Source organism: Pseudomonas sp. S3_B11, from assembly GCF_054667715.1.
In genome coordinates this window covers 1029052-1084300 of the sequence record NZ_CP162749.1, presented here as the reverse complement: position 1 = coordinate 1084300, position 55249 = coordinate 1029052, and the positions used below count along the sequence as shown (strand labels likewise).

Below are 55249 nucleotides of genomic sequence, written 5' to 3'. Positions count from 1 at the left end.
CCGCCAGGTCGGTCTGACCTACTACTTCGCCGGCGAAGCATTTATGGACGCCGTACTCAGCGGCGACAACCAGGTGTTCCTGTCGGCCAGCCGCTCGCAGTCGGAGATTTTCCGCAGCTACATCATCCAGTTCGCCAAGCAATGGTTCGATATTGAGCTGACCGGCAACCCGATCACACTCAGCAACGGCGCCGAGCTGCGCTTTCTCAGCACCAACAGCAGCACCGCCCAGGGCTACCATGGCCACGTCTACGTCGACGAATATTTCTGGATACGTGACTTCGACAAACTCAGCACCGTGGCCAGCGCCATGGGCACCCACAAGAAGTGGCGAAAAACCTATTTCTCGACGCCCAGCGCCGTGTCGCACCAGGCGTACCCGTTCTGGTCGGGCGAGGAATTTCGCAACAGCAAACGCGGCAAAAAGGCCGGCGGCACCTGGCCCACCGAGGCGTCCTACACCCAGGGCGCGCTGTGCCCCGATGGTCAGTGGCGCAAGACCATTACCCTGGACGACGCCATCGCCGGCGGCTGCGATCTGTTCGACCTGGAACAGCTGCAGCTGGAGTACGACGAAGACAAATTCCAGCAGTTGTTCTACTGCAAGTTCATCGACAGCAGCCAGAGCGCGTTCAGCCTCAAGGACCTGGAGCGCTGCTATTCCGACTTGTCGTTGTGGGAAGACTACAACCCGGAATTGGATCGCCCATTCGGCAACAGCCCAGTGTGGCTGGGCTACGATCCGAGCAGGACCCGCGACGACGCCACCTGCGTGGTGGTCGCCCCGCCACTGGAACCCGGGGCGAAATTCCGCATTCTGGAAAAGCACAGCTGGCGGGGGCATTCGTTCAATTACCAGGCTGCCCAGGTCAAAAAGCTTACCGAGCGTTTCAACGTGCAGCACATCGGTATCGATATCACCGGTGTGGGATATGGCGTGTTCGACCTGGTGCGCGATTTCTACGCGAAGGCCACGCCGATCCATTACAGCCTTGAGACCAAAAACACCCTGGTACTCAAAGCCCAAGACACGATCCAGGGCAGTCGCATCGAGTGGGACGCCGGCTGGACCGACATCGCCCAGGCGTTCCTGACCATCAAGCGGGGCACCACCACCAGCGGCCAGGTCACCTACAGCGCTTCACGCACCGACGCTACCGGCCACGCCGATATCGCCTGGTCAGTGATGCATGCCCTGGCCAATGAACCCCTAAACCACAACAAGCGGCGCCGCAGTCGCTACGTCACGAGCGGAAACAATGCCCAAGCCACGACACAGAAAACCCCAAGCCAGCCAGCAGGTGCGACAGCCACAGCCCATGCGGGCGTTCACCTTCGGAGAACCCGAACAGGTGCTGTCCGGCAACATCGGCGAGTACCTGGGGGTATTTCTCAGCGACGACGGCGAGATCTACAAACCGCCGGTGTCGCGGGCGGGCCTGGCCAAGCTGCTGCGCGCCAACGCGCACCACGGCGCTATTCCCAAGTTCAAACGCAACTTGCTGTTGCGTGAATTCATCCCGTCCGAGGGCTGCAGCACGCAGACCATGGGCCGGGCGAGCCTGGATTACATGGTGTTCGGCGAGGCGTATTTCTATCGCGATACCAATGCCTTTGGCGAAGTGCTGGAAATGCAGCACCTGCCGGCGATCAACATGCGGGTGAAGGTGGACGGCGGGTTCAGGATGTTGATGCCCGACAGCAAGTACATGGACTTCAACCAGGACGAAATCGAACACGTCCTGGACTACGACGTGGAACAGAACATCTACGGCGTGCCCGACTACCTGGGCGGCCTGCAGGCGCTATTACTCAACGAAGCCGCGACCCTGTTCCGCCGGCGCTACTACAGCAACGGCGCGCACGCGGGCTACATCTTCTACACCAACGACCCGGACCTGACCGAGGAAGACGAAGAGAACCTGCGCGCCCAAATCAGCGCCAGCAAGGGCGTGGGCAACTTCCGTTCGATGTTCGTCAATATCCCCAACGGCAAGGAAAATGCCATCCAGATCATCCCCGTGGGGGACTTCCAGGCCAAAGACGAGCTGGAGAAGGTGAAGAACATCACCCGCAATGACGTGATTGCGGCGTGGCGTATGAACCCTGCCCTGGCCGGGATCATTCCGGAAAACAACGGCGGGTTTGGTGATATCGAAAAGATTGACCGCGTGTACACCAGCAACGAGATAAGGCCGATCTGTCAGCTGTTCAACCAGTTGAATGACACCCTTCGACGTGACAGGCGTATCGACTGGAGAAAGCTTGATAACGCAGGGGAAACCGCTGCCTGATATTTCAAAGGCAGGGAAAAATTCTGCACCACATGCGAACATAGTGGCAATTCGTTGCACCCTGGGGAGGGAACATGAGAGTTACTTGTAAATGCGGACACAAAGGTCGAATTGCATCACGTGAGGTGCTATCTGCCGACTTCGCGAAACTTTACTGCCAGTGCCTCGACGCAAAGTGTGGGCACAGTTGGGTCGCAAATCTCACGTTTTCCCACACGCTCAGCCCGTCCGCGCAGACGTTCGACAGGTTGCTGATTGATCGACTGCGAGATATGCCCAGGGCCCAGCAGCGGGAGCTATTCGAAAAACTCGGATCGCAGGCAGTCGCGTGATGCGAACCGCCGACAACGACATGCCGGCGGCACAGGAATCAATCTTCGTCGGACTGATCCGGGTTGCTTATCAGCGCTTCGGTCAGCCGGCGCAATTGCTCCTGGTCACGATGGCTCAACTGGCGATAGAACCCAATCAGACGTCGTTCAATGTGCGAAAGCTCATACCGCGCAGATGCAGCTATTTCAACGTAACCGACATCGGCGTTTGTGCGATCCAACATGCTTACCACTCCATAAAATCCATTGCTGACGCAATTATATGGGGGCGAGCTGGTGGCAAGGCAGGAACAGCGTGGTCAGCTCACTCCTTTGGCAGCATCGTCTGCCATGGCCTTAACAAAGCGCCGAATGGCTCTTTGATCATCCGCCGGGATATTGCGGTATTGCTGAACAATGCTGTCTTCAGCCTCATTCAGCGAATCAAGGGCCAGTGTGCTACGCCGTCCGGTGAGGATGTAGGGCACATCGAATTCGAACTGAACCGCAACCTTACTAAGGTACGACGCCGTGGCATCGCTAGAACCCGCTTCGTAGTTCGCTTGTGTTCGTTTTGCAATCCCAAGTGCTTCCGCGACCTGGCTCTGCGTCATGCCGCACCGCTTCCGTTCTTCTTGCAGCCGAGAACCGATCTCTTCAGAAAGATGCACTTTTTTTCATCCTTACTATTTACAAATGCACTTAAGTGCATCATTGTGCATCTCACACCACATGAAATTGCACGGATCTGCACTATGCCGAACTCAAGCGTTACCGAGCAAGCCCGTCAACAAGCACGGGAAGCATTAGAAAAGCGTGGCCAGTCAGCCAAAGACTTCGCTACTCGACACCAACTCAACCCCAGCACCGTCTATGCGGTCTTGAGTGGCCAAAGCCAATGCCGTCGTGGGGAGGCACATCGTGCTGCCGTCCTTCTGGGAATCAAAGACGGCGTAATTGCACAGTAATGGCCAGCGCACTGAGGGAACAGCAGAAGATGGTAAGCCAGGTTCTAAAAACACGTCGCGAAGTTGTCAGTGCAATTATTTGCACCTTCGAAGGTGGCCGCGAATGCGCCGCCGCTCAGATCGGCCTGCCGCTCAAGAAGTTTGATAATCACGCCTATGAAAATAACAACTGCCGCCCTTTGACGGATGTGCAGATTTTCCAGCTGGAACAAGTCACTGGCACCCAGCACTTTGCCAACTACGTAGCCGCAATGTACGGCGGCATGTTCATACCGATGACCCATCCAGAGAACCTGGACAACGTGGAGATGTACGCACGAGCTTTGCAGAGTTCGGCAAAACGGGGCACGGTCGATCAGATCATTGCCCAGGCGCTTGAGGACGGCGTGATCACAGACGTCGAAGCCGAGGCAATACAGAGCGCTCACACCCTGCACATGGCAGCACGGACCGCCGAAGTCTATGCCGCCATCGATCTCTACCGCGCCAAATCGGGGAAAGCCAAATGAACGCTCAGACCAACACCCTGGATTATCAGGAATGTATGCAGAACGCCGCATTGGCATTCCTTGAGCGTCATCAAGTCGAACACCTAGGCGACCTGTCGGCACTTCTAAACCGCACCGTCATTCACCTGGTGAGCAGCTTCAACGTGGCGGAACCGGTTGCAATCAAACTGACCTCCCTTGCCCACATCGAGCTGGTGGAAATCGCCTTCCGCCAGCGCCTCGATCTGGATTACAGCAGCAACACCGTTGTAGTGATCAAGGATCCGATCAAGGGGCTTTGCTGGTCCGTTCCCGTCAGCCTGATCTATGAACGCATCCTGAACGCCCCTGACAACGTGCGTTTGCGCTCCGCGAACTCTTAACACCCAACCCAACCAATCGCCGGCCCCACGTCCCGTGGGTTTGGGTGAGCTGCGCCCGAAATCGAGGTTTAACGATGGCAAACGCCGTAATTGTCACCACACAACTGCCCCCAGCAGAGGCCGAAGCGTTGCTGGCAAACCTGCGTGAACAGTATCGCTTGAGCCTCAACGAACACTGGTATGCCGACCAGTTCCGCTTTGTTGCGGACGGTCTGCGCCACGGCGCGATCCTCGCCCAAGTCCCGGTAATGGCTGCGCAAAAACGCCTTATGGCAGCCCTGTCCCACAGCCTCAAAGCAGTGAAGTAACCCCATGAAAGAAGATCTTCGCCACGACGTGCTGCAACGCCTCCAGTCCGACTTCGGGCTCAAGCACCGCACGGGCACCGACTACATGCGCGGCGGCACCTGTCCCAAGTGCAAAAAGAAAGAACTATATTCCCGGTTCGATACACCATGGATGGTGATTTGTGGTCGCCCTGAGAAGTGTGGCCACACCCTGCACGTGAAAGAGCTGTACGACGATCTATTCGAAGACTGGAGCAAGCGTGCACCGGCTACAGACCAGCACCCTAACGCCACCGCACGCGCCTATTTGGAGTTCGCCCGGGGCTTTCGGTTTGAACTGATCCAAGGTTGGTTCACTCAGGAAAGTTTCTATTCCCCTGAACACAACGCCGGCAGCGCCACTGTGCGATTCGTCCTGGAAAAAGGCGGCTGGTGGGAACGCCTGATCGATCAGCCGCACCGCTTCGGCAAGATGAAGGCTCGCTTCAAATCCAAGGACAGCTATCGCGGCGTCTGGTGGTGCCCGCCCTGCGTCGATCTGCTTGAAGCCAAGGAGATTTGGATTGTCGAAGGGATCTTCGATGCCATCGCCCTAGTGCACAACGACATCGCGGCCGTGTCTGCAATGTCCTCCAACGCATTCCCTGGGGACTCGCTCAAGGCACTGATTAAAACCCGGGAAGGCGGGAAGCTGCCCAAGCTGGTTTGGGCTTTGGATAACGAGCCAAGCGCAAACGCCTACACCAGGCGTTGGGTCCGCGAAGCACGTGCCCTGGGCTTCGTCTGCGAGTCAGCGCAGATCCCGCAACGCGACGGTCGCAAGTCAGATTGGAACGACCTTCATCAGCGCTGGAGCTTCATCCAGGACGACACCAAGCGTGCCGAACAGATCGCTACCGACCTCAAGCAAGCCCGCCACCTGGGAGCCTTGCTGTTGGCAGAGAGCGCGGCGGAAAAAGCCTTGCTCATGTACGACTGGAACAAGCGCGGGGAATTTCACCTCGGCTTCGGGAGTCGCCTGTACTGGTTCAAGTTGGACATGGAGAAATTCAACCGGGCCATGTCCGACATCGAGGACAGCGAGAACCACGACGACCAATTGCTTAACCAGGCGCAGCAGCGCGAAAAGGCGCTGCAACAGTCCGGCAGTGTTGTAGAGATTGCCAACTGCTACCCCCAGGCGCTGTATTTCCAGCGCAACGAGGTAACGGACGAGTCCTGGTACTACCTGCGCGTGGACTTCCCTCACGACTCCGAAAGCGTGAAAAACACCTTCACCAGCGGCCAGCTATCGGCCGCAAGCGAATTCAAAAAGCGACTGCTCGGTATGGCGGCAGGTGCCATGTTTACCGGTAGCGGCCAGCAGCTCGACAAGCTCATGAAGGATCAACTGTTCGGCATCAAAACCGTTTCAACTATCGACTACGTGGGCTACAGCAAGGAATACGCCTGCTACGTCTACGGCGATATCGCGATCAAGGACGGCACCACCTACAAGGTCAACAGCGAAGACTATTTCGAGTTCGGCAAGCTGCGCCTGAAAACCCTGCAGAAAGGCGTCCCCATCAAGCTGCAGCGCGAAGCAAAAGGCTTTGATGAAAAGTGGGTGCAGTTGCTGTGGACCTGCTTCGGCGCCCAGGGCTTTGTCGCGCTGGTGTTCTTCTTCGGCTCTCTGTTCTGCGAACAGATCCGCGCTCGCTACCAGTCCTTCCCGTTCCTGGAAGCCACCGGCGAGGCTGGCGCCGGCAAAACCACCCTGCTGAACCTCCTTTGGAAACTACTCGGCCGCGAAGGCTATGAAGGATTTGACCCTATGAAATCTACCAAGGCCGGGCGCTCGCGTCTGATGGGCCAGGTCTCTGGCATGCCGGTGGTGTTCCTGGAAGCCGATCGCCACAGCGATGATCGGGCACACGCTAAAACCTTCGAATGGGATGAGCTGAAAGACTTCTACGGCGGTGGCACCCTGGCTACGAAGGGCGTCAAGACGGCAGGTAACGAGACATACGAGCCGCCATTTAGGGGAACGATCGCTATCAGCCAAAACGCGGCCGTGGTCGCGCACGAAGCGATCATGACGCGCATCGTGAAGCTGCACTTTGTGCGCCCAACCGTCACACCGCAAAGCCGTGCAGCGGCTGACCAGTTGAACGCGCTGGATGGCGGTACTCTCAGCCACTTTCTGTTGCGAGCTGTAGGCAAAGAATCCGCGGTGCTTGAGCTGTTCGCCCAGCGTATGCCCGAACACGAAGCCAAGCTGCGCCGCCTGCACACCCATTGCTTCGCCTGCGACACCGCGTATGTCAGCGACCAGGGCAACTGCAGCAGTTGCGGCTATGACCTGCGCGTCTACATCCGGGTCGAGCGCATCAGCAAGAACCACGCTCAACTGCTCTCGCTGCTGGATGGCCTGCGCCTGGTCCTGAAATTGAGTGATCCCCAGGTCGCCGCCACCCAGCGCCAAATTGTGCGGATGGCCATCGAGCGCCAGGCCTCGATCAGCTCCGACCACGCGGCCGTGGCCGAGTTTTGGGAGGTCTACGACTACCTCGAATCCTTGAGTGAGGATCCAGTGGTCGACCACAGCAGTGATCCCACTGTGATTGCTATCAACCTCAACGAATTTTGCGAGCGCGCCGCCGAACACAAACAAAAGTTGGCCGACGTGGCCACGTTGCGCGACCTACTCAAAGAGTCCCGTTCCCGCAGGTTTCTGGATAGCAACAAGGCCGTACACAGCGCTGTACGGGCTGCATTCAACAGCCGCAACCCCTGTTCACAACCCCGGCCAACCACAGTGAAGTGCTGGACATTCAAGGCGTAAAGGAGAGCAAGACCGATGCAAATCCAAGTGTTGATGGGTAATGCCGGCGACGGCAAAACAAGCAAGCTGCAGTCAGTGCAGGACCGTTTGGACTTCACAGGGCAAAGCGCGCCAGTCATCCAGGCCGGTGCTTATGGGGAGGATGGCTTGCTGGAAATCCTGGAAGTCCGGGCAGCCGGTGGTCAGCGCGAAATCCTGGTGGACGACTGCAGCAGGCAACAGATTTTGAGAGTTTTGGAATGGCAATCATGTGTTGAACATGAGCCGAATTTTGACAACCTGGTGATCCACCTGGCCCGTAAAGACTGACCTTTTAAGAAACAGTGCCGAGGAGTTGCAGCTCCTCGACACCCAACCACAGCAGAGGGCTATACCATGCAAGCACAGAACCTAAGCAGCAGCGGCGCGAAGGCTACCACACCGGCACGCCACCTTGTGGCCACCGCGATCATCGGCGCGGCCGTCATTGGTTATCTGGTACACAAAACCCCAGAATCACGCACTCGTCTTGAAAGTCTCAGCCAGATGGCCAGCACCCTGGGCGAACTGAGCGAAACGGACGCCGCCGTCGTCGCTCAACTGCTCGCCATGCCGGCAACCCGGGGCGTATCACGCAATGTCTGACAGTCCTGCAGCACCAGCACGGCGTTTCCCTTGGAACATTGACTACACCAGCCTTTGCGATCAGTGCAGCAGGTGGCGCGCCCAAGGTAACCATGACAAGTGCAGCCAGCGGCGCCAGCTGCAGAACGCACATCTGCGCAACCACAAGCCTAAGCGGTAAGCCGCGTCCACCAGAAGATGCGCTTCCAGATACTTGGCCCGGAAACGGGCCTTTTTGTTTCCGATCGTCAGACTGTCGATACACAAGCACAGCGTTAGGGGTTTACATGAGTGGGGTCGAAGCTCGCGGGAAATCCGTGAGAATCTATTTTCAGTACAACGGGGAGAAATGCCGGGAGGCAATCCCGGGCGGCAACACTCCGGCCAACGTTGCCCAGGCTAAACGCATGGTCGAAATCATCGAATACGAAATCCAGGCCGGCACGTTCGATTACGCACGGCACTTTCCCAACTCGGTCAAGTTGGTGGAAAACACCTTCGGCCACTACCTGGACCTGTGGTTAAAGATCAAAGCCAATAGCGTGGCGGCGTCCAGCTATCGGGGTTACGCCAATAAGGCGGAGGTTCATGTACGGCCGCGCTGGGGGAAGGTACAGATCCAGAATATCGACCACCTGGACCTACAGGAATGGATACAGGTAACCCTTTCGAAAACACTCAAGAACAAGACCATCCGCGACATCATCAGCAACGTACGCCAGGTGTTCCGGCTCTATCGCACCAGGATGAAAGTGGCGCACGACCCGACCGAGGGTTTAATGGTACGACTGCCAGATCCCGAGGCACCCGACCCGTTCACCAGGGCAGAAATCAAACAGATCCTGGAAACCCATACCAACCGCACTCAAGAGCTGTTGATGGTTCAGTTCATGATATGGGCCGGCCCCCGGGTGTCCGAGACCATCGCCCTGGCATGGGAAGATGTGGATCTGGCGCAAGGAACCGTGACATTCCGCAGATCTAAGGTGCGCGGGGCTTACCGGGTGACGAAGACCCGCCGTTCAACGCGTAAGGTTCGACTACTCGCCCCGGCCTGGGATGCTCTGCAGAAGATCGACGCGCTGAATCGCAAAAGAAAGGCCGAAACCGTGGATATTGTCGAACGAGACAACAAGACGGTAAGGCAGCACAAGCTGCACTTTGTCTTCTTGAATACGAAAAGCGGTTTACCGCACGTCAGCGACTTCGTGGTCAGGGATAGGTTTTTCAAGGCTCACTTGCTCGCGGCCGGGGTTCGCTATCGTGGGCCTGGCCAGTGCCGGCACACGTACGCCAGTCAGCTGCTGACCACAGGAATAGCGTCGATCGACTGGATCGCCGAACAGATGGGACATACCAACGGGAATATGATCCGTCAGCACTATGGAACGTGGATCAATGAGGACGGTCCGGATGTCGTGGGGATGCTGCAATTGGCATTGAAATTATAGTTCACTCTCTAAGAAATCATCTAAGTTAAGGGTGCTAGCGCAATACTGATATGCGCAGCACCACTAATACGCCGCACCGATGTCACAGGCTACCAACTCAAATAATCCCCAGCATGTCCCCATGCACCGCACTCACGCCTCTGCATTGCTCTTAGCCAAATAAAATTCAGGCATGTGAATTTTATACGTCCGATAAAACGCGGCTAATGGATGTGAGAACCCTGGCCGACGAGCTGCCCAGCGTTTCGCATTCCAGCCGCACTCGACAAGATCGGAAGCGACGAAAACAAACTCTAAAGTATCCGTAAAAAAAGAAAGCAAATCTTTGTAGTTTTCATAACCAAAGCTATTTGTTCCGTGAACGAAATAATTTCTAGTTAAAATTGCCGTAGCAAGAACCATATCAATATCTACAAAGTCATCGCCAAAAGCTTCACGTATAACACTTGACCTACTTAGGACTTTAAGCCTTAAGCTCTTACCACCCCAAAACGCAAGTGTGTTTGAGATTTGAGTTCTTTCAGGACCTTCAGCTAACTCTCTGATTATCTTCTTACACCGTGCTCTCGCGTCTCGCGCAGCTTCAGATAGGTCTCCTATATCAGGATAAGTCGAGTCGGGCAAAATATCAAAAGCGTTTGCAGCCGCGACTAATCTATTCTCATCATATGTTCTTCCATTTTTTTGCCAGTTAATGATTCTCAACCTAGCAGGTAACCAATCATTGTGGCGACTCATCCAGCGTTGAAACACAGAATAAAACTCTGCTCCACTCTCCTCTGGCGTAATGGGAATATCTCTTAAGTTACTCGCTTCTAAATCGCTTGAGGCAGGAGCGTAGCTCCAATGCACTGAGACTTTTTGGTCCTGCACTGAAGCAGAATCAGCGCCTCCAATTTCAGCCTCTATACTTTTCACACCTTGATAGCGTCCAGCCACCACAGTGAAAAACAAAGACAATGCAACAACATCATCAAGAATCTCGTCGAGGCTTTTGAGCGTATCAAACTTTAGAACGGCATTAACGATGCTCGGGCATTGTATTCCCGCATGACCGCTGACATCAGATCTGAAATCAAAATCGGCAGCGAAATTTCCGATCCCTATATCCACAGGGACACTATCAGGCACACCAGAAAAGAAAAAAATTGCTGGGCTCTTACCTATAGCAATCTTTCTAGAGGGAAAGCTACTCTCTAAAATAGTTTGAAGCTCTAAGGGGTCTGGAGATGCTGACCCGAATGTGTCGCGAGCAGAAAATAGTAATCCAACGTCATCTGTCTGAAAGGAAACCGAACTGAATATTCTTTCATCTTCAGCTATGTGACGACTTCCAATTAATGCGTAATGCGGGAAGGACCGTCTCTTGAAAACAAACTTCGGGTAGAGCCCCTCTGGGTACGATGGTTCTCCGACACACTCATGCAAACTGATTTTTTTATGATCGAGAGACTCGCCGTAAAGAGAATGTGGTTCAGAGGCATAAGGAATTTTATGTCGACTGGTTAACATTACATTCGAATGTTCACCATCTAAAAGAAGCTCACCCAAAAATTGGGTTCCCTCTAGAGTAAAACAACAAAGCGTCTTTTCAGATTGCGACACAAGTTAACTCCCTGAGAAACAGCACCAATACTGCATCTATAACGCTCCCCTTTTGTACCTGGTAGAAGCCAAGCTTACTTTACCCTCACCAACTCGCTTCTTCTATACGCGGTGTCTTTCTAGGCCCATAAGGCGCTAACCATCCCATCTGGGCACCTGGTTGGTGATTGCACGGCCGTGGCCACAGATTGGCCCTTTATCTTGGACAAGCAGGTTCAGCCGCCCCCCTCCAGTCCCAGATCTGTCCCATATGGCCATTTTTCAGACGCCAAAAACCACAAACCCCCGACTTTCTCTAGGAAAATCAGGGGTTTGCGTTTTCAGAATGTGGCGGTGAAGGAGAGATTCGAACTCTCGATACAGTTTCCTGTATACACACTTTCCAGGCGTGCTCCTTAAGCCACTCGGACACTTCACCGTATCTCGGCAAACTGTTCAGTCTGTCGAGGCGCGCTAATGTAGTCGAAAGCTTTTCCGATGGCAAAGGTTTTTTTCAGAATTTTCATGCGGTTAAGCTTGGTCGGGCATTTCAAACGCGCCTGGGCATGGCAAACCGGCCAATCTTCGGGGCTATGCAGACGCTGCTCTATAGATGAAGGCGAAGCAGGATGGGCGGGCCAGGCTGTTTGCAGGGCCTTGGGCTGACCGGTGAGTCAGTCACGGCGCTTTACCTGACCTGCGGCGGTGAGTAACGTCTGCGTCACTTCTCTTACAAGGAATAGCGTCATGAGCGACTTGATTGCCTACCATCTCGAAGACGGTATCGCGACCCTGACCTTGAACAACGGCAAGGTCAATGCCATCTCGCCAGATGTGATTGCCGCGTTCAACGCAGCGCTGGACCAGGCGACCGCGGATCGGGCGGTGGTGATCATTACCGGGCAACCGGGGATTTTGTCGGGTGGTTACGATCTGAAGGTGATGACCGCCGGTCCCAAGGAAGCGGTGAGCCTGGTCACAGCCGGCTCGACCCTGGCGCGTCGCTTGTTGTCGCACCCCTTCCCTGTCGTTGTCGCTTGCCCGGGGCATGCGGTGGCCAAGGGTGCGTTCCTGCTGCTCTCGGCGGACTATCGCATTGGTGTGGAAGGGCCGTTCAGCATCGGCCTGAACGAAGTGCAGATCGGCATGACCATGCATCACGCCGGTATCGAGCTGGCCCGTGATCGCCTGCGCAAGTCGGCATTCCATCGCTCGGTGATCAATGCCGAGATGTTCAATCCGCAGGGCGCCGTGGATGCCGGTTTCCTCGACAAGGTGGTGTCGGCCGAAGAACTGCAGGGCGCGGCCCTGGAAGCGGCGCGTCAGTTGAAGAAGATCAACATGACAGCCCACAAGAACACCAAACTGAAAGTGCGCAAGGCTCTGCTGGATACGCTGGACAGTGCGATTCTGCTGGATCAGGAGCACCTGGGTTAACGCTGTAGGAGCTGTCGAGCGGAGCGAGGCTACGATTGGTAATGGAAAGATCGCAGCCTCGCTCCGCTCGTCAGCTCCTACGAGCCCAGCGAGAGCAAACTCCCTCACCACCGGTGCAGCCATCCCCTAGAGCCAGGCTTTTTTCCTACGCGCGTCGTTTAAAAGTCCGCAACCGCTCTGGGCCGCTTCTGTCACGACGCGTGGAAACATGCGCTTAAACATCGTCCATCTCCTACCTCTATAGCGGCAATTGCCGAAAACAGTGCACATCCGTACACTGCGCCACCTTTTGTCCCGATGGGGCCTGTAGATGCTGTTTGTATTGCGTATGTTGTTGATGGGCCTGCATTTTGTATTGGCTGGCGTGCTCGGGGTGATTCTGGGGCTGTGCCGGCCGTTCAACCCGGACAACAGCCGTTTATGCGCAAGGTTGTACGCGTTGCCGGCGATGTGCATTTTGCGCCTGCGGGTCCGCACGCAAGTCGACTCGCTGGTGAATAAGCCCAACGGCTGCGTCATCATCGCCAACCACCAATCCAACTACGACCTGTTCATGTTTGGCAACGTGGTGCCGCGCCGTACCGTGTGCATCGGCAAGAAGAGCCTGAAATGGGTGCCGCTGTTCGGGCAATTGTTCTGGCTGGCGGGCAACGTGTTGATCGACCGCGGCAACGCGATCAAGGCCCGAAAGTCGATGCTGACCACCACCCATACCTTGCAGCACGAGGACACCTCTATCTGGGTTTTCCCGGAAGGCACGCGCAATTTGGGCGAGGATCTGCTGCCGTTCAAGAAAGGCGCCTTCCAGATGGCAATAGCCGCCGGAGTGCCGATTGTTCCGGTGTGCGTCAGCAGTTACATCAAGCACATGCGCCTCAATCGCTGGCGCAGCGGTGACATCCTCATACGTTCATTGCCGGCGATTCCTACGGCCGGATTGAGTATGGATGACATGCCCCAGCTCATTGCCCAATGCCGTGAACAGATGCGCGAGTGCATCGCGACAATGGACCGGCAGTTGCAAGCCGCCTGAATGGAAACCCGCCCCCTCGGCGGGTTTTCTTTTGCCGCCGAACTCCGCAGATTTTGCTGACTCTCAAGCTACAGGGCGCGTTAAGCTGGACGCTGCCTGCCACTGCCATTTACAACAAGAAGTGAACCACCATTATGGGTAGAGTCGTTGCTGCTGCGGTCTACAGCGCCGGTAAGAAAGTCACTAATATCACCCTCGACGAAGGCAGCGCCTGGGCTGCCAAACCTGGTCATTTTGTATGGATTGGTCTCGAAGAGCCGAGCGCCGTGGAGCTGACCAACCTGCAGCGTCAATTCAACCTGCACGAATTGGCGATCGAAGACGCCATGGAGAAACACAGCCGGCCCAAGTTGGAGACCTTTGGCGATGCGCTGTTTATCGTCACGTATTCGCCGATACGCAAGGACGGCAAGCTGCTGTTCATCGAAACCCATATCTTTGCCGGCAAGGGCTACATCATCACCGCTCGCAACGGCCACTCAGCGTCCTACGCCCACGTCCGGCAGCGCTGTGAGGCACGTCCGCTTTTGCTGAAACACGGGGAAGATTTCGTCCTCTACGCCATCCTTGATTTCGTGATTGAAAACTACCAGCCAATGGGTGAGGCCATTCACGCCGAAATCGATGAGCTGGAACACAATGTCATGTGCAGCTCCCTGAACGAACGGGACATCCAGAACCTGCACAGCTTGCGCCGCGACGTATTGCGCCTGCGCCGTTACGCGGCGCCAATGGTGGAGATCAGTGAAGAGTTGCAGAAACTCGACTTCCCCTTTATCGACAAGAACATGAGCCCGTATTTTCGCGACGTGCAGATTCATGTCACGCGGCAAATGGAAGACCTGACCACCCTGGCCGACATCGCCAGCCAGACCATCGAAGTCGGCGTGCTGCTCGAAGCATCGCGCCAGAGCGTGGTGCAGCGCAAGTTCGCGGCTTGGGCGGCGATCCTGGCGTTTCCCACGGCCGTGGCCGGGATCTATGGGATGAACTTCCAGGACATGCCGGAGTTGAGTTGGCAATACGGCTATTTCGCGGTGCTGGGGGTTATTGCGGTGGGCTGCTCATCACTGTGGTGGAGCTTCAAGCGATCGGGGTGGCTGTAGGCGAACAGAGGAATTTGTGTGGGGTTCACCGTCGGAACGCCGCCCGAAGCAAGCTCGCTCCCACAAGGGATTTGCGTCGTACACAGATCCAGTGTGGGAGCGGGCTTGCTCGCGAAGACGGCGGCACATCCAACATCAACGCCAACTGATTCACCGCGATCGCGAGCAAGCTCGCTCCCACATTAGAGAGCGGTAATCTTTAGCCTTGGGTGGCTTCGGTCTGCGGCTTGTGAGCGACGAAACGCATCATCCACTCCGCCACCGTGGTGCCATGGTGCTCGTGGGCAAGGCTCGCCACGCCCTGGCTATAGATCTGCTCGCCGAGGTGTTGCTGGCGAATCTCCAGCAAGGCCCGGGAATAATCATGGATGAACTCCGGGTGACCCTGGAAGCACAGCACCTGGTCGTTGATGTGGTAGGCGGCAAACGGGCAGAAATCGCTGGAGGCGATGACCGTCGCGCTTTCGGGCAATTCGGTGACCTGGTCCTGATGGCTGATCAGCAAGGTCAGTTCTTCCATCACCGGGCTCATCCAAGGCGCCTTGGCGGCGAGTTTGTAGCGATGGGTGCCGACGCCCCAGCCTTGGGTGGCGCGTTCGGTCTTGCCGCCCAGCAACAACGCCAGCAGCTGATGACCAAAGCACACACCAAGCAATTTATCGCCGCGCTGGTAGCGCTCCAGCAGGTAGCTCTTGAGGGTTTGAATCCAAGGGTCGGTGCCGAAGGAGTCAGCCTTGCTGCCGGTCACCAGATAAGCGTCGAACTGCTCGTCATCGCTGGGGTAATGCCCCTCCATCACGTTGTACACGACGAATTCGGCCGCGATGGGCTGCTGCGAAAACAGGCGCTGGAACATCTGCCCGTAACCCTGATATTGGTCGACCAGTTCCGGACGCAGGATATCGGTTTCCAGAATGCAGATGCGTAGCGACATAAAAAATACCTGACACGATGATGGGAATATTGCACACCCCAGAGCCTGCCCTGAAACACGGCCCCAAGGCAAGCCCCTTCCCGGGTCTTTCAGAACAGTTCGTGCCGGGCGGCTTTCTCCAATAGCAAGGCCGGCGGTGAGAAGCGCTCGCCGTATTGCTCGGCCAGATACTGGGCGCGACTGACAAAGTCCTGCAGGCCATATTGATTGATGAACTGCAGTGCACCGCCGGTCCAGGCCGCGAAACCAATACCGAAGATCGAGCCGACGTTGGCGTCAGCCGTCGAAGTCAGCACCCCCTCCTCCATGCAGCGCACGGTTTCCAGGGCCTGGATGAACAGCAGACGATCACGGATATCCTGCGGGGAAATCTGCCCGTCGGCTTTCTCGAAGCGGCTTTTGAGCGACGGCCACAGGGACTTTTGCCCATTGGCCGGGTATTCATAGAAACCGGCGCCGGCGGCCTTGCCCGGTCGCTTGTATTCGTTGAGCAGCAAGTCAATCACGGCGAACGCCGGATGCTCAATCGGCGTTTTCCCTTCTGCGCGCAGGTCCTTGGCGGTTTGCGCGCGGATATGGCTCATCAGGCTGAGGGAAACTTCGTCAGAGATCGCCAGAGGCCCGACCGGCATCCCGGCCTTGCGCGCTTCGGTCTCGATCATCGGCGCACTCACGCCCTCGCCGAGCATGGCGATGCCCTCATTGGTAAAGGTGCCGAATACCCGGGACGTAAAGAAGCCGCGACTGTCGTTGACCACAATCGGCGTCTTGTTGATCTGCAGGACAAAATCGAACCCCCGGGCCAGGGTCGCGTCACTGGTGCGTGCACCCTTGATGATCTCCACCAGGGGCATTTTCTCCACCGGGCTGAAGAAGTGCAGGCCGATGAACTTCGTCGGGTCCGGCACAGCCATGGCCAGGCCGGTGATGGGCAAGGTCGAGGTGTTGGAAGCGATCACCGCATCGTCGCCCACCACTGCCTGGGCGGCGGCCGACACACTGGCTTTCAGAGCGCGATCTTCAAACACCGCTTCGATGACCAGGTCGCAGCCGGCCAGGTCGGCGTTGCTGTCAGTGGGGTGAATCCGCGCCAGCGTGGCTTCGCGCTGTTCGGCGGTGAGTTGGCCGCGGGCGACCTTTTTATCCAGCAACGCCGCCGAACGGGCCTTGCCCTTCTCGGCCGCCGCCAGATCGACATCCTTGAGGACCACTGCGATGCCGGCCACGGCGCTGACATAGGCGATACCCGCCCCCATCATGCCCGCGCCGAGCACGCCGACTTTTTTCGTCAGATACGGCGCAAAACCCTGTGGGCGAGAACCACCGGCCTTGATCTCGTTGAGCTGGAACCAGAAGGTGCCAATCAGGTTCTTCGCCACCTGGCCGGTGGTCAGTTCGGTGAAGTAGCGGGTTTCGATCAGGTGCGCGGTGTCGAAATCAACCTGGGCGCCCTCCACCGCAGCACAGAGGATTTTCTCCGGCGCCGGCAGGCAACCCTGGGTCTTGTTGCGCAGGATCGAAGGGGCGATTGCCAGCATTTGCGCAACTTTCGGGTCAGACGGCGTGCCACCCGGCAGTCGATAGCCCTTTGCATCCCAGGGTTGGATGACGCTGGGGTTGGCAAAAATCCAGGCCCGGGACTTGGCCAGCAGTTCGTCACGATCCTTCGCCAGCTCATCGATCAAACCGGCCTGCAGCGCTTGTTGCGCATTGACCTTCTTGCCCTCGAGCAAATACGGCAAGGCCTTTTCCAAACCGAGCAGGCGCACCATCCGCACCACCCCGCCACCGCCTGGCAACAGACCGAGCGTGACTTCCGGCAAGCCGAGCTGCACCGACGGCAGGTCCAGGGCCACGCGATGATGGCAGGCCAGGCAGATTTCCCAACCACCGCCGAGGGCCGCGCCATTGATGGCCGCCACCACGGGTTTGCCCAGGGTCTCCAAGGCACGCAGTTGGGCCTTGAGCAGCAGGACCATGTCGTAGAAAGCCTTGGCCTCGGGCTTGCCGACCTTGATCAATTCATTGAGGTCACCGCCGGCGAAGAAAGTGTGCTTGGCCGAAGTGATGATCACACCGGCAATCGAGTCCTTTTCAGCCTGCAAACGGGCGACGCAGGCGGCCATGGCCTCACGGTACACCGCGTTCATGGTGTTGGCGCTCTGGCCCGGCATGTCCAGGGTCAGGACGACGATCCGGTCCTGGCCGGTTTCGTAACGAATGGCATCGGTCATGAAAAAGTGTTCCTTGAAGTCGGGCTCAGAGGCGTTCAATGACGGTGGCAATGCCCATGCCGCCGCCGACACAGAGGGTCGCCAGGCCATAGCGCAGGCGACGCACCTCCAATTCGTCGAGCAACGTGCCAAGGATTGCGCACCCCGTAGCGCCCAAGGGGTGCCCCATGGCGATGGAGCCGCCGTTGACGTTGACCTTGGCCGGGTCGATGGCCATGTCCTTGATGAACTTGAGCACCACCGAGGCGAAGGCTTCGTTGACTTCGAACAGGTCGATGTCCTCCACCCGCAACCCGGCCTTGGCCAGGGCCTTGCGGGTAGCCGGCGCCGGGCCGGCGAGCATGATGGTCGGGTCGGTGCTGGTGACGGCGGTGGCGACGATCCGCGCCCGGGGTTGCAGGCCCATGGCGCGCCCCTTGGCTTCGGAACCGATCAACATCAGCGCGGCACCGTCGACGATGCCGGAACTGTTGCCCGGCGTGTGCACGTGATTGATTCGTTCGACGTGGCTGTAGACGCGCAGCGCCGTGCCATCGAAGCCCATCTGGCCCATGGCTTCGAAACTCGGTTTGAGCTTGCCCAGACCTTCGAGCGTGGAGTCGGCGCGGATGAATTCGTCGTGGTCCAGCAGCACGATGCCATTCTGGTCCCGCACGGCGACCAGGGATTTATTGAACGAACCGTCAGCCCGGGCACGCGCCGCTTTTTGCTGGGAATGCAGCGCATAACCGTCGACATCCTCACGGCTAAAGCCTTCCAGCGTGGCGATCAGGTCGGCGCCGATGCCCTGGGGAACGAAGTGACCGTGCAGGTTGGATTGCGGGTCCAGCGCCCACGCGCCGCCATCGCTGCCCATGGGCACCCGGGACATGGACTCGACGCCGCCGGCCACCACCAGGTCTTCGAACCCGGAACGCACTTTCATGGCCGCCAGGTTCACCGCCTCCAGGCCCGAGGCGCAAAACCGATTGAGTTGCACGCCTGCCACGCTGACATCCCAATTGGCCACCAGCGCAGCAGTCTTGGCGATATCGGCCCCCTGTTCACCCACCGGGGTCACACAACCGAGCACGATGTCATCGACCTGGCTGGTGTCCAGATCCATGCGCTGCTGCAAGGCGCTGAGCAGCCCCCCCATCAGGTTCACCGGCTTGACGCTGTGCAAGGCGCCATCGACCTTGCCCTTGCCACGGGGCGTGCGTAATGCGTCGAAAATCAAAGCTTGGGTCATGACGTCCTCGAAACTACGGGGGTAATGCGATGCCTTCAACCATAAGCCCAGCGGCGCCGGATTCAATGACCACAGCGCTCAATGGCGTTGACGGCCACGCTCAGACGAACGGTAGCGAGCTATCGGGTTAACCGATTCAGGAGGGCAAGCTGTCTAGCAAAAGGGCCGGCAGGAAGGTGGCAATAGGCCTCATAGCCTTTTTAGAGCAACCTGTACCAAGCTGATATGAATTGGATCTAAGCCAAGGCCGCCGCGGCCCCTAATGTAATCCTTGTACAAGAAAGTCGTCGGGTTTTGCCGAGGCGCTTGTCGAACAGGAAGTGCAACGCCAGCCGCCATGGATATGCAGGCTGGCTTTTAGGAAATAACAATAAAGGCGGGTCAGCCATGTTCAAACATTCGAAAGTTCGCCAAGCCGGACTCATTCTCTTTGCCACGACGCTGCTGTTGATTTTGCCGAATATCACCAAGGTGATTGGCTGAATCCTGCGCGAGGGCATCTGCATCATCCGTTAGTTGTGTCGCCAAAAAATGTGACGGGTTCTCTGTTCGAGCCGCGATGGCTGTGCCAACCTTTGCGGCACCCCTCGACATGGAAGGCGATCGACTTGAAAGCTCTTATTGTGTTCGGGGCGTTGCTGCTCAGCACGCCCCTTTATGCCGCGCAACTGGTGCTGGAGTTGGGCGCGGGCACGCGCACCTGGCAAACCGAAGAACTGCTCAAGCACCCGGACGCTCAAACGGTCCAGATCGCTGATGACGTTTCCTACAAGAAACCCATGAGCTATCGAGCCGTGCCGCTGACGGCTCTATTGACGGGCATCCAGGCGGACGACCACCTGCAAGCCGTTGCCCTGGACGGCTTCGCTGCCGAAATGCCTGCGGCGCCGTTACTCAACAAGAGTGGCGCCCGAGCGTGGCTGGCGATCGAGGACCCGGCCAAGCCCTGGCCGCCGCTGGGGGAAGGCAAGCACAGCGCCGGGCCTTTCTACCTGGTCTGGACCGATCCGCAGGCTGGCCACATCAGCCCGGAGCAATGGCCCTACGCGGTGGCGACCATCAAGCGCCTGTCGGCCGTGGCCGAACGCTTCCCGGCCCTGCTGCCGGCGCCCAACCTGGCCAAGGACGACCCGGTCAATAAAGGTTTCGAGCTGTTCCAGAAAAATTGCCTGGCGTGCCATCGGCTCAATGGCGCGGGTGATGCGCAGTTCGGCCCGGACCTGAACATCCCTTTCAACCCGACCGAATACTTCTCCGGGGATTTCCTCAAGCGCTACATTCGCGACCCGCAAGCGCTGCGTCGCTGGCCCCAGGGCAAGATGCCCGGGTTCTCGGCAGCGGTGCTGCCGGATTCGGAGCTGGATTTGCTGGTGGGTTATTTGAAGCATATGGCGGGACGCAAGCAGCCATTGGCCCCGTGAGATCGCTTTTTTTGTGGCGAGGGGATTTATCCCCACTGGGGCGCGAAGCGGCCCTGAACCCAGACTCCTCAGTGTGCCAGACGGATTGAGTTGTCTGTTTTGGGTTGCTTGCAGCCCAGCGGGGATAAATCCCCTCTCCACAGAAGCGCCCTCGTCGGAAGGTTATTGTTGTTGCACCGTGATCACCGGTGCAGCAGGCACGACCAGCTTGGCATGCATCTGCTCGCAACCACCGCCGCGGCGCATGCCACGCACCGGGCAGGCGTCCAGGTAATCCAGGCCCACAGCCAGCTTCAGGTGGCGCTCCGGACGAGCCAGTTGGTTGGTCACATCGAAGCTGTACCAGGCGTCGTCAAGCCAGGCCTCCGCCCAGGCATGGCTTGCCAGGTGTTCGCTCTCTTCGCTGAACAGATACCCCGAGACATACCGCGCCGGCACCCCCAGGCTACGGGCGCAGGCCAGGAAGGCGTGGGTGTGATCCTGGCACACCCCGCTACGACCGGCAAAAGCCTGCGCCGCACTGGTCTCGACCTCAGTGGTGCCAGGGGTGTAGATCATGTGCTGGTTCAGCCCGTGCATCAGGTCGATCAGCGCCGTGCGATCGCGACGCTGCTGGCATTGCTGCGCGGCGAAGGTGCGAAGGGCCTCGTCCGCCTCGGTCAGCCGGGTGAAGCGCAGGAACGGCAGCGCCGATTGGCTCTCGTGCTCGGCTTCGCGCAACGGATCGATGTCCACCTGTCCGCGGGCGCCGATGATGACCGTTTCGTGGGGTTCGTCCAGGGTCAGTACGTGAAGGATGTTACCGAACGGATCCAGCTGCGCCCGCACCGGCCGGGGCAAATCCAGTTGCCAGCTCAACACATGCTGGCGTTCGCTGTCGTGGGGCGTCAGGCGCAGGTACTGGATGCTGGCGCGCACCTGATCTTCATAGTGGTAGGCCGTTTCATGGCTGATCGAGAGTCTCATATGACCTCCAGGTAGGAACTGTGAATGGCATTGCCCAGTTCACGGACCAGTGGGATGAATTCGGTGAGCCAGGCATGCAGGCCCCCGTCGAGGATTTCATTGATGCCGGTGTAGCGCAGGCGTGCGTCCATTTCCGCCGCCAGCCGTTGTGCCTGCCGACCGTTGGTGCCCGGCAGGCTCGCGAGGATCTGGTTGATTTCTTCGGTACAGGCGCGCAGCGAACGCGGCACATCGGCGCGCAACAGCAGCAACTCAGCCACATGGCGAGCGCCCGGGGCGTCACGGTAGATCTCGGTGTAGGCCTCGAAGGACGACAAGGCCCGCAACAAGGCGCTCCATTGGTAATACGCGTGGGCCGTGCCATCGCTGACCGTGTCGGCCTGGTCGCCGGCCATTTCGTAGCGGGCGTCGAGCAAGCGCAGGGTGTTGTCGGCCCTTTCGATAAAGGTCCCCAGGCGAATGAAGCGGAACGCGTCGTTGCGCATGATGGTGCCGTAGGTTGCACCACGAAACAGGTGGGATCGCTCCTTGATCCACTCACAGAAACGGCTCATGCCGTAGCGATTCAAGCCCTGCTCGGCGATACCGCGAATCTCCAGCCAGGTGGCGTTGATGTTCTCCCACATGTCGGCGGTGATTCGTCCACGCACCGCGTGGGCACTGGCTCGCGCGGCGCCGAGGCAACTGTAGATACTGGCCGGGTTGGCCGCTTCCAGGGCAAAGAAATGCAGCAGGCGCTCGGCGTGCAGCTCGCCGTGTCGCTCCCGGTAATCATCCAGCGTGCCGGTGATCAGCAATGGCATGGCCAGCTCGTGCAGGCCGTCGCCACGCCCGTCCTGGGGCATAAGTGACAACGAATAGCTGACGTCGAGCATCCGTGCGAGGTTTTCCGCGCGCTCCAGGTAGCGCGACATCCAGTACAGGTCCGAGGCGGTTCTACTCAGCATGGCAGCTCCTCAATCCTCGACTACCCAAGTGTCCTTGGTCCCACCGCCCTGGGATGAATTCACCACCAGGGAACCTTCGCGCAGCGCCACCCGTGTCAGCCCGCCAGGCACCACGCGGGTCTCACGGCCAGCGAGCACAAACGGCCGCAAGTCGATGTGGCGCGGGGCGATGCCGTTTTCGACAAAGGTCGGGCAGGTCGAGAGCGACAGCGTCGGCTGAGCGATGTAGGCGTGCGGCTTGGCCTTGATCCGTTCGCGGAAGGCATCGATCTGCGCCGTCGTCGCGGCCGGCCCCACCAGCATTCCATAACCGCCGGAACCCTGGGTTTCCTTGACCACCAGGTCGGGAAGATTCGCCAACACGTGGGACAGCTCGGCAGGATTACGACATTGCCATGTAGGAACGTTCTTCAGGATCGGCTCTTCGTCCAGGTAAAAACGGATCATGTCGGTGACGAACGGGTACACCGACTTGTCGTCCGCCACGCCCGTGCCGATGGCATTGGCCAGCACCACGTTGCCGGAACGGTAGGACGACAACAGGCCCGGCACCCCGAGCATCGAGTCCGGATTGAAGGCCAGTGGATCGAGGAACGCATCGTCGAGGCGACGGTAGATCACATCCACCGCTTTCGGGCCGTCGGTGGTGCGCATGAACACTTTGTCATCGCGCACGAACAGGTCGGCGCCTTCCACCAATTCCACGCCCATCTCCCGGGCCAGGAAAGCGTGCTCGAAGAACGCGCTGTTGAAACGCCCTGGCGTGAGCACCACGACACTGGGATCGTCCAGCGGGCTGGAGCTTTTCAGGGTATCGAGCAGCAGGTTCGGATAATGGTCGATGGGGGCGATACGCTGGGCGGCGAACAGTTCGGGGAACAGGCGCATCATCATCTTGCGGTCTTCGAGCATGTAGCTGACGCCGCTGGGCGTACGAAGATTGTCTTCGAGCACGTAGTACGTGCCGTCACCGTCGCGCACCAGGTCGACACCGCAAATGTGCGCGTAGATGTCACGATGCAGATCCAGCCCTTGCATCGCCAGTTGGTACTGCTCGTTGGCCAGCACCTGTTCGGCGGGAATGATCCCGGCCCGGATGATCCGTTGTTCGTGGTAGAGATCGGCCAGGAACATGTTCAGCGCCTTGACCCGCTGGATGCAGCCACGTTCGACCACCCGCCATTCACTGGCCGGGATGCTGCGCGGGATCGTGTCGAAAGGGATCAGGCGCTCTGTCCCCTGCTCGTCGCCGTAGAGCGTGAACGTAATGCCAGCACGATGAAACAACAGGTCGGCTTCGCGCCTGCGTTGCGCCAGCAGCTCATCAGGCGTTTCAGCCAGCCAGCGGGCAAACGCCTGGTAATGCGGGCGGACCTGGCCGTTGGCATCGTACATTTCATCAAAACCGCTGCGGATCATGCCGTACTCCTTGTCACCCTGGCAGCAAGGCTTCGCAAGCCCCGTGCCATCGGCATAAACGCTTTATGATCAACGGGTTGGATTCTCCTCTGACAGGCCGCGCACTTTTCTAGTGCAACAAATGCCCCCACCCCGCTGTCCCCCGCTTCATTGCGACGCAGGGGCGTCGCTCTGCTGAGCATAGTCACGGAAAAACGACGCGGCTTGATCTGGATACAGTTAGGTACAAAACCTGGCGCTTGTGGTGTTGCCGGGGGACATGCTCGCCTATTCGGCGTCCGCCACAAATCCCTGTGGGAGCCAAGCTTGCTCGCGATGGCAGTGGGTCAGCCCCGCATCGATGTTGAATGTGCCGCCGCCATCGCGAGCAAGCTTGGCTCCCACAGTAATGTTCAATGTTCGGTTAGCTCACAGACATGAAAACGGCCGACACAAAGGTCAGCCGTTGCTGTGGTTGCGGTGAGTAACTGTCAGGCCTGCAGGCGCCGGATCTCTTGCTTGACACCCCAGCCCTCGATCACACCACCCAAGGGTTCGACGACTGCCTCAAAGTCTTGCTCGAAGTCGCCAATGTCATCGTAGGTGGCGTACATCACCCGGCTCAGTTCCAACGACCAAGCCCCATCGTCCCGTGCACTGATCTGCGCGTTCAACGATTCTCCCCGAAAATGACCTGCCGCCCTGCGCGCCCGCTCCTCGTCCGGGAAAATGGCGTAGAACTCAATGGGATGGAATCGGGAAAAATCGAAACCGCCTTCTTTCATGCGGCGCAACACGCTGGTGCTGATGTCTTCTTGATAGGCTGTGCTCATGAAACGTCCTCCTGAAACCAATGGATAGACTTTCCGTCTTCCCGTGCGTGAAGCCCTCAGGCTGCAAGCGGTACGGCATCAAATGGCCGTCGGGACACAAGCATGTAGCTGACAAGACCGGACCTTCGCGATCCTTTCGCTGATCTCAATTGCAGAGTAGCCGCAAGTGGCAGCCGCTGCCAAGCGAGACCAGGCACCGTTTCATGAAATCGGTGTAATGCTGATGATTTCAATGCTGTGCTGGGACTTGAGGTTCTTGACGGTGGGATCTTCGGTGCGACCTTCCAGGTCGTTGAGGTCCAGTTGGGCGGGCACGGGCAGCAATTTTTCGCGAATCAGTTGTGCAGCCTGCTCCATCGTAGGCTCCTGCTCGTAGTCGAACTGCTCGGCGATGGCTTCGCCATGATCATCCACGAAAGTGATTTCCCACTTTTGCATCGGTGTCTCCTTGATCAATTCAGGGCCTGGCTTACCTCTATCTCGACATTGAGGGCCGGACAATCGTTCCGCCGGGCGTCTGGACGGCACACATGAAAAGACCGCCTCCGGGGCGGTCTCTGCAGTGCAGCCGTGGCCGATCAGTTTTCGGCGCGTTCCTTCAGGGCTTTCAAGGTGTTGAACGGCGCATCCACCACGAACTTGTTCGCCAGCCAGGACGGCACGTCACCCCCTGGTTCGGTATGGACCTGGTAGGTCACTTCGATCTGGTCAGCGCCCTTTGGCGTGAACTTCCAGAAGCCGTCGACCTGGGTCACCCGCACGAAACCTTGCTCTTCAGGCAGGTATTTCGGCACGCCCTTGAGCTTGCGGGTCAGGCTGCCATCAGCGCCCTCTTCGGTGGTAACTTCAAGCACCGAGTCCCGGGACGTCACCGGCCATGGCGTGTTGAACTGGGTGTAGGTCCAGCTCTGATTGCCTTCGTGCTTGAGCAGTTTCTGGCTCTTGCATTCATGAATCCAAGCGCAGGCACCGGGAACGTCTTCCTGCAGGGCCCGCAGCTTGGCCATGGTGGTTTTCATCACCGTCACGCCACGGTAGGCCTTGTATTTGGAGCCCGTCACCTCACTGAGGGAAACCTTGATACCGTCCTTCTCCCTGGCAACCTGCCAGTCCTCTGCCTGAGCGGTGGCCGCTGCCAGCAACACGGTCAACCCACACAACACAGCCATACGATGCAGCGAACCCATAGTTCTTTTCCTTATTGTCCAAGTTCGTTCAGTTAGGATCCGTTCATTGACTCATTACGCTGCCGTGATTTGCTCCCACCAACCGATCAGTCGGATGGCCTCTTCACTGCTGCTGCCGCAAACCTCGATGTCGGCTTCGAACGCCGAGCACACTGCCGGACGCTCCGGCTGGCCGAAGATCCGGCACAGGTTATCGACCGACAATTGTGCGCAACGTTCTCCCGCCGGTTTGCCTTGGGGCATGCCAGGGATAGGTGAGCTGATGGAAGGGGCGATGCAACAGGCGCCACAGCCTTCACGGCATTTCATGACGACAACATCCTCACGACAGTAATGGTTAGTAACAGAACACAGAGTAACGGCTAAAACACTCGTTTTAAATTACCGTCTGCGTGTTTTTTTGCCCACGGCGAGATGACCGAATGGTCAGCGACGAACCGCAGGCCTGCCGAAGGTTTATTGCTTGAATTCGAAGTCCAGCGCCGCGCCTTCCACCTCGTGGCGCTCCGGGCTGCGCAGTGGCAGCTGCATTTCATTGCTCAACAAACGGCCATTGAGCTGAAAGGGACCGGGTTTCTCACCGAACATCGACGGCAAGAGCGGCTCACGCCTGGACTGTACCACCTTACCCGGTGGTTGCAGTTTATCGACCATCTCATGGGGCAAGCTCAAATCCAGCTTGGCCGGCGGCAATGGGGTCTTGGCGACCTCGTGGGCGGATTTGCTCTTGGAGGCGATGGGGGCGCGTTTTTTCTTCGCGGGTGCCACTTTCTTGGCGGAAGGCTTCTTGGCCGCTGTGTTTTTTTTCGGCGCATCCTTCGTGGCACTGGCAGCCGGTTTTTCCTGCGCTGGCGCTGCCGCGACGACGCCTCCCATGTGGAAGACGCTCAACAGACCGATCAAAACCCAGGCAGCAGGAACAATGGCTTTCATAAATACAACAGCATTGACGGCAGAGACCCCCATGCTCGCCTGATAATGAGGCGCTGACAAGCACATCGAGCCAAGTCGCTGATATCTAAAGAAATCCGTTGGCCGTCTCCTGGCACAATTGAGTGGCCAACAGCCCCAGCGTCATCAAGGCCCGCTCCGCCTCCCGGTTCCAGGGTATGCCGCAGTTCAAGCGAATGCAGTGGTTGAACTGCTCGGTATTACTGAAAATCAGCCCTGGCGCGATACTGATGCCCTGTTGCAACGCCCGCACATGCAACTCCTGGGTATTGACCCGCCCCGGCAGGCTGACCCACAGGATGAAGCCTCCAGTGGGACGGCTCATCTGCGTGCCTTCGGGGAAGTACTGCTGCACCGCCAGCTGAAAGGCGCTGAGGTTCTTGCGGTATTCCTGGCGGATATAGCGCAAGTGCCGGTCATAGCCGCCGTTTTCCAGGTACGCGGCAATGCCCATCTGCGTGACGCTGCACGCCGAGTGCGTGCTGAAGGTCTGGAGCCGCTGGATTTCCTGTTGGAATTTCCCCGCGATCATCCAGCCGATGCGCACACCCGGCGACAACGTCTTGGAAAAACTCGAACAGTAGATGACCCGGTCCAGCCGGTCGTAGGCCTTGAGGGCCTTGGTGCGCCCCTGCTCGAACATCAACTCGCCATAGATATCGTCCTCGACGATCTGGATGTCGAAGTCCGACGCCAGGCGCAGCAGTTGCTTTTGCCGCTCTTCCGGCATGGTGCCGCCGAGAGGATTGCTCAGGCGCGTGGTCAGCACCAGCGCCTTGATCGACCACTGGTTGGCCGCCAGCTGCAAGGCCTCCAGACTCATGCCAGTGACCGGGTCGCTGGGGATCTCGATAACCTTGAGGCCCAACAGATCCGCCAGTTGCAGCAAGCCGTAATAGGTCGGCGACTCGGCGGCGATCAAATCCCCCGGCCGCGTCAGCACCCGCAAGGACATCTGCAGCGCATCGACGCAGCCGTGGGTGATCACCACCTCGGAAGGGTCCACCACGACGCCGGCATCGCGCATGCGAATCGCCACTTGGCGACGCAACGGCTCGAACCCCGGGCTGAACATGTAGCTGAACGCCCGCGGGCTGTGGAAGCGCGTGACCTTGGCCAATTGCTGATGCAGGGCCCGGACAGGCAGATAGTCGACGCTCGGCACCGCAGCCCCCAAGGGAAACACCCCTTCGCGGCGCGACTCGACCAATATTTGCTGGATGATACTGCTGCGTGTCACCAGCCCCGGACGCTCTACCCGGGCAATGTCCGGCGTCGGTGCCGTCAGGGCCGGCGTCTGGTGCACGTAGTAGCCCGACTGCGGCCGCGCGCGAATCAGCCCCTGGTCTTCAAGGTTGGCGTAGGCCTGCAGCACCGTGGCATGGCTGACGTTGAGCTGCGAGCTCATCTTGCGCACCGACGGTACGCGCTCACCGGGCTGATACACACCGCGCCGGATGTCTTCAGCCAGCTGTTGAGCAATACGTTGATAGAGCAGAAGGTTGGTCATGACGCAGCACTCGATTTCACGGGCATTTTATTCTTGTCGGAAACGATACCGGAACAGTTTAGAAGTGTACTGGGACAGTTGCCAGATTACTCGACAGTACAGTGGAGTGACAGCTCTAACTGTACCCATCGTGCATCGATTGCAGGGCCAAAAAAACCCGGCGCCTTTTACAGGGGCCGGGTTTTCCAGTGACGCAGTCCTTAGCGGGCGGCGCCGAGCTGGCCTTTTTCGTCGGAGAACACAATTTCAACGCGACGGTTCTGTGCCCGGCCACGCTCGGAAGCGTTGACGTCCACCGGGTATTGGTCACCGTAGCCTTCAACCTGGATACGCTTTTCGTCTATCCCCAGGTCCACCAGCACATCCGCCACCGCTTGCGCGCGGTCGCGAGACAACTTGAGGTTTTCCTGCTTGCCGCCGGTGCTGTCGGTGTACCCCTCGATACGGACCACACGCTTGGGGTTGAGCTGCAGGAACTGCACGATCTTGAGCACGACCCGGTTGGCCGAGCTCTTCAGTTCCGCTTCGCCGGTGTCGAACAGCACGTCACCCAGGGTCATCACCAGACCGCGATCGGTTTGTGTGGTCGCCATCGCCATGATCTGTTCCTCAAGCCATTTGCCCTGCTGCTGCACGCTCAGCAACTTGGATTCACGCAGGGCCAATTGCAGGCGCTGGCGTTCCAGTTCGAGCTTGGCGGCACGCTCTTCGTTGAGCACCTGGTTGCTGTGCTCCCGGGCAATCGCACTGTAGCGCTGGCTCAGGTAGGCGTAATGCTGCACATCCTCACCGCTGCCCCAGTAGCTGGACAAACGATCGGCACGGGCCAGGGATTCGCCAGCGCGGATCACGTCCCGGGGTGCGGCACGCAATACGTTGGCGTCTTCCTTGACCTTCTGGAAGTCGGTGCTGGCCTGCTCGAGCGCCGCTTCGCTGCGCTGGCCGGCGCAGCCATACAAGCTCGCCAGGCCGGCGAGCACCAGGCCGCCCAATACGTGGGAGTGCTTCATTGGGCATCCTCCCTCAATTGTTTGCGCAAGCGCTTGATGCGGGTGTCGAGCACGTTCAGTTGCTCCTGGCTCTTGAGGGTCAGCACCTTCGCTTCGGCCAGGCGGGCGTCGAGCTCGGCCTGTTCGGCCCGCATGCGCGCCTTCTTGTAGGATTCGTCGGCCATGTTGGATTTGGCGCGGGCGAACTTTTCTTCAGCCAGTTTCAATTCGGGCACTTCGTCGGCAGTGGCGCCAACAGCCCGGGCTTGCTCCAGTGCCTGTTCAGTCAGGCGGATCTGTTCATTCGGCGCCGGATCGGCTGCGCAACCCGCCAGAGCCAGAACGGCCAGGGCAGCGAAAAGAGGTCGAATAGTCACTAATGTTCCCTACTGTTTTGGGGCGCTGACAGATGGCTGCAACTGTGTATTCCAACGCTCGAGATTGCGTTGCAACACAGCCTCCGCCAGGCCGGACGCGGCCAATTCTGTCATCTTTTGCGCCAGCTGTCCGCGTAACCATGGGTCATTGCAGGCGGAGTTATGGGAAATCGCGAGGAACAGCCCGGGTTTGTCCACCGGTTGCGGTGCGGCTTGCAGGTCATTGGCCATCCCCAGTGTCTGCGCCATTGCCAGGCCCGCGTAGCGCCCCGCCAGGACATATTCCACCTCGCCCAGCAGCAGTTTCTGAAAGGCCTGGGTCAGGTTGGGCGTGCGTACCAGGGACAATTGCCGCTCGGCAAAGACGCCGAATTCCTGGGTCATGCGGGCCTTTTCTGACAAAGCCCCGGGATGACCGTGAAGGTCTGCGGGCTGGTCGATGACCAGCGTCGAATCCTTGCGGGTCCAGACCAGGTAATCGTTTTCGAGCAAGGGCGGATGAACGTAATCCAGCACTTCAAGCCCGGTAACGGTCAGTGGCGCGTCGGTGAGCAGGTCCATGCGTCCACTGCGCACTTCGTCCAACGCCTGGGCGCGCTTGCCGGCATACAGCAGTTCGATCTTGATCCCCAGTTCTTGCCCGACCTGCGCCAGCAGGTCGGCGCCGGCGCCAATCAAGTGCTTGGGGTCCTGAGGGTCCTGCCAGAGATAGGGTGGTGCATCCGGGCTGCCGGTGGCGATCAGTCGTTCACATTTGCCGGCGGCGACAGACAGGCCTGGCACGAGCGCCAACGTCCACAGCAACGACCAGCCGGCCAAACGACGCAGATCCATGGCAATACGCTCCTCTGATGCGGAAATAAAAAGCCCGGCCAAAGGGCCGGGCTCTTTATAAGTGAAGACGCCGGATTAGACCAGCTTCTCCAGCTCAGGGATGGCTTCGAACAAGTCCGCCACCAGGCCGTAGTCGGCCACTTGGAAGATCGGTGCTTCTTCGTCCTTGTTGATCGCAACGATCACCTTGGAGTCTTTCATGCCGGCCAAGTGCTGGATCGCGCCGGAGATACCGACGGCGATATACAGCTGTGGCGCAACGATCTTGCCGGTCTGGCCGACCTGCATGTCGTTGGGCACGAAACCGGCGTCGACCGCGGCGCGGGAAGCACCGACGGCGGCACCGAGCTTGTCGGCCAGGGCGTACAGGTGCTTGAAGTTGTCACCGTTCTGCATGCCACGCCCGCCCGAAACGACGATCTTGGCGGCGGTCAGTTCAGGACGATCGGACTTGGCCAGTTCTTCGTTGACGAAGCTGGAGATGCCGGCGTCGTGGGCAGCGCCTACGGCTTCAACGGCAGCCGAGCCACCTTCGGCGGCAACCGGGTCGAAACCGGTGGCGCGAACGGTGATGACCTTGACCGCAGCGGTCGATTGCACGGTGGCAATGGCGTTGCCGGCGTAGATCGGACGCTTGAAGGTGTCGGCGCTTTCTACCGAGATGATCTCGGAGATCTGGTCGACGTCCAGAGCAGCGGCCACGCGCGGCAGGATGTTTTTGCCGTTGGAGGTAGCGGCGGCCAGGATGTGGCTGTAGCCCTTGCCCAGCTCGGCTACCAGCGGCGCAACGTTTTCCGGCAGTTGGTGTGCGTAGGCAGCGTTGTCAGCCGACAGCACTTTGGCCACGCCAGCGATTTTCGCAGCGGCTTCGGCCACGGCGCCAGCGCCCTGACCCGCTACCAGCACGTGAATATCGCCACCGATTTTAGCGGCAGCAGCAACGGTGTTCAGCGTGGCTGGCGCCAGCGCCTTGTTATCGTGTTCGGCGATTACGAGGATAGTCATGATCAGATCACCTTCGCTTCGTTTTTCAGTTTCTCGACCAGTTCAGCCACCGACTTGACCTTGATGCCCGCGCTGCGTGCAGCCGGCGCTTCGACCTTGAGGGTCTTGTTGGTGGAGGCGGTGGAAACGCCCAAAGCGTCAGGCGTCAGCACTTCAAGCGGCTTCTTCTTGGCTTTCATGATGTTTGGCAGAGACGCATAGCGCGGCTCGTTCAAACGCAGGTCGGTGGTGACGATGGCCGGCAGTTTCAGGGAAACGGTCTGCGCGCCGCCGTCGATCTCGCGGGTCACGGCAACGCTGTCACCGGACACTTCGACCTTGGACGCGAAGGTGCCCTGACCGTAGCCGCTCAATGCAGCGAGCATCTGGCCGGTCTGGTTGTTGTCGCTGTCGATGGCCTGCTTGCCGAGGATCACCAGCGATGGCTGTTCCTTGTCGACAACGGCCTTGAGCAGCTTGGCCACGGCCAGGGAGGTCAGCTCTTCGGCGGATTCGACGAGGATGGCGCGATCGGCACCCAGTGCCAGCGCGGTGCGCAGTTGTTCCTGGGCGGTGGTCGGGCCGATGGAGACGACGACGATCTCAGTCGCCACGCCTTTTTCCTTCAGGCGTACGGCTTCTTCTACGGCGATTTCGCAGAAAGGGTTCATCGACATCTTGACGTTGGCGAGGTCGACGCCGGAGTTGTCCGCCTTGACGCGAACCTTGACGTTATAGTCGACCACTCGTTTGACAGCTACAAGAACCTTCATGGATTCCTCGTTACTCTCCGGTGAAAAAAAGTCGCCTAGGCGAACCTGGCGGTTGATGCTCATGGGCGCAAGGGCACCTCTAAAAACGCCGGCATGAACCACACATGACCCAGCTCACGGGAGTGAAGACCATTCGTCAGTGATGACCGATGAGTCATTCATTATCGCGGCGTGTAAACTGCGCGTCAGAACCACGCAATGCGTCACTTTGTGCTGCCTTCGCCCTGTCTTTAGAGGTGCTCTTGAAACCAACAGTCAGCCTACGGCGAGCGCAAAACCGCCCGTATCTTGACCGGAACGCCTATTCCGGTCAATACGGCAAAATGGTCAGTCATAAGCCGTACGTCAGTGATTTATCTGGGCTGCGGCAATTTCAAACAAACGTTTGTATTGGACCCTGAGAGTGGTGTAGATATAATGCGCCGCTTAAGAGAGACACGCGTTTCATCCATTGTCGCTTTCGTCGCTTTTCGCGAAGGAAACAACGGATGCAACGCCAAACCTCCAATTAGAAAAAACTGTGAGCCTTGAGTAGGAGATAGCCCTGTGGAACGCGAATACATGGAATTCGACGTGGTCATCGTCGGTGCCGGCCCCGCTGGCCTGTCTGCCGCTTGCCGACTGAAACAGAAGGCCGCCGAAGCCGGTAAGGAAATCAGCGTCTGCGTGGTCGAAAAAGGCTCCGAGGTCGGTGCGCATATCCTCTCCGGTGCGGTGTTCGAACCCCGCGCCCTGAACGAACTGTTCCCGGACTGGAAAGAACTCGGCGCCCCGTTGAACACGCCCGTCGTGCGCGATGACATTTATGTCCTGAGAAACGCCGAGGCCGCGAGCAAAATCCCTGACTTCTTTGTGCCCAAGACCATGCACAACGAAGGCAACTATATTATTTCCCTGGGCAACCTGTGCCGCTGGCTGGCCCAGCAGGCCGAGAACCTGGGCGTGGAAATCTACCCGGGTTTCGCCGCCCAGGAAGCGCTGTTCGACGAGAACGGCGTGGTGCGCGGGATCATCACCGGCGACCTGGGTGTCGACCGCGAAGGCAATCCGAAGGAAGGCCTGTACACCCCTGGCATGGAACTGCGTGGCAAATACACGCTGTTCGCCGAAGGCTGCCGTGGCCACATCGGCAAGCAACTGATCAAGCGCTTCAACCTGGACAGCGAGGCCGACGCCCAGCACTACGGCATCGGCCTGAAGGAAATCTGGGAAATCGACCCGGCCAAGCATAAACCTGGCCTGGTGGTGCACACCGCCGGCTGGCCGCTGGACATCATGGGCACCGAGAACACCGGCGGCTCTTTCCTCTATCACCTGGAAAACAATCAGGTGGTGGTCGGCCTGATCGTCGACCTGTCCTACAGCAACACTTTCCTGTCGCCGTTCGACGAGTTCCAGCGCCTCAAGCATCACCCGGTGCTCAAGCAGTACCTGGAAGGTGGCAAGCGTGTCAGCTATGGCGCCCGTGCCATCTGCAAGGGCGGCCTGAACTCGCTGCCGAAAATGGTCTTCAAGGGCGGCGCGCTGATCGGTTGCGACCTCGGGACCCTGAACTTCGCCAAGATCAAGGGCAGCCACACCGCCATGAAGTCCGGCATGCTTGCCGCCGACGCCGTGGCCGATCGCCTGTTCGCCGAGTCCGAAGGCGGTGATGAACTGACCGCCTACGTCGACAGCTTCAAGAGCAGCTGGCTGTATGAAGAGCTGTTCGCCAGCCGCAACTTCGGTGCAGCGATCCACAAATACGGCGCGATCATCGGTGGCGGCTTCAACTGGTTCGACCAGAACATCCTTGGCGGCAAAATGCCGTTCACCCTGCACGACACCAAGCCCGACTACGCCTGCCTCAAGCTGGCAGCCGATTGCAAGAAAATCGACTACCCGAAACCGGACGGCAAGATCAGCTTCGACAAACTCAGCTCGGTGTTCATCTCCGGTACCAACCACGAAGAAGAACAGCCTTGCCACCTGAAGCTGACCGACCCGAGCATCCCGATCAGCAAGAACCTGCCGTTGTACGACGAACCGGCCCAGCGCTACTGCCCGGCCGGCGTGTACGAAGTGGTGACCAAGGAAGACGGCGAGAAACGCTTCCAGATCAACGCCCAGAACTGCGTGCACTGCAAGACCTGTGACATCAAGGACCCTTCGCAGAACATCACTTGGGTGTCGCCGGAAGGCGCTGGCGGACCGACTTACCCGAACATGTAAGCCATTGCGCTGAACATCAAGGCTCCCGTAATGGGGGCCTTTTTGTTACCTGCCATCCAAGCAGTACCACAGCTCGCTCCCACAGGGGGTGATATCAGTGGATCAAGCGGCGCGCTCTTCCCCAGGGTTGCGCTCGAAGTAGCGCTTGTACTCCCGACTGAACTGCGACGAGCTCTGATACCCTACCTGGTGCGCGACCTGGGCCACGCCCATGCCCTCGGTGAGCAGCAGCCGCTGGGCCTTGAGCAGGCGCAAGCGCTTGAGGTACTGCACTGGCGACAGCAAGGTGCTGCGCTTGAAATGCTCATGGAAGGTCGAGGCGCTCATGTTCGCGCAACTGGCCAAGGTCTCGACGTTCAGCGGCTCGGTGAAGTGCGCATGCAAATGGCCCAGGGCCGCGGCAATCCGGGCGAATTGGCCTTGCTGCTCCACCAGCGCCCGCAGCACATCGGCCTGGGGCCCGCGCAACGCGACGAACAACAACTCCCGCAGCCGCGCCTGGCCCATGACCTGGCATTCCAGTGGGTCGTGCAAGCAACGCAACAAGCGTTCGACACACCCACGCATGGCGTCATCGAGCACTGCGCAGGTCATTGATTCCGGCGTCTGGGGCGCCAGGTTCCGCCCCGGCACCAGCCCCATGGCCAGTACCAACTCCCCCAGCATCGCCCGATCGATCGCAACGGAAACCCCAAGCAGCGGAGCATTGGGCATGGCGTAGGTTTCGCACTCGAACGGCACCGGCAAGGCCTGGATCAGATAGTGCCCGGCGCCATATTCCAGTGTGCGCGGTCCCAGGTACGCCAGTTTGCTGCCCTGGGCGATGATCACCAGGCTCGGCTCATAGAGCTGCGGGCCACGGGCGACGTCCTGGCTGGCCCGAAGCGCATGTACGCCGGGCAGTGGCGTCGGGACGAAACCGTCGCGGGTCGCCAAGGGTTCTATCAATGAAACCAGCGTAGCGTTGGCATCGAGATGGCGGGTCAACAACATGGGCGAAAACTTCACGAATAAAGGGATGAAACCATCATCGCAGGTCTGGCGTCACATAGGATCAGATCCTGGCCAAGACCGGAGGATTAGGCATGACAGGCGGAGGAATCGCCATCGCCACCTGTCGCCGGGACTCCCAGAATGAAACCCTCAACGTTCATTGCTTAGCGAGGTCCATCATGTACACAGCCATCGGATATGCCGCCCAGTCGGCCACCACTCCCCTCGCCCCCATGAAATTCGAGCGTCGCAGCCCGCGAGCCGACGATGTGGCGATCGACATTCTCTACTGCGGCGTCTGCCATTCCGACATCCACCAGGCCCGCAACGAATGGGGCATCGCCGTTTACCCGCTGATGCCCGGCCACGAAATCATCGGCAAAGTCACCGCCGTCGGCGCGGACGTCACCCGCTACAAGGTTGGCGACCTGGTGGGCGTAGGCTGCATGGTCGACTCCTGCCGCGAGTGCGAAGCCTGCCGCGCTGACTTGGAGCAATACTGTTTCGAAGGCATGACCCAGACCTACGCCAGCCCGGACCGTGTGAGCGGCGGCCACACCATGGGCGGTTACTCCAACAGCATCGTGGTCAACGAACACTTTGTGCTGCGCATTCCGGCAGCACTCGACCCGGCCAGCGCCGCACCACTTCTCTGCGCAGGCATTACCACCTACTCGCCCCTCAAGCACTATGGCGTGAAGGCTGGCGACAAGGTTGGCGTGCTGGGTATGGGCGGCCTGGGCCACATGGGCATCAAGTTCGCCAAGGCCTTGGGCGCAGAAGTCACGTTGTTCACCCGCTCGGCGAGCAAGGCCGAAGAAGCCCGTCGCCAGGGCGCGGACCATGTGATCGTATCCACCGACGCCGAACAGATGGCCGCAGCAGCCGGACGATTCCACTTCCTGCTGGACACCATTCCGGTACAGCACGACCTCAATCCCTACCTCGACACGCTGCGTTTCGACGGAGTGCACATCCTGGTAGGTCTGGTCGAGCCGATCGATCCGCCGGTACACGCGGCAAAATTGATCATGGGCCGTCGGGTCCTGGCCGGTTCGTTGATTGGCGGTATCGCCGAAACCCAGGAAGTGCTGGATTTCTGCGCCGAACACAACATCAGCTGCGACATTGAAATGCTCGACATCCGCCAGATCAACGAGGCCTACAGCCGCATGATCGCCGGGGATGTGAAATACCGCTTTGTCATCGACATGGCCACGTTCAAGGCCTGACGTTCGTCAAACCTTGGCGCCCAGTTCCGCCGACAACCGGGCTGTGACCCCTTTGACCAGGGGAATCAGCTCGGCCATCTTTTCCAGCGGCATGTACGGCACGGTGCTGGCGATGCTGATGCCGGCAACAATGCGCTTGCCGGCGTCACGGATCGGTGCCGCCACACAGCGAATCGACGGTTCGTTGTCTTCCAGGTCGAAGGCATAGCCCCCCGCCACATACTCCACCATCCGTTGCTGGAACTGCTCCCAGGATTGCTCCTGATGCTGGGGCCAGAATTGATTCTTCCCACCGGCTGGCAGGCTGATTTCATACAGCCGCTTCCATTGTTCCTGCGAGTCATCAAGCATCAGCGCCTTGCCGATCCCGGTGCGCGCCAACGGCATGCGATGGCCTACGCGCGAGCGCATTTCCGGGCCGTTGCGCCCCGGGTTCTTCAGCAGGTACAAGACTTCGTCACCCTCGCGAATCGCCAGGTGAACGGTGTCCCCGGTGAGCGCCGACAGCTCGTCCAGATACGGCCCCGCCAGGCTCACCAGCGGCAACTCTTCCCGGGCCTGAAAGCCCAGCTCGATCAATTTCGGCCCCAGCAGGTAGCCCACTTGCGGCACCACGCGTAGGTAACGCTCATCCACCAGGCAACTGGCCAGGCGATGGGTGGTGCTGCGGGTGGTGCCGATCAGCCGGGCGATTTCCTTCAAGTCACGGGCGCCGCTGGCGACCGCCTGGACCACCCCCAGGCCACGCAACAATGTCTGCGTGCCCGTAGGTGCGGCGTCCTTGGTGATTTTTGGATCGTCTTGCTGCATAGCCGGCCTTCAACAGTGAGCGGGGAACGGGCGGCATTATGGTCGCCCGCCCCGTCGGACTACAACTCGATGCGCTCGACCTTCCCGACCAGCAGGATGTAGGACAGCGCGCCAGCCAGTGCCAGGACAGAGATATAGGTGATGGCCGGGGCAAACGAATCGCCGCTGGCGAGAAAGCCAATGACGATCGGCGTGGCGATGGCCGCCAGGTTGCCGATGAAGTTGAACACCCCACCGGTCAACCCGAGCAGTCGCGCCGGCGCCAGTGTGGAGACCAGCGACCAGGTGATCGACGCCAGGCCATTGCCGAAGAACGCCAAGGCCAGGAAGGCAATCACCAGCGGCGTCGACTCGACGAAGTTGGCGCCGATGATCGAGGTCGAGATCAGCAACCCGCCAATGATCGGCAGCTTGCGTGCAAACCCCACGGTGGCGCCGCGGCGAATCAGCCAGTCGGAGAAGAACCCGGAGCACAGCACGCCGACAAACGCCGCGAGAAATGGCAGGGACGCCAGTAGGCCGGACTTGATGAAGTCCATGCCGCGATATTTCACCAGGTAGGTCGGGAACCAGGTCAGGAAAAACCACAGCGTGGAGTTGAGGCAGAACTGCCCCAGGTAAATGCCCCACAACTTGCGTTGGGTCAGGACAATCCCCAGGTCGGTCCAGCTGAATTTGGCCTTGACCTTGGCGGTATCGGCCTGGATATCCACCAGCCCGCCGCCTTCGCGGATCAGTTCGATTTCGGCGGCGTTGGCACCTTTGAAATCCCGCGGTTCGCGATACACCGCGTACCAGATCGCCGCCCAGATAATGCCCACCGCGCCCGTGGCGACAAACACCATGTGCCAACCGAAGGCGTGTTGCAGCCAGGCTAATACCGGGGTCAGGAAGGCCAGCCCGACAAATTGCCCGGAGGTATAGAAACCGATGGCCGTGGCCCGCTCGCGCTCAGGAAACCAGGTGGTGACCACGCGGCTGTTGATCGGATAAGCCGGCGCTTCCAGGGCACCGACCGCCATGCGCAGTACGAACAGCGCGATGAAACTGGCGGCGAAACCCAGCATTACCGTGGCCACCGACCACAACAGCAGGGCCACGCTATACAGAATCCGCGGCGGCACCCGGTCCACCAACCAACCACCAGGGATCTGCATGGCGGCGTAGGTCCAGCCGAATGCCGAGAAAATCAGCCCGACGTGGATTGGATCGATGCCCAGGTCGCTGGTCAGTGCGGGAGCGGCGATCGAGAGGTTGCTGCGGTCCAGGTAATTGATCACCACGGTGATGAACAGCAGGACCATGATGAAAAAACGCTTGCGGCTGGGCGTCACCAACGACGCCTGCGCGCTCAGGGTGTGCGCTTGCATGTGAGGTGCCTCTTTTTATGTTTATTGAGGAGTCGAGCACGCCCGATCGTTCCCACGCTCTGCGTGGAAACGCCTCTACGGACGCTCTGCGTTCGGCTCTTGAGGGACGCGGAGCGTCCCTGGCTGCATTCCCACGCAGAGCGTGGGAACGATCAAACCGAGAGAGTCAGGCGTGACTCACCACTCGGCAAAACTGCCATCGGCATGGCGCCAGATCGGGTTGCGCCAGCGGTGGCCGATGGCCGCGCGTTCGATGACGTATTCCTCGTTGATCTCAATGCCCAGGCCCGGGCCGTTCGGGATCTTCACAAAGCCCTTGTCGTAGTCGAACACCTGCGGATCCTTGATGTAATCCAGCAGGTCGTTGCTCTCGTTGTAGTGGATGCCCAGGCTCTGTTCCTGGATGAAGGCGTTGTAGCAGACCGCGTCCAGTTGCAGGCACGCCGCCAGGGCGATCGGGCCCAGCGGGCAGTGCAGCGCCAGCGCCACGTCATAGGCCTCGGCCATGTTGGCGATCTTGCGGGTCTCGGTGATACCCCCGGCGTGGGACGCATCCGGCTGAATGATGTCCACGTAGCCTTCGCTGAGTACACGTTTGAAGTCCCAGCGCGAGAACAAGCGCTCGCCCAGAGCGATCGGGGTGCTGGTCAGCGGCGCCAACTCCTTGAGGGCTTCGTAGTTTTCGCTGAGCACCGGCTCTTCGATGAACATCAGCTTGTAGGGATCGAGTTCCTTCATCAGTACCTTGGCCATCGGCTTGTGCACCCGGCCGTGGAAGTCCACGCCAATGCCGACGTTCGGCCCCACCGCGTCCCGCACCGCCGCGACGTTGGCCAGGGCCAGGTCGACTTTTTCAAAGGTGTCGAGAAACTGCAGCTCTTCGGTGCCGTTCATCTTCACAGCGGTGAAGCCCCGCGCCACGGCTTCTTTCGCCGCGCGAGCGGTGTCGGCCGGCCGGTCGCCGCCGATCCACGAATACACACGGATCTTGTCGCGCACCTGGCCGCCCAGCAGGTCGCTGACCGACACGCCCAGGGCCTTGCCCTTGATGTCCCACAGCGCCTGGTCGATGCCGGCCAGGGCGCTCATGTGAATGGCTCCGCCGCGGTAGAAGCCGCCACGATAGAGCACGGTCCAGATGTCTTCGATGTTGCGTGGGTCTTTGCCGATCAGGTAGTCGGACAATTCCTCGACAGCCGCCGCCACCGTGTGGGCACGGCCTTCGACCACGGGCTCGCCCCAACCGGTCACGCCCTCGTCGGTCTCGACCTTGAGGAAGCACCAGCGCGGCGGAACGATAAACGTGGTCAGCTTGGTGATTTTCATCTTGTTGTCTCTCTTGTCAGATGCAGCGCACGGGGCGCTGGAAAAGTCTTCAGTTCAAGGCGTTCCATGCGGCCACGTAGGCCTTGGCGCGCACCGCCACTTCATCCGCTGTCAGGCCCGGCTTGAACAGCCCGGAACCGAGGCCGAAACCCTTGACGCCGGCTTCGACGAACACCGCCATGTTGTCCGGGGTAATCCCGCCCACCGGCACCAGCACGGTCCCGGCCGGCAGCACCGCGAGCCAGGCCTTGACCACCGCCGGGCCCATTTGCTCGGCGGGGAACATCTTCAGTACATGGGCGCCTTCGGCCAGCGCGGCAAAGGCTTCGGTGGGCGTGGCGACGCCTGGCGACAGGTACAAGCCCGCCGCTTTCGCCGCACGCAGCACCTTCGGATCGCTGTGGGGCATGACGATCACTTGGCCGCCAGCGGCTTTCACCTGCTCGACCTGTTCCGGCGTGAGCACGGTACCGGCACCGATCAGGCAATCGGCGGGCAAGGTACTGCGCAGGATGCGGATGCTTTCGTACGGTTCGGGGGAATTGAGCGGTACTTCGATGACGCGAAATCCGGCGCTGTACAGGACTTCGCCGATGGCCGCCGCCTCTTCGGGACGCAGACCACGCAGGATCGCGATCAGCCCGTTGTGCGCCAGTGCTTGTGTGAGCATGTCAGACCTCCAGTCAGGTTCAGGGGGCGGTGGAATCGAGCAACCCGGCCGCCACGGCCAGTTGCCACAAACCGCGTTCGGTGGCCTGTTCGGCCAGGACCACCCGGGCGAAGCCGCAGGCGTCGAGGGCCCGTTGATAACGGACACAGAGTTGGGAGTTGCCGATCAGCACCACCGTCGGCAGATGAAGGCTGTCGCGTCGCCGACGCTGCACCTCGGCCAACGACGTCAGCTCATGGCCGATCAGCAGGCCCGAGAGGTAATCGGCCTGGGCGCTGGCCTCCAGTTCGCCGGTCAAGCCCAGGCTGCGGGCACTGAACACCGTGGACAACGGACCGATCTGGCCGTCCACCGACAACGCCACCTGTACGCCACGATCAAAGGCCACGCCATCGAAGGTCGTACTCCGTTGCTGGGTGCGGCCGAGAATGCTGTGGTCGCTGAGCACGGCGAAGATCTCGCCGGTCATGAAGGTGTCGAAATGCAAGATGCAGCCATCGGCCACTTCCACCCATTTCGAATGACTGCCGGGCAAGCCGATCAGCACCGCTTCGTCCGGCAGGCTGTGCAAGGCGCCGAGCACTTGGGTTTCCTCGCCGCGCATGACATTGGGCAAGCGTGAACGCTGAATCACGCCCGGCACGATGTGCACATCGACACCGCGAAGGCTGCGAACGGTTTGTAGGGAATGTCCGAGATTGGCGACGTTGGCGGGTGTGTCGCAGTAAGGCGCTTCACGCCAGCCTTGAGCACTGCCGACCATGCCACAGGCGATGACAGGCAAGCCTGGCTGAGCATCGAGCCAGTCGCCGCAGGCCTCGTCGAAGGCCAGTTCGAAACCGTCGATACACACCCGGCCGGCCACGGTTCGCGGCCCGGAAGGCAACTGCATGATCCCCGATGACAGCGAGCGCTGCTCGAGCACCTCGCCACCGGCTGCGAGTTTGTAAGCCCGTAATGAGGTGGTCCCCCAATCGAGCGCGATCAATTGCGCCTGCATCCGCTTCACCTGTTCTGTTTTTTGGCAGTGAGTGAACAGACTATAAACCTGGGCGCAACAAAATCTCAATATATAAATATCTCTCCCATATATTGGGATTTTTCATATCCACCACAAAGCCAATCGCCATCCGCCCAAGACCCTGCTACGTTTCTGATCGGACGCCAAACAACTCAGGGAAAAAGTAATGGGACAACAGCTGAAAATCCTCGGCCGCACTTCCTCGATCAACGTCAGAAAAGTGCTGTGGACCTGCCAGGAACTGGAAATCGCCTACGAGCGCGAAGACTGGGGCATTGGTTTTTCTTCGACCCAGGATCCGGATTTCCTCGCCCTGAATCCCAATGCCCAGGTGCCGGTGATCATTGATGAGAACGGTGTGCTCTGGGAGTCCAATACCATTTGCCGTTACCTGGTGGGCAAGCATGGGCGCAGCGACTTGCTGCCTGTCGAACCCGCCGCACGGGCGCGTGTCGAGCAGTGGATGGACTGGCAAGCCACAGAGCTCAATCCATCATGGGGCGATGCGTTTTACGGATTGGTGCGCAAACACCCGGATTTCCAGGACCCACAGCTCATCTCCGCTGGCGTCAAAGGCTGGAACGAGAAGATGGGTTTGCTGGAGCAGCAGTTGAACCGCACCGGCGCCTACGTGGCCGGTACGGCGTTTTCCCTCGCGGATGTGCTCATCGGCTTGTCGGTGCACCGCTGGCGCCAGACACCGATGGAACGCCCGGACTATCCAGCGGTGGCGGCCTATTGCAAGCGGCTCGAACAGCGTCCCGGATTTGCCGAGTACGCATCCAGCGCCTACTCATGATGTCAGTTACCGTGGGCAAAATCCCGTAGCACCTTGCCGTCCATTCGGTAGCGCACCCACTCTTCCTGTGGTTGCGCGCCGAGGGATTTGTAGAACTCGATGGCCGGCGTGTTCCAGTCCAGCACGCTCCATTCGAAGCGCCCGCAATCGTTGTCACAGGCAACTTTCGCCAAATGGCGCAGCAACGTCTTGCCCGCCCCGCCACCGCGCTGGTCAGGCGTGATGTACAGGTCTTCGAGGTACAGGCAGTTGCTGCCCAGCCAAGTGGAATAACTGAAGAAAAACACCGCGAAGCCAATCGGCACGCCATCACGCAGGCAGATCAACCCGTGGGCGGTTGCGCCTTCGCTGAACAGGCTGCGCTCGATGTCCGCCACACTGGCGATGACTTCGTGGCGGGCCTTTTCGTAATCAGCAAGCTCAGTGATGAAGGCAAGGATTTGAGGCGCATCGCTGGGTTGCGCAGGACGGATCTCGATGGACATGAACAGGCCTTGTAGCCAATTGAAAGCGCCATACTAAGCCGCCACGGGGCGCTCGTCACATATGAAAATGAACATCGTCCACGAACCCTCGAAGTACTGACATACAAAGGATCTGTCATGACCGCTGCCGCCTTTGCACCTTTTCAAACCGTCGCTGCCCAGTTGCTGCCTCACGCATTGGAGCCATCGGAGGATGGTGCTCACGATCTGTCACACCTGCAACGGGTCTGGCACAACGTACGCTTGCTCCACCGTCATGAAGGCGCAGACCTGCTTATACTGCTGGCGGCAACGCTGCTGCATGACTGCGTGGCGGTGGAAAAAAATTCACCGCTGCGCGCCCAGGCCTCTCGCTTGGCAGCGGATAAGGCATCGACACTGTTGTCGACACTGAACTGGCCAGACGAAAAAATCAGCGCCGTTGCCCATGCCATCGAGGCTCACAGTTTTTCGGCCAATATCGCAGCGATCACACTCGAAGCCAAAATTCTCCAGGACGCCGACCGCCTCGACTCATTGGGCCTGCTCGGGGTGGCCCGCACATTCTATGTAGCCGGACGCATGGGCAGTGCACTCTATGACCCTCAGGATCCGCAGGCCAAGTCCCGGGATTACGATGATCGACGTTTCTGCCTCGATCATTTCCAGACCAAATTGTTGCACCTGGCCGACGGTTTCCAGACTGCCACCGGGCAACACATGGCGCTGATCCGTCACGAAAAACTGAAAAGCTTCATGGAGCAATTCATGGAAGAGGCCGGACTCGACGGTTAGACCATTCGTCGCGCCCGAGGCACAAACCCAAATCCAGCGAGGCCCAAGATCAGGTAAGCATTCTGAAAAATGGAGGCGACACTCATGATCACTAAAAGGCTGACCGCATTCACCTTCGCCGCGCTGCTGTCGTCGGTGGCGTTCGCGGCTTCGACCTCCGACACCGGGCCGACCGACCCGGTACAGGCGCCCAACTCTCCCGCAACCGAAGGCCTGCCCAAGCTGAACACCGACGGCACCGGCAGTGGCCTGAACAATGGCCAGCCACCCGCCACCGGCACCGATCCGCGTGTGCAGGGTAATGACACGGGTCGTCAGGGCGGCATGAATACACCGGACTCGACTGCACCTGATAACGCCGAGACCGGAGTGGGCTCGAAAACCACGACCGGTGGTTCGGGCTCCGAAGGCGGCGCCGCCAGCCAGTAGCCTCTGCTCAGACATTTGAGGAGGAACATCCCATGCCTCGTGGAAGCAAAGACAAATACACCGCCGAACAAAAGCGCAAGGCCGCGCACATTGAAAAAAGCTACGAGAAAAAAGGTGTGTCCGAGAACGAAGCCGAGGCACGCGCCTGGGCGACCGTGAACAAGCAGTCCGGTGGTGGCGAACGCTCCGGTGGTTCAGGCAAGGAAAAACCGGCGACGGCCAAGAAAACCGACCGCAAGGAATCGGCCCGCCGCGCCGCCAAGACCCGCGAAGGTCACCCGCGCACCAGCAAAGCCTCCCATGCGACCCAGACAGTGGACAGCTTGATGAAGGAGGCCCGGGCGAAAAACATTCCCGGGCGCTCGAAGATGCGTAAGCAGGAGTTGGTTGAGGCGTTGCGCAAGGCGGGATAATTGTCGGCGTCAGGGAGGACGCCTTCGCGAGCAAGCTCGCTCCCACATTGGATCTGCGCCGTGCCAGGGTTCTGCGCCCTGGCACAAAACCCTGTGGGAGCGAGCTTGCTCGCGATGGCGGTAGGTCAGTCGCCAGTGTTCGCCGTTGTTCAGCGTTGTTTCAAGCGGTCGATCACCACCGCCAGCAGCAGGATCGAGCCGCGGATGACGTATTGGTAGAAGGTGTCGATGTTCTTCAGGTTCATCGCGTTTTCGATGATCGCCAAAATCAGCACGCCGGCAATGACGTGGCGGATCATGCCGATACCACCGCTCAACGACACACCACCCAGCACGCAAGCCGAGATCACGGTCAGTTCGAAGCCCTGGCCGATCATCGGTTGGCCCGAGGTCATGCGCGATGCCAGGATCACCCCGGCCAGGGCGCCGATCACGCCATGCACGGCGAAGATGATGATCTTGGTGCGATCAACGTTCACCCCCGCCAACAACGCCGCTTCCTGGTTGCCACCGATGGCCATGGTATTGCGCCCGTAGGTGGTGTAATTCAGCAGCCAACCGAAAAACAGAAAGCAGGCAATGGTGATCAGGATCGGCACCGGTACGCCGAACAATTGGCCGTTGCCGAACACGAAGAACGATTCCTGCGACACACCCACCGCTTTGCCGTTGGCAAAGATGTAGGCCAGGCCGCGGACGATCTGCATCGTTGCCAGGGTGGTGATCAACGCGTTGACCCGCAGCTTGGCGATGACGATGCCGTTGATCAGGCCGACGATCAGCCCCATCACCAGCGCCGCGCTGACGCCGAGGAACACGCTGTTGGTGTCGCGCATCACCACCGCCGCGACGACGCCGGCACAGGCAATCACCGAACCGACCGACAAGTCGAAGTGCCCGGACGCCAGGCAATACAACATGGTGCAGGCCGCGATGCCGGTGGTGGAAATCGCCAGGCCCAGGCCGCGCATGTTCAGCGGCGACAGGAAGTTGTCGATCATCAGGGTGCAGAGCACGAAGATGCCGATGGCCGCCAGCAGCATGACCCAGTCATCCAGGAAACGGCGCAGGTCCAGGGGTTTGCGTGCCGTTGGCAGTGCATTGTTTTGAATGGTCATGATTTACCTCTCAGTTCGCCGCGTCGGCAACGCGTTGGCGCGGCAGCGCCAGTTGCAGCAGGTTGGATTCGTTGGCCTGGTCACGCGGCAGCTCGCCGCGCATCGCCCCTTCGCAGAGCACCAGGATTCGGTCGGAAATGCCCATCACTTCCATCAGGTCGCTGGACACCACAATCACCGCGATACCGTCGGCCGCCAGGTTGTGGATAATCTGGTAGATCTCCGCCTTGGCGCCGATGTCGATGCCGCGAGTAGGCTCGTCCAACAGCAGGACTTTCATCGGCATCGACAGCCAGCGACCAAGAATCGCCTTCTGCTGGTTGCCGCCGGACAGGTACATGATTTTCTGTCCCGCCGCCGGGGTCTTCACTTTCAGCGACTTGATCTGCTTGTCGGCATTGCCCCGCTCCCAGTCGCCACGCAACAGGCAGCCGAGCGTGGAATGAGACGGGCGCGCACTGATGTTGATGTTCTCGCCCACGCTGCCCAACGGGATGATGCCTTCCTTCTTGCGATCCTCCGGGCAGAGCAGCACGCCCGCGGCGATGGCATCCCTTGGTGAACGCAATTTCAGTTCCTTGCCGTGCAGGACGAGACTGCCTTCGCGCTGACGCTCCAAGCCACTGAGCAAGCGCAGCAGCTCGGTACGACCGGCGCCGACCAGCCCGAACAAGCCGAGGATCTCGCCCTTGTGCACCTGGAAACTCACCGGTTCGCGCAAGCCCGGCCCCAACAGGCCCTTCACGTGCAGCGCCACATCGCCGCGCTCCCGAGGACGGTAGTCATAGATGTCCTGGATGTCGCGACCGACCATGCACGTGACGAGTTGATCATGGGTCAACTCGCTCATGTTCTCGAAGGTCCGCACGTAACGACCGTCCTTGAACACCGTCACCGCATTGCAGATGCGAAACACCTCTTCCATGCGGTGGCTGACGTAGAGCACCACTTTGCCCTCGTCTCGCAGGCGGGTGATGATCGCCATCAAACGGTCGATTTCCCGGGCCGACAGGCTACTGGTGGGCTCGTCGAAAGCAATGACGTGGGCACCACGAGACAAGGCCTTGGCGATTTCCACCAATTGGCGCTGGCCGAGGGACAGGCGACCGACTTTTTCCTGGGGGTCGATTTCGTCGGCCAGGCCTTTGAGCAGCGTCAGCGCCTGTTGGCGCAGCACGCCACGATTGACCAGGCCGAAACGCGCCGGCAAATGGCCGAGAAACAGGTTTTCAGCGACGGTCATTTCCGGCACCAGGTGCAGTTCCTGGTGAATCACTGCCACACCACTGGCGATGCTGTCAGCGGTGCCTTTGAACGCCATCGTCTGTTCGCCGATCTGCAAGTCGCCGCTGCTCGGGATGTAGGCACCGCCCAGGATCTTGAGCAGCGTGGACTTGCCGGCGCCGTTTTCACCCATCAAGGCATGGACCTGCCCCGGATGGGCAACGAAACTGATATTGGCCAGCGCCTGCACGCCGGGAAAGGACTTGCCGATCCCGTTGAATCGCAAGCTGCCGCCGATGTTGTGTTGCCGTGTCGCTGTTTGCGCTTGCATAACCACCTCGAACTTACAGAGATCAAGCGACCCCGCCACTCATGTGACCAGGGCCGCTTTTGAATCAACCGGCCGTCAGTTCCACAGGCCGATTTTTTCCAGCTCTTGCTTGAAGTTCTCCCGGGTGATCAGCGTCACCTCGTCCATGGCGGTGTACTTCGGCGGCTCCTTGCCGGTGGTGATCCACTCGTACATCATTTCGGCAGTCTTGTAGCCTTCGATGTGCGGGCTTGGCAGCATCGAACCGAAGAAGCCGCTGTTAGGCTTTTTCAGCTCACCGATGGCGTCGGTGCCGTTGATGCCAATGCCGATCACATTGGCCGCCTTGAACCCGGCGGCTTCGGTGGCGCGCACGCCGCCCAGCACGGTGTTGTCATTCATGCCACCGATGATCAGGTTTTTCGCGGTGCTTGGCAGTTTCACCAGGGCCGAGTTGGTGGAGTCCATGCTGCCGGGTACGTCGAGGGTTTTCAGGGCGGCTGTGAGGATGTGATCTTTCGGCATACCAGCATCTTCAAGCGATTTGATCGAACCATCGGTACGCTTCTTGCCAGTGTCCAGTTCGTTGTAGGTGTTGATCACCGCATAGGTTTCTTTCCAATCCCAGCCGCGTTTTTTCGCTTCAGCGGCCATGGCGGCGCCCTGTTTCTGGCCCACTTCGAACGCGGCCATGCCCAGGTAAGGCACGTCTTCCATGAACTTGCCATCGGAACCGACGAAGCGGTCGTCGACGGCGATCACTTTCATGTCATTGAGCTTGGCCTTGGCCACGATGGCCGGGCCTAGGGAGACATCCGGCGGGCAGATCACGAAGCCCTTGGCCCCGTTGGCGGCAAGGCTGTCGATGGCAGAGAGGGTTTTCTCGCCGTCGGGCACGGCGATCTTGATCAACTGGAAGCCTTTATCCTTGGCCGCCTTCTCGGCAAACGCCCACTCGGTCTGGAACCAAGGCTCCTCGGCCTGCTTGACCAGGAAACCGATTTTTACGGGATCGGCCGCCAGCAAATGGCTGCTGAGGCTGACCGCGGTAACCGCCAGGGCGGCGCGACACAGGGAACGGATCCCACGACGATGTTTCATAGTTGACTCCTTGTTTTTTTTATTGAAAGCCAAACGTCCAGGTTTCTGCTCCACCGTCGGTGGAAATGCGCAGGCTGGGCGGTTACAGCAAGTTGCTACACAGCATAGGCCTGAATAGTCATATCGTATGATGATTGGATTACAGGCGAAGTTTCCCACTGCAATCCAGGAATATTCAGTCGTGGTACATGACCGAACGTCCCCCATCGATGGTGATGCATGAGGCATTGATAAACGGTGCTTCGTCACTGGCCAGGAACACGGCCGTCATTGCCACTTCGATCGGTTGCCCGACGCGCCGTGGCGGGTGCAGATCCAGCGCACGCTGGCGTTCGGCATGGGGATCGGCAAAGCCGTTCCAGTAGTCGACGTTCAGTTGGGTTTCGATATAACCCGGGGCGATGGCGTTGACGCGTACCCCTTTGGGCGCGTATTCGATGCCCAGGGCGCGAGTCAGGCCGAGCAGGCCATGCTTGGCCACCGGGTAAGGGAAACAGCCGGGAATGATGTGGGACGAATGGACCGAGGCAATGTTGATGATGCTGCCCACGCCCTGCTCGATCATCTGTGGCAACACCGCCTTGCAACCGTACCAGGCGCCATCCAGGTCGATGGCGAAGCAGCGACGCCAGTCCTCTTCGGTCATTTCCAGCGGGTCGCGGAAGACATTGACGCCAGCGCAGTTGACCAACACATCGATGCGCCCGTGCAGCTCGACGGCGCGCCGGGCCATGGCCTGCAAGTCCTGCTGCTTCGACACATCGGCCTGCAGCGCTTGCACATCGGCCCCACGTTCACGCCAGTGGGCGGCTACCGCCTCGACCTTCTGCGCCTGGATATCACTGATCACCAACCGGGCCTGTTGCGACGCGAACGCCGCGACGATGGCCTCGCCAATGCCTTGGGCGGCACCAGTCAACAGCACGACCTTGTCTTTCAGGCGCTCGCCCTTCGGTGGCTCCGGCACGGGTGGCAAGACCAAAGGCTCAGCCATGGTTCAAGCCTCCTGCGCGCGGGCACGACAAAAACCGGGCATCCACGGATGACCGGCGCAGAGGCGCTTGAAAGAACAGTGGCCAGCGTACGCCGCCGGGGCGTACGGGGAAAGATCGTTGCATCACTTCACCTGTTTTGTTTTTTTAGTGTGAGTGCGTATTGCCGATGGAGCCGACTATAAACCCGGCCGCCAAATAATCTCAATATATATATTTACATCCCATATTCTGGGATTCAGCCTGCAAACCTTGTACACGCCACGCCAGGCACATCGACACGCATCGACAGCACGGCACCGTCCAGCGGATGACCCAATGGGCTCGCCGCGCTGGTGATGTACAACGTCTTGAGGTCGTCGCCGCCGAACACACAACTTGTCGGGCGGCTGACAGGCAGTTCGATCACCCGATCGACCTGGCCGTCCGGGCTCAACCGCAGCAAGCAACTGCCGTCCCAGCGGGCGTTCCAGATATAGCCCCGGGCATCCATCGCCGAGCCATCCGGGCCGCCACGGGGATGGGGGCCGAACCAGACTTCGGCAGGCGCCAGGTTGCCCTCAGGGTAGATAAAGTGCCGATACAACGTGCCATCCAGGCTATCGCCGAAATACACCGTGGTGCCATCGGGGCTCCAGAGCAAGGTGTTCGGAATGCCCAGCCCGCGCAGCAAGGGCATGACCCGACCATCACCGGCGACGCGAAACAGCCCGCCGGAGCGCCGCTCGATCGGCAAGTCCTCGCCTTCGTCACCGATATTGTTCTGCATGGTGCCGAGCCACAGTTGACCCTGGCCATCGCAACGGGCCTCGTTGGGACGATTGCCTGGCTGGGGATCGGCCATGCACAGCAGCGTCAGGAGCGGTTCCAGGCCCGGAGAATCGAGATCGAGGCGGTAGACACCACTGCTCAGGGTCACCAGGGCGTCGCCACTCTGGGTTGGAATGAAAGCGGACACATGCTCGGGCATCTGCCAGATCTGTACGTTGGCGCCGATCAGCCGCAGTGCCTGCTTGCCGGCGATATCGACCCAATACAACGCCTGGGTCGGCTCGTCCCAGAAGGGCCCCTCGCCCAACTTCGCCCGGTGTTCCGTCACAGCCGTCCACTTCATTGAAACCTCCCGTTCCCGGCTTGTCCGGCAGCGTCTGTTCGACCGGCCATGACATTGGGGTAAAAGCGTTTGATGGCCAGGTCAGCGTTATCGATCAGGGTCATGCAGGCCCAGACGCCACGCGCCGCGTCACGAGCGGCGATGGCGTCGGCGATGTCCTTGTGGATGGGCAAGGTGCGGCGCAGCTCATCCGGGTCGGCCGCCGATACTTCGAACGACACCGCCAGCAGCGCACCGAGGGCCGGGACCATTTGCTCGATGAACTGATTATGGCTGGCGGCCAGGATGCACTCATGGAAAAACTGGTCGGCACGGTTGTAATCGGCACCGCTGTCCACGGCTCGCTCCAGCGCATGGTAGGCCAGGCGGATCGCCTGCACCTGATCGGCCGTGGCCCGCTCGCAGGCCCAGCGCACCGCCATCGGCTCGATAGTGCGACGCAGGTCCAGCAAGTCATCGACAAAATTTTCCGGTAGGCCGCTGCGTGACAGCCAGCCAACCACTTGGGGGTCGAACAGATTCCAGCGCCGCACCGGCAGTACCCGCGTGCCGACTTTCGGCCCGACTTCCAGCATGCCTTTGGCCACCAGGGTCTTGATCGCCTCGCGAATCACTGTGCGACTGACGCCCAGTTGCTCGCCCAAGTCCGCTTCGACCTTGATGGTTTGCCCAGGCTTGACCTGGCCGGCGGCTATCCAGCCCCCCAGCCAATCGACGGTCGATGCATGAAAACTGCTGGACATGAAAACCCCGCGGGCCACTCTTATTGGAGGCCCACGCTAATCATCATACGATTGGGTGTCAATTTGAATTTTACTTGGCCACTGTGGGAGCGAGCCTGCTCGCGATAGCGCTGGGTCAGCTGAGAAGATGTTGGATGGGCCGGCGCCTTCGCGAGCAAGCTCGCTCCCACAGGGTTTACGGTTCCAGGCCGATAGGGAAGAACTCGCCGCCGCTCCACACGCCCAACCAGCGCTGCCCGTCGCTCTCGCGGCTGACCGCCAGCTCCACCAGTTGGTAAAACACATTGCGATGGATCAGTGCTTCGAGATTGCTGCGCACATGCACGTAGGGCGCGGGTTCCTGGGTCAGGGGATCGATCACCACCCGCAGCGGATGCTCGGCACCGGCCTCGGTGGTTTCCTCGACATTGGTGGTGAAGCGCAACAACTGCCCTTCCCCCTGCCCTTCGACCTCAAGGGTCACGGCCACGAACGGCGCGTCATCGACCTTGATGCCGACTTTTTCCACAGGGGTAATCAGGAAGTAATCATCGCCGTCGCGGCGGATGATGGTAGAGAACAACTTGACCATCGGCTTTCGCCCGATGGGCGTACCCAGGTAGTACCAGGTGCCGTCCCGGGCGATGCGCATGTCAATGTCGCCGCAGAAGTCGGGATTCCACAAGTGGACCGGCGGCAGGCCTTTGGTCTTGGGGATCTGCCCCAGCAAATCATTGGCTTTTTGCGGTCCGCTCATGGTGACTCCTGATTATTTATTCGTCGCTCATCCCCAGCAGGCTGCGGGCATATTCACGCAAAGGCGTGGCGATGAGGTCTTGTGGCTGCTTGTCGTGCAACGTCAGTAAACCGCCACGACTCTTGATCCGTGCAGTATCAATCAAATACTGGGTGCTGGTCTCGATCAACATGATTTGAATCACGCTGGTATCGACACCCAGGCGATCCAAGGCTTCTTCATCCTGCCATTCGTCAGTGTTGCCGATGCGGTTGTCAGCCTTGGCGAAGCGGGTGTACAGCAAATAATGGGCACCGGCGGAGCGGGCTTCACCCATGGCCTGGTCGAGGCCCTCGGGAACGCGGGCGCGACGGACCATGGGGAAATATTCGATGAAGCCATTGAAGGCCTCTTCGGCCACGACGTTGGGACGCGGGTAAGCGCTGCCTGGCGGAGCAAAGGCGCCCTGGGCGATGTAGATGAACGAGTCGGGCTGAATACGCAGGTTGTTCACACGACGGCTGTCGCTATGGTCCAGCAGGCCGGCGTCGCTCATGTGATAACGAACGCCCTCTCCCATGTCGCTGACATTCATGCAGCCACCAAGCGCCAAAACGGCCAGCAGCAAAACCAGGCTACGCATCCTACCCTCCAAAAAACCGGTGTCGGAAAACCGGCGAATGGTCGTGGGATGCAGCTTTTGCGCCAGCTCATCGAGATGGGGGTCAGATGTATCCAAGTGAATGGAAAATTGCTATCGCGGGCAAGCCTTGCTCCCACAAGTACGACGCTTATCATGTGGGAGCAAGGCTTGCCCGCGATAGCAATAGATCAGCCGCCGATGATTTTCATGATGGTCGCGCCGCCGGAGAATGCCACTTCCTGCTTGTCCCCCAACGCCTTGACCAACAAGCGCTGAAGCGCCGGCAATGCCTGGTGACGGGGCTTGTCCAGCAGGTCGCCGACGAAGTGACGGTTGCTCGACGACAGGCAGCCATGCAGCCACCCAGTGGAAGACAACCGCAACCGTGAGCAGGTACGGCAGAAAGGCACGCTTTCGTTGGCGATCACGCCAAAGTGACCCAACCCCGGTATCTCATAGCGCACCGCAGTGGCATCCACCGGCGCATCGGCTTGCAGGTATTCGTACTGATCGCCGATCAGGCTGAGCAATTGCTGGAGGCTGACGAACTGCTGCAGGAAGGCGTTGGAGTCGCTGGCCAGGTGTCCCATGCGCATCAACTCGATGAAACGCAACTCATAGCCACGTTCCAGGCAGTATTCGAGCAAAGGCATCACCTGGTCCAGGTTCTGCCCGCGCAACGGCACCATGTTGACCTTGATCTTCATCCCGGCGGCCCGAGCCTGTTCCATGCCGTCAAGCACGGTCGCCAGGTCGCCGCCACGGGCGATACTGCGAAACGCGGCGGGGTCCAGGGTGTCGAGGGAAACGTTGATGCGACGGATACCGGCGTCTACCAGCAACGGCAGTTTTTTCGCCAGCAACTGGCCATTGGTGGTCAGGCTGATGTCCTCCAGGCCCATCTGCCCCACCGCCGTCATGAAACGCTCGAGCTTGGGGCTGACCAACGGTTCGCCGCCAGTGATGCGCAGCCGCTCGATGCCGGCGGCCTCGATCAGATAGGCCACACCACGCGCCATGGCCTCGGCCGACAGTTCATCCTGCGCAGCCACCAACCGCTTGCCATCAGGCACGCAATAGGTACAGGCGTAATTGCAGGCTGAGGTCAGGCTGATCCGCAGATTACGGAAACGCCTGCCTTGACGGTCAACGATCATGGATCACTCCGGCACAAGAAAAATCGGACTCACGAAAATTGACCCAGAAATCAAGATTTCGCAAGACCCAAGCCTGAGTATATTACTGGGACACTGCGCCATGTAAGCGGACATGGCGCAATAAGGTAGCTGAATGTCTTGGCCTGTGCGGCCTTAGCTGCTAGGGACGTCGGTATCGCGCTTGCGCTTGTTGCCCATGCGCACGCCGATGTCCATCAGGAACTGGAAGAAACCTTCCTGATCTTCCAGCACGTTGCTCCAGAACGGCGAGTGATACAGCGCCACCGCACCGTGCACCAGCGCCCAGGCAGCGCAGTAATGGAAATAAGGCGGCACGTCTTCAAGCTTGCCTTCGCTGATCCGGCCCTTGATCAGCAGGGTCAGGCGTTCGAAGTTCGAGGCGCGGATCTTGTGCAACTCCTCGACCATCTCCGGCACCTGGTTGCCCTTGACCACCTTCTCTTCCAGGCGATCGAACAAGCGGTAGCGCTGCGGGTCGCGCATGCGGAACTCGAAGTAGGCCCGGGACAGGGCCTCCTTGTCCTTGTCCACATCGGCCGAGTGCAGCAGCTCGTTCAAATCGCGCTCGTAGTCGAGCATCAGGCGCAGGTAGATCTCCGCCTTGGATTTGAAATGTTTATAAATCGTGCCTTTGCCGATACCCACGGCATCCGCAATCATCTCGACGGTGACACTGTCTTCACCCTGATCGAGGAACAACTTGAGCGCGGTGTCGAGAATTTCCTGCTCGCGGCGGCGAAACTCACGGACCTTACGGGGTTCTTTGTGCATAAGAAAAAGGTCTGAAGGGTCAAAATTCGAAGCCGGGTATTATGCCTAACTTACGCAAAAATGCACGGATCATCCGTTCTCGGCCACTGTTCTTCACAAAACCGTACACACCCGGCTCACCGTTTCTCACGCCAATGCGCCGTGCCTGCGAGCTTTGGCGACAGTGAGAACTTATCCGAAGCGAGCGTATTCCAAATTTGTTTAAAAACCGCCCCGGCCAGACTGGACGGGTTGGCATACTGATCAATACTTGAACTGTCGGCGCGACATCTCCCCCAAGTGACGCGCTGATGAAGGTACCAACGGACCGCGTACCTTTGTTTTACTCCTAATGGTCTTAACCCGGATTCACCCCCCAGAACCCGGGTTTTTTTTGCATGGAATTCAGGCTTGCGCCGCCCGCACATGAGCCAGCGGAAACAATTGCTTAAAATTCTCCGTCGTCTGCTCGGCAAACCGCTCGTAGGAC

Annotated in this window: 59 protein-coding genes and 1 tRNA gene (2 of these 60 running past the window's edge); 21 read left to right on the top strand and 39 right to left on the bottom strand. The window is 59.5% G+C overall.

Features of this window, described 5'->3' with window-relative positions; genetic code table 11:
- From AB4O22_RS05130 to AB4O22_RS05120, 3 genes are all read left to right on the top strand, one after another.
- Positions 1-1513 carry the 3' portion of a terminase large subunit domain-containing protein gene (locus AB4O22_RS05130; protein WP_460105744.1) on the top strand. Its footprint begins 539 nt before the window's first position, so only the last 1513 of its 2052 coding nucleotides appear in the window; its start codon lies off the left edge, out of view; it ends in the stop codon at positions 1511-1513.
- Positions 1425-2294 (top strand): phage portal protein, encoded by an 870-nt coding sequence (locus AB4O22_RS05125; protein ID WP_460106100.1) that lies wholly within the window; start codon positions 1425-1427, stop codon positions 2292-2294. The genes AB4O22_RS05130 and AB4O22_RS05125 overlap by 89 nt, the downstream gene beginning before the upstream one ends.
- Positions 2295-2368: 74 nt before the next feature.
- Positions 2369-2626: an Ogr/Delta-like zinc finger protein gene (locus AB4O22_RS05120; protein WP_083221499.1), complete on the top strand. Its 258-nt coding sequence runs from the start codon at positions 2369-2371 to the stop codon at positions 2624-2626.
- Between the two features lie 38 nt (positions 2627-2664).
- Here AB4O22_RS05120 and AB4O22_RS05115 read toward each other — a convergent pair whose 3' ends face one another.
- Positions 2665-2850: a hypothetical protein gene (locus AB4O22_RS05115; protein WP_436366723.1), complete on the bottom strand. Its 186-nt coding sequence runs from the start codon at positions 2848-2850 to the stop codon at positions 2665-2667.
- Between the two features lie 75 nt (positions 2851-2925).
- On the bottom strand, positions 2926-3276 hold the full coding sequence (locus AB4O22_RS05110; RefSeq protein WP_460158239.1) for a helix-turn-helix domain-containing protein: 351 nt from the start codon (positions 3274-3276) through the stop codon (positions 2926-2928).
- 84 nt (positions 3277-3360) lie between these two features.
- Here AB4O22_RS05110 and AB4O22_RS05105 point away from each other — a divergent pair, with 84 nt between their 5' ends.
- From AB4O22_RS05105 to AB4O22_RS05070, 8 genes are all read left to right on the top strand, one after another.
- A complete protein-coding gene (locus AB4O22_RS05105; RefSeq protein WP_460106103.1) occupies positions 3361-3573 on the top strand; it encodes a helix-turn-helix domain-containing protein in 213 nt (70 codons plus the stop codon).
- Positions 3574-3602: 29 nt separating this feature from the next.
- A complete protein-coding gene (locus AB4O22_RS05100) occupies positions 3603-4082 on the top strand; it encodes a YmfL family putative regulatory protein (RefSeq protein ID WP_460106106.1) in 480 nt (159 codons plus the stop codon).
- Positions 4079-4444, top strand: a complete 366-nt coding sequence (locus AB4O22_RS05095; RefSeq protein ID WP_460105747.1) for a hypothetical protein — start codon at positions 4079-4081, stop codon at positions 4442-4444. Before AB4O22_RS05100 ends, AB4O22_RS05095 begins: the two co-directional genes overlap by 4 nt.
- Before the next feature lie 74 nt (positions 4445-4518).
- Positions 4519-4752, top strand: coding sequence for a hypothetical protein (locus tag AB4O22_RS05090; protein WP_288912154.1), 234 nt, complete (start codon positions 4519-4521; stop codon positions 4750-4752).
- Positions 4753-4756: 4 nt separating this feature from the next.
- Positions 4757-7555, top strand: coding sequence for a toprim domain-containing protein (locus AB4O22_RS05085; RefSeq protein ID WP_460105749.1), 2799 nt, complete (start codon positions 4757-4759; stop codon positions 7553-7555).
- 15 nt (positions 7556-7570) lie between these two features.
- Positions 7571-7864, top strand: a complete 294-nt coding sequence (locus AB4O22_RS05080; RefSeq protein WP_460105752.1) for a hypothetical protein — start codon at positions 7571-7573, stop codon at positions 7862-7864.
- Positions 7865-7930: 66 nt separating this feature from the next.
- A complete protein-coding gene (locus AB4O22_RS05075; RefSeq protein ID WP_460105755.1) occupies positions 7931-8179 on the top strand; it encodes a hypothetical protein in 249 nt (82 codons plus the stop codon).
- A 266-nt stretch (positions 8180-8445) separates the two neighbouring features.
- On the top strand, positions 8446-9609 hold the full coding sequence (locus AB4O22_RS05070; protein ID WP_460105757.1) for an Arm DNA-binding domain-containing protein: 1164 nt from the start codon (positions 8446-8448) through the stop codon (positions 9607-9609).
- Between the two features lie 132 nt (positions 9610-9741).
- Here the strand turns inward: AB4O22_RS05070 and AB4O22_RS05065 are convergent, their stop codons facing one another.
- Positions 9742-11214 carry an ApeA N-terminal domain 1-containing protein gene (locus tag AB4O22_RS05065; protein ID WP_460106705.1) on the bottom strand — a complete coding sequence of 491 codons (1473 nt, stop codon included), beginning with the start codon at positions 11212-11214 and terminating at the stop codon, positions 9742-9744.
- A 328-nt stretch (positions 11215-11542) separates the two neighbouring features.
- Positions 11543-11632, bottom strand: a tRNA-Ser gene (locus AB4O22_RS05060).
- A 308-nt stretch (positions 11633-11940) separates the two neighbouring features.
- Here AB4O22_RS05060 and AB4O22_RS05055 point away from each other — a divergent pair.
- The 3 genes from AB4O22_RS05055 (at position 11941) to AB4O22_RS05045 (ending at position 14769) form a co-directional block, all read left to right on the top strand.
- Positions 11941-12630: a crotonase/enoyl-CoA hydratase family protein gene (locus tag AB4O22_RS05055; protein ID WP_013693979.1), complete on the top strand. Its 690-nt coding sequence runs from the start codon at positions 11941-11943 to the stop codon at positions 12628-12630.
- 310 nt (positions 12631-12940) lie between these two features.
- Positions 12941-13663 (top strand): 1-acylglycerol-3-phosphate O-acyltransferase, encoded by a 723-nt coding sequence (locus AB4O22_RS05050; RefSeq protein WP_003204165.1) that lies wholly within the window; start codon positions 12941-12943, stop codon positions 13661-13663.
- Between the two features lie 134 nt (positions 13664-13797).
- Positions 13798-14769 carry a magnesium and cobalt transport protein CorA gene (locus AB4O22_RS05045; protein ID WP_003204167.1) on the top strand — a complete coding sequence of 324 codons (972 nt, stop codon included), beginning with the start codon at positions 13798-13800 and terminating at the stop codon, positions 14767-14769.
- A gap of 199 nt (positions 14770-14968) precedes the next feature.
- Here AB4O22_RS05045 and AB4O22_RS05040 read toward each other — a convergent pair whose 3' ends face one another.
- The 3 genes from AB4O22_RS05040 to AB4O22_RS05030 all read right to left on the bottom strand — a co-directional run bounded on the left by AB4O22_RS05040 (position 14969) and on the right by AB4O22_RS05030 (position 19168).
- Entirely contained in the window at positions 14969-15703 is a 735-nt protein-coding gene (locus tag AB4O22_RS05040) for an amidotransferase (RefSeq protein WP_460095960.1), read from the bottom strand.
- 89 nt (positions 15704-15792) lie between these two features.
- A complete protein-coding gene (locus AB4O22_RS05035; protein ID WP_460095959.1) occupies positions 15793-17937 on the bottom strand; it encodes a 3-hydroxyacyl-CoA dehydrogenase NAD-binding domain-containing protein in 2145 nt (714 codons plus the stop codon).
- 25 nt (positions 17938-17962) lie between these two features.
- Positions 17963-19168 carry an acetyl-CoA C-acetyltransferase gene (locus AB4O22_RS05030; protein WP_028237411.1) on the bottom strand — a complete coding sequence of 402 codons (1206 nt, stop codon included), beginning with the start codon at positions 19166-19168 and terminating at the stop codon, positions 17963-17965.
- Positions 19169-19776: 608 nt separating this feature from the next.
- On the opposite strand from AB4O22_RS05030, the gene AB4O22_RS05025 reads away from it, so the two are divergent.
- Complete coding sequence (locus AB4O22_RS05025; RefSeq protein ID WP_003204173.1) at positions 19777-20589, top strand: c-type cytochrome; 813 nt, start codon at positions 19777-19779, stop codon at positions 20587-20589.
- Positions 20590-20751: 162 nt separating this feature from the next.
- Here AB4O22_RS05025 and AB4O22_RS05020 read toward each other — a convergent pair whose 3' ends face one another.
- The 14 genes from AB4O22_RS05020 to AB4O22_RS04955 form a co-directional block, all read right to left on the bottom strand.
- Complete coding sequence (locus AB4O22_RS05020) at positions 20752-21555, bottom strand: transglutaminase family protein (protein WP_003204174.1); 804 nt, start codon at positions 21553-21555, stop codon at positions 20752-20754.
- Complete coding sequence (locus AB4O22_RS05015; protein ID WP_003204175.1) at positions 21552-22502, bottom strand: alpha-E domain-containing protein; 951 nt, start codon at positions 22500-22502, stop codon at positions 21552-21554. Before AB4O22_RS05015 ends, AB4O22_RS05020 begins: the two co-directional genes overlap by 4 nt.
- Positions 22503-22511: 9 nt before the next feature.
- Positions 22512-23921 (bottom strand): circularly permuted type 2 ATP-grasp protein, encoded by a 1410-nt coding sequence (locus AB4O22_RS05010; RefSeq protein WP_003204177.1) that lies wholly within the window; start codon positions 23919-23921, stop codon positions 22512-22514.
- Positions 23922-24391: 470 nt separating this feature from the next.
- Positions 24392-24733 carry a ribonuclease E inhibitor RraB gene (locus AB4O22_RS05005; protein ID WP_003179463.1) on the bottom strand — a complete coding sequence of 114 codons (342 nt, stop codon included), beginning with the start codon at positions 24731-24733 and terminating at the stop codon, positions 24392-24394.
- A 201-nt stretch (positions 24734-24934) separates the two neighbouring features.
- Positions 24935-25171, bottom strand: coding sequence for a hypothetical protein (locus AB4O22_RS05000; RefSeq protein ID WP_003204179.1), 237 nt, complete (start codon positions 25169-25171; stop codon positions 24935-24937).
- A 140-nt stretch (positions 25172-25311) separates the two neighbouring features.
- Positions 25312-25920 (bottom strand): START domain-containing protein, encoded by a 609-nt coding sequence (locus AB4O22_RS04995; protein ID WP_460095958.1) that lies wholly within the window; start codon positions 25918-25920, stop codon positions 25312-25314.
- 54 nt (positions 25921-25974) lie between these two features.
- Positions 25975-26229, bottom strand: coding sequence for a YkgJ family cysteine cluster protein (locus AB4O22_RS04990; RefSeq protein WP_003204182.1), 255 nt, complete (start codon positions 26227-26229; stop codon positions 25975-25977).
- Between the two features lie 147 nt (positions 26230-26376).
- A complete protein-coding gene (locus AB4O22_RS04985) occupies positions 26377-26853 on the bottom strand; it encodes a hypothetical protein (RefSeq protein ID WP_013693982.1) in 477 nt (158 codons plus the stop codon).
- Positions 26854-26938: 85 nt separating this feature from the next.
- Positions 26939-28381 (bottom strand): aminotransferase-like domain-containing protein, encoded by a 1443-nt coding sequence (locus AB4O22_RS04980; RefSeq protein WP_003204187.1) that lies wholly within the window; start codon positions 28379-28381, stop codon positions 26939-26941.
- Positions 28382-28581: 200 nt separating this feature from the next.
- Positions 28582-29391, bottom strand: a complete 810-nt coding sequence (locus AB4O22_RS04975) for an OmpA family protein (RefSeq protein ID WP_058544284.1) — start codon at positions 29389-29391, stop codon at positions 28582-28584.
- Entirely contained in the window at positions 29388-29747 is a 360-nt protein-coding gene (locus AB4O22_RS04970; protein WP_003204190.1) for a DUF4398 domain-containing protein, read from the bottom strand. The genes AB4O22_RS04975 and AB4O22_RS04970 overlap by 4 nt, the downstream gene beginning before the upstream one ends.
- 9 nt (positions 29748-29756) lie before the next feature.
- On the bottom strand, positions 29757-30581 hold the full coding sequence (locus tag AB4O22_RS04965) for a substrate-binding periplasmic protein (protein WP_223472039.1): 825 nt from the start codon (positions 30579-30581) through the stop codon (positions 29757-29759).
- Positions 30582-30656: 75 nt separating this feature from the next.
- Positions 30657-31586, bottom strand: a complete 930-nt coding sequence (locus AB4O22_RS04960; RefSeq protein WP_003204194.1) for an electron transfer flavoprotein subunit alpha/FixB family protein — start codon at positions 31584-31586, stop codon at positions 30657-30659.
- 2 nt (positions 31587-31588) lie between these two features.
- Positions 31589-32338: an electron transfer flavoprotein subunit beta/FixA family protein gene (locus AB4O22_RS04955; RefSeq protein ID WP_003204196.1), complete on the bottom strand. Its 750-nt coding sequence runs from the start codon at positions 32336-32338 to the stop codon at positions 31589-31591.
- Between the two features lie 546 nt (positions 32339-32884).
- On the opposite strand from AB4O22_RS04955, the gene AB4O22_RS04950 reads away from it, so the two are divergent.
- Positions 32885-34549 (top strand): electron transfer flavoprotein-ubiquinone oxidoreductase, encoded by a 1665-nt coding sequence (locus tag AB4O22_RS04950; protein ID WP_460094923.1) that lies wholly within the window; start codon positions 32885-32887, stop codon positions 34547-34549.
- A 102-nt stretch (positions 34550-34651) separates the two neighbouring features.
- Here the strand turns inward: AB4O22_RS04950 and AB4O22_RS04945 are convergent, their stop codons facing one another.
- Entirely contained in the window at positions 34652-35542 is an 891-nt protein-coding gene (locus tag AB4O22_RS04945) for an AraC family transcriptional regulator (RefSeq protein WP_057452044.1), read from the bottom strand.
- A 179-nt stretch (positions 35543-35721) separates the two neighbouring features.
- Here AB4O22_RS04945 and AB4O22_RS04940 point away from each other — a divergent pair, with 179 nt between their 5' ends.
- A complete protein-coding gene (locus tag AB4O22_RS04940) occupies positions 35722-36774 on the top strand; it encodes an NAD(P)-dependent alcohol dehydrogenase (RefSeq protein ID WP_460095957.1) in 1053 nt (350 codons plus the stop codon).
- Between the two features lie 6 nt (positions 36775-36780).
- On the opposite strand, the gene AB4O22_RS04935 is transcribed toward AB4O22_RS04940, so the two are convergent.
- From AB4O22_RS04935 to AB4O22_RS04915, 5 genes are all read right to left on the bottom strand, one after another.
- A complete protein-coding gene (locus AB4O22_RS04935; protein ID WP_013693986.1) occupies positions 36781-37584 on the bottom strand; it encodes an IclR family transcriptional regulator in 804 nt (267 codons plus the stop codon).
- Positions 37585-37643: 59 nt separating this feature from the next.
- A complete protein-coding gene (locus AB4O22_RS04930; protein ID WP_003204206.1) occupies positions 37644-38954 on the bottom strand; it encodes an MFS transporter in 1311 nt (436 codons plus the stop codon).
- Positions 38955-39131: 177 nt separating this feature from the next.
- Positions 39132-40280: a galactonate dehydratase gene (gene dgoD, locus AB4O22_RS04925; protein ID WP_003179439.1), complete on the bottom strand. Its 1149-nt coding sequence runs from the start codon at positions 40278-40280 to the stop codon at positions 39132-39134.
- Between the two features lie 49 nt (positions 40281-40329).
- Positions 40330-40950 carry a 2-dehydro-3-deoxy-6-phosphogalactonate aldolase gene (locus AB4O22_RS04920; protein WP_003204208.1) on the bottom strand — a complete coding sequence of 207 codons (621 nt, stop codon included), beginning with the start codon at positions 40948-40950 and terminating at the stop codon, positions 40330-40332.
- 19 nt (positions 40951-40969) lie between these two features.
- Complete coding sequence (locus AB4O22_RS04915; protein WP_460095956.1) at positions 40970-41950, bottom strand: 2-dehydro-3-deoxygalactonokinase; 981 nt, start codon at positions 41948-41950, stop codon at positions 40970-40972.
- A gap of 187 nt (positions 41951-42137) precedes the next feature.
- Between AB4O22_RS04915 and AB4O22_RS04910 the strand changes: the two genes are divergently transcribed.
- A complete protein-coding gene (locus AB4O22_RS04910) occupies positions 42138-42770 on the top strand; it encodes a glutathione S-transferase family protein (RefSeq protein WP_460095955.1) in 633 nt (210 codons plus the stop codon).
- A 2-nt stretch (positions 42771-42772) separates the two neighbouring features.
- Here AB4O22_RS04910 and AB4O22_RS04905 read toward each other — a convergent pair whose 3' ends face one another.
- Positions 42773-43255, bottom strand: coding sequence for an N-acetyltransferase family protein (locus tag AB4O22_RS04905; RefSeq protein WP_460095954.1), 483 nt, complete (start codon positions 43253-43255; stop codon positions 42773-42775).
- A gap of 117 nt (positions 43256-43372) precedes the next feature.
- Here AB4O22_RS04905 and AB4O22_RS04900 point away from each other — a divergent pair, with 117 nt between their 5' ends.
- From AB4O22_RS04900 to AB4O22_RS04890, 3 genes are all read left to right on the top strand, one after another.
- On the top strand, positions 43373-44029 hold the full coding sequence (locus AB4O22_RS04900; RefSeq protein ID WP_003204216.1) for an HD domain-containing protein: 657 nt from the start codon (positions 43373-43375) through the stop codon (positions 44027-44029).
- 84 nt (positions 44030-44113) lie between these two features.
- Positions 44114-44458 carry a hypothetical protein gene (locus tag AB4O22_RS04895; protein WP_460095953.1) on the top strand — a complete coding sequence of 115 codons (345 nt, stop codon included), beginning with the start codon at positions 44114-44116 and terminating at the stop codon, positions 44456-44458.
- A gap of 32 nt (positions 44459-44490) precedes the next feature.
- The gene (locus tag AB4O22_RS04890; protein ID WP_003204221.1) at positions 44491-44871 is read left to right on the top strand and encodes a Rho termination factor N-terminal domain-containing protein; all 381 of its coding nucleotides are present in this window, start codon (positions 44491-44493) and stop codon (positions 44869-44871) included.
- A 149-nt stretch (positions 44872-45020) separates the two neighbouring features.
- Here the strand turns inward: AB4O22_RS04890 and araH are convergent, their stop codons facing one another.
- The 11 genes from araH to AB4O22_RS04835 form a co-directional block, all read right to left on the bottom strand.
- The gene (gene araH / locus AB4O22_RS04885; protein ID WP_003204223.1) at positions 45021-45989 is read right to left on the bottom strand and encodes an L-arabinose ABC transporter permease AraH; all 969 of its coding nucleotides are present in this window, start codon (positions 45987-45989) and stop codon (positions 45021-45023) included.
- 10 nt (positions 45990-45999) lie between these two features.
- Positions 46000-47544: an L-arabinose ABC transporter ATP-binding protein AraG gene (araG, locus tag AB4O22_RS04880; RefSeq protein ID WP_460095952.1), complete on the bottom strand. Its 1545-nt coding sequence runs from the start codon at positions 47542-47544 to the stop codon at positions 46000-46002.
- A 75-nt stretch (positions 47545-47619) separates the two neighbouring features.
- Positions 47620-48624 carry a substrate-binding domain-containing protein gene (locus AB4O22_RS04875; RefSeq protein ID WP_460095951.1) on the bottom strand — a complete coding sequence of 335 codons (1005 nt, stop codon included), beginning with the start codon at positions 48622-48624 and terminating at the stop codon, positions 47620-47622.
- Between the two features lie 175 nt (positions 48625-48799).
- Entirely contained in the window at positions 48800-49618 is an 819-nt protein-coding gene (locus AB4O22_RS04870; RefSeq protein WP_053186253.1) for an SDR family oxidoreductase, read from the bottom strand.
- A 236-nt stretch (positions 49619-49854) separates the two neighbouring features.
- The gene (locus tag AB4O22_RS04865) at positions 49855-50730 is read right to left on the bottom strand and encodes an SMP-30/gluconolactonase/LRE family protein (RefSeq protein WP_460095950.1); all 876 of its coding nucleotides are present in this window, start codon (positions 50728-50730) and stop codon (positions 49855-49857) included.
- Entirely contained in the window at positions 50727-51473 is a 747-nt protein-coding gene (locus AB4O22_RS04860; RefSeq protein WP_003204233.1) for a FadR/GntR family transcriptional regulator, read from the bottom strand. Before AB4O22_RS04860 ends, AB4O22_RS04865 begins: the two co-directional genes overlap by 4 nt.
- A gap of 175 nt (positions 51474-51648) precedes the next feature.
- Positions 51649-52209, bottom strand: coding sequence for a DUF1285 domain-containing protein (locus AB4O22_RS04855; protein WP_460095949.1), 561 nt, complete (start codon positions 52207-52209; stop codon positions 51649-51651).
- 16 nt (positions 52210-52225) lie between these two features.
- Complete coding sequence (locus AB4O22_RS04850) at positions 52226-52831, bottom strand: DUF4823 domain-containing protein (RefSeq protein WP_003204236.1); 606 nt, start codon at positions 52829-52831, stop codon at positions 52226-52228.
- A 188-nt stretch (positions 52832-53019) separates the two neighbouring features.
- Complete coding sequence (locus AB4O22_RS04845; RefSeq protein ID WP_003204238.1) at positions 53020-53988, bottom strand: GTP 3',8-cyclase MoaA; 969 nt, start codon at positions 53986-53988, stop codon at positions 53020-53022.
- A gap of 153 nt (positions 53989-54141) precedes the next feature.
- Positions 54142-54780 (bottom strand): TetR/AcrR family transcriptional regulator, encoded by a 639-nt coding sequence (locus AB4O22_RS04840; RefSeq protein ID WP_003204240.1) that lies wholly within the window; start codon positions 54778-54780, stop codon positions 54142-54144.
- 384 nt (positions 54781-55164) lie between these two features.
- Positions 55165-55249, bottom strand: partial view of a TatD family hydrolase gene (locus tag AB4O22_RS04835; RefSeq protein ID WP_460095948.1) — the 3' portion only. It continues 710 nt past the right edge of the window; 85 of the gene's 795 nt are visible here — the last part of the coding sequence; its start codon lies beyond the right edge, outside the window — the gene reads right to left on this strand; its stop codon occupies positions 55165-55167.

Bases quoted from the DNA above. Each gene is read 5' to 3' on its own strand.
- AB4O22_RS05075 (WP_460105755.1), top strand. From the start codon at position 7,931: ATGCAAGCACAGAACCTAAGCAGCAGCGGCGCGAAGGCTACCACACCG.
- AB4O22_RS05035 (WP_460095959.1), bottom strand. From the start codon at position 17,937: ATGACCGATGCCATTCGTTACGAAACCGGCCAGGACCGGATCGTCGTC.
- AB4O22_RS05090 (WP_288912154.1), top strand. From the start codon at position 4,519: ATGGCAAACGCCGTAATTGTCACCACACAACTGCCCCCAGCAGAGGCC.
- AB4O22_RS04985 (WP_013693982.1), bottom strand. From the start codon at position 26,853: ATGAAAGCCATTGTTCCTGCTGCCTGGGTTTTGATCGGTCTGTTGAGC.
- AB4O22_RS04915 (WP_460095956.1), bottom strand. From the start codon at position 41,950: ATGCAGGCGCAATTGATCGCGCTCGATTGGGGGACCACCTCATTACGG.
- AB4O22_RS04860 (WP_003204233.1), bottom strand. From the start codon at position 51,473: ATGTCCAGCAGTTTTCATGCATCGACCGTCGATTGGCTGGGGGGCTGG.
- AB4O22_RS04875 (WP_460095951.1), bottom strand. From the start codon at position 48,624: ATGAAACATCGTCGTGGGATCCGTTCCCTGTGTCGCGCCGCCCTGGCG.
- AB4O22_RS04955 (WP_003204196.1), bottom strand. From the start codon at position 32,338: ATGAAGGTTCTTGTAGCTGTCAAACGAGTGGTCGACTATAACGTCAAG.
- AB4O22_RS05070 (WP_460105757.1), top strand. From the start codon at position 8,446: ATGAGTGGGGTCGAAGCTCGCGGGAAATCCGTGAGAATCTATTTTCAG.
- AB4O22_RS04845 (WP_003204238.1), bottom strand. From the start codon at position 53,988: ATGATCGTTGACCGTCAAGGCAGGCGTTTCCGTAATCTGCGGATCAGC.
- AB4O22_RS05040 (WP_460095960.1), bottom strand. From the start codon at position 15,703: ATGTCGCTACGCATCTGCATTCTGGAAACCGATATCCTGCGTCCGGAA.
- AB4O22_RS05000 (WP_003204179.1), bottom strand. From the start codon at position 25,171: ATGCAAAAGTGGGAAATCACTTTCGTGGATGATCATGGCGAAGCCATC.
- AB4O22_RS05115 (WP_436366723.1), bottom strand. From the start codon at position 2,850: ATGTTGGATCGCACAAACGCCGATGTCGGTTACGTTGAAATAGCTGCA.
- AB4O22_RS04895 (WP_460095953.1), top strand. From the start codon at position 44,114: ATGATCACTAAAAGGCTGACCGCATTCACCTTCGCCGCGCTGCTGTCG.
- AB4O22_RS05105 (WP_460106103.1), top strand. From the start codon at position 3,361: ATGCCGAACTCAAGCGTTACCGAGCAAGCCCGTCAACAAGCACGGGAA.
- AB4O22_RS04945 (WP_057452044.1), bottom strand. From the start codon at position 35,542: ATGTTGTTGACCCGCCATCTCGATGCCAACGCTACGCTGGTTTCATTG.
- AB4O22_RS04980 (WP_003204187.1), bottom strand. From the start codon at position 28,381: ATGACCAACCTTCTGCTCTATCAACGTATTGCTCAACAGCTGGCTGAA.
- AB4O22_RS05015 (WP_003204175.1), bottom strand. From the start codon at position 22,502: ATGCTGAGTAGAACCGCCTCGGACCTGTACTGGATGTCGCGCTACCTG.
- AB4O22_RS04850 (WP_003204236.1), bottom strand. From the start codon at position 52,831: ATGCGTAGCCTGGTTTTGCTGCTGGCCGTTTTGGCGCTTGGTGGCTGC.
- AB4O22_RS05120 (WP_083221499.1), top strand. From the start codon at position 2,369: ATGAGAGTTACTTGTAAATGCGGACACAAAGGTCGAATTGCATCACGT.
- araG (WP_460095952.1), bottom strand. From the start codon at position 47,544: ATGCAAGCGCAAACAGCGACACGGCAACACAACATCGGCGGCAGCTTG.
- AB4O22_RS05005 (WP_003179463.1), bottom strand. From the start codon at position 24,733: ATGAGCACAGCCTATCAAGAAGACATCAGCACCAGCGTGTTGCGCCGC.
- AB4O22_RS04935 (WP_013693986.1), bottom strand. From the start codon at position 37,584: ATGCAGCAAGACGATCCAAAAATCACCAAGGACGCCGCACCTACGGGC.
- AB4O22_RS05095 (WP_460105747.1), top strand. From the start codon at position 4,079: ATGAACGCTCAGACCAACACCCTGGATTATCAGGAATGTATGCAGAAC.
- AB4O22_RS04920 (WP_003204208.1), bottom strand. From the start codon at position 40,950: ATGCTCACACAAGCACTGGCGCACAACGGGCTGATCGCGATCCTGCGT.
- AB4O22_RS04840 (WP_003204240.1), bottom strand. From the start codon at position 54,780: ATGCACAAAGAACCCCGTAAGGTCCGTGAGTTTCGCCGCCGCGAGCAG.
- AB4O22_RS05045 (WP_003204167.1), top strand. From the start codon at position 13,798: ATGGGTAGAGTCGTTGCTGCTGCGGTCTACAGCGCCGGTAAGAAAGTC.
- AB4O22_RS04905 (WP_460095954.1), bottom strand. From the start codon at position 43,255: ATGTCCATCGAGATCCGTCCTGCGCAACCCAGCGATGCGCCTCAAATC.
- AB4O22_RS04960 (WP_003204194.1), bottom strand. From the start codon at position 31,586: ATGACTATCCTCGTAATCGCCGAACACGATAACAAGGCGCTGGCGCCA.
- dgoD (WP_003179439.1), bottom strand. From the start codon at position 40,280: ATGAAAATCACCAAGCTGACCACGTTTATCGTTCCGCCGCGCTGGTGC.
- AB4O22_RS05010 (WP_003204177.1), bottom strand. From the start codon at position 23,921: ATGATCCGCAGCGGTTTTGATGAAATGTACGATGCCAACGGCCAGGTC.
- AB4O22_RS04995 (WP_460095958.1), bottom strand. From the start codon at position 25,920: ATGGGTTCGCTGCATCGTATGGCTGTGTTGTGTGGGTTGACCGTGTTG.
- AB4O22_RS05050 (WP_003204165.1), top strand. From the start codon at position 12,941: ATGCTGTTTGTATTGCGTATGTTGTTGATGGGCCTGCATTTTGTATTG.
- AB4O22_RS04930 (WP_003204206.1), bottom strand. From the start codon at position 38,954: ATGCAAGCGCACACCCTGAGCGCGCAGGCGTCGTTGGTGACGCCCAGC.
- AB4O22_RS04990 (WP_003204182.1), bottom strand. From the start codon at position 26,229: ATGAAATGCCGTGAAGGCTGTGGCGCCTGTTGCATCGCCCCTTCCATC.
- AB4O22_RS05080 (WP_460105752.1), top strand. From the start codon at position 7,571: ATGCAAATCCAAGTGTTGATGGGTAATGCCGGCGACGGCAAAACAAGC.
- AB4O22_RS04855 (WP_460095949.1), bottom strand. From the start codon at position 52,209: ATGAGCGGACCGCAAAAAGCCAATGATTTGCTGGGGCAGATCCCCAAG.
- AB4O22_RS05020 (WP_003204174.1), bottom strand. From the start codon at position 21,555: ATGAGACTCTCGATCAGCCATGAAACGGCCTACCACTATGAAGATCAG.
- AB4O22_RS04975 (WP_058544284.1), bottom strand. From the start codon at position 29,391: ATGAAGCACTCCCACGTATTGGGCGGCCTGGTGCTCGCCGGCCTGGCG.
- AB4O22_RS04865 (WP_460095950.1), bottom strand. From the start codon at position 50,730: ATGAAGTGGACGGCTGTGACGGAACACCGGGCGAAGTTGGGCGAGGGG.
- AB4O22_RS04910 (WP_460095955.1), top strand. From the start codon at position 42,138: ATGGGACAACAGCTGAAAATCCTCGGCCGCACTTCCTCGATCAACGTC.
- AB4O22_RS05100 (WP_460106106.1), top strand. From the start codon at position 3,603: ATGGTAAGCCAGGTTCTAAAAACACGTCGCGAAGTTGTCAGTGCAATT.
- AB4O22_RS04940 (WP_460095957.1), top strand. From the start codon at position 35,722: ATGTACACAGCCATCGGATATGCCGCCCAGTCGGCCACCACTCCCCTC.
- araH (WP_003204223.1), bottom strand. From the start codon at position 45,989: ATGACCATTCAAAACAATGCACTGCCAACGGCACGCAAACCCCTGGAC.
- AB4O22_RS04965 (WP_223472039.1), bottom strand. From the start codon at position 30,581: ATGGATCTGCGTCGTTTGGCCGGCTGGTCGTTGCTGTGGACGTTGGCG.
- AB4O22_RS04900 (WP_003204216.1), top strand. From the start codon at position 43,373: ATGACCGCTGCCGCCTTTGCACCTTTTCAAACCGTCGCTGCCCAGTTG.
- AB4O22_RS04870 (WP_053186253.1), bottom strand. From the start codon at position 49,618: ATGGCTGAGCCTTTGGTCTTGCCACCCGTGCCGGAGCCACCGAAGGGC.
- AB4O22_RS04890 (WP_003204221.1), top strand. From the start codon at position 44,491: ATGCCTCGTGGAAGCAAAGACAAATACACCGCCGAACAAAAGCGCAAG.
- AB4O22_RS05055 (WP_013693979.1), top strand. From the start codon at position 11,941: ATGAGCGACTTGATTGCCTACCATCTCGAAGACGGTATCGCGACCCTG.
- AB4O22_RS05030 (WP_028237411.1), bottom strand. From the start codon at position 19,168: ATGACCCAAGCTTTGATTTTCGACGCATTACGCACGCCCCGTGGCAAG.
- AB4O22_RS05085 (WP_460105749.1), top strand. From the start codon at position 4,757: ATGAAAGAAGATCTTCGCCACGACGTGCTGCAACGCCTCCAGTCCGAC.